At 71.5% G+C, this 57,671-nt stretch carries 37 protein-coding genes (2 of these 37 cut by a window edge); 17 read left to right on the plus strand and 20 right to left on the minus strand.

Features of this window, described 5'->3' with window-relative positions:
* Window positions 1-912, plus strand: the end of a protein-coding gene (locus OHA64_RS43265) for an ABC transporter permease (protein WP_405622676.1). It extends 1,650 nt beyond the left edge of the window; the window shows 912 of its 2,562 coding nt (coding positions 1,651-2,562); its start codon lies beyond the left edge, outside the window; the stop codon is at window positions 910-912.
* 119 nt (window positions 913-1,031) lie between these two features.
* Here OHA64_RS43265 and OHA64_RS43270 read toward each other — a convergent pair whose 3' ends face one another.
* The gene (locus tag OHA64_RS43270) at window positions 1,032-1,580 is read right to left on the minus strand and encodes an ATP-binding protein (RefSeq protein WP_405622677.1); all 549 of its coding nucleotides are present in this window, start codon (window positions 1,578-1,580) and stop codon (window positions 1,032-1,034) included.
* Window positions 1,581-1,765: 185 nt separating this feature from the next.
* Window positions 1,766-2,089, minus strand: coding sequence for a hypothetical protein (locus OHA64_RS43275; RefSeq protein WP_405622678.1), 324 nt, complete (start codon window positions 2,087-2,089; stop codon window positions 1,766-1,768).
* 343 nt (window positions 2,090-2,432) lie between these two features.
* On the opposite strand from OHA64_RS43275, the gene OHA64_RS43280 reads away from it, so the two are divergent.
* Entirely contained in the window at window positions 2,433-3,554 is a 1,122-nt protein-coding gene (locus OHA64_RS43280) for a PLP-dependent cysteine synthase family protein (protein WP_405622679.1), read from the plus strand.
* Between the two features lie 98 nt (window positions 3,555-3,652).
* Here OHA64_RS43280 and OHA64_RS43285 read toward each other — a convergent pair whose 3' ends face one another.
* Window positions 3,653-4,126, minus strand: a complete 474-nt coding sequence (locus OHA64_RS43285; protein WP_405622680.1) for an SRPBCC family protein — start codon at window positions 4,124-4,126, stop codon at window positions 3,653-3,655.
* A gap of 58 nt (window positions 4,127-4,184) precedes the next feature.
* Complete coding sequence (locus OHA64_RS43290) at window positions 4,185-5,018, minus strand: DeoR/GlpR family DNA-binding transcription regulator (protein ID WP_405622681.1); 834 nt, start codon at window positions 5,016-5,018, stop codon at window positions 4,185-4,187.
* Between the two features lie 327 nt (window positions 5,019-5,345).
* Here OHA64_RS43290 and OHA64_RS43295 point away from each other — a divergent pair, with 327 nt between their 5' ends.
* On the plus strand, window positions 5,346-7,706 hold the full coding sequence (locus OHA64_RS43295) for a hypothetical protein (protein ID WP_405622682.1): 2,361 nt from the start codon (window positions 5,346-5,348) through the stop codon (window positions 7,704-7,706).
* Here the strand turns inward: OHA64_RS43295 and OHA64_RS43300 are convergent.
* From OHA64_RS43300 to OHA64_RS43315, 4 genes are all read right to left on the minus strand, one after another.
* Entirely contained in the window at window positions 7,676-10,111 is a 2,436-nt protein-coding gene (locus tag OHA64_RS43300) for a right-handed parallel beta-helix repeat-containing protein (protein WP_405622683.1), read from the minus strand. The genes OHA64_RS43295 and OHA64_RS43300 overlap by 31 nt on opposite strands.
* A gap of 108 nt (window positions 10,112-10,219) precedes the next feature.
* Complete coding sequence (locus tag OHA64_RS43305) at window positions 10,220-10,825, minus strand: hypothetical protein (protein ID WP_405622684.1); 606 nt, start codon at window positions 10,823-10,825, stop codon at window positions 10,220-10,222.
* Window positions 10,826-11,016: 191 nt separating this feature from the next.
* On the minus strand, window positions 11,017-11,844 hold the full coding sequence (locus OHA64_RS43310) for an MOSC domain-containing protein (RefSeq protein WP_405622685.1): 828 nt from the start codon (window positions 11,842-11,844) through the stop codon (window positions 11,017-11,019).
* 42 nt (window positions 11,845-11,886) lie between these two features.
* Window positions 11,887-12,336: a DUF6643 family protein gene (locus tag OHA64_RS43315; RefSeq protein ID WP_405622686.1), complete on the minus strand. Its 450-nt coding sequence runs from the start codon at window positions 12,334-12,336 to the stop codon at window positions 11,887-11,889.
* Between the two features lie 294 nt (window positions 12,337-12,630).
* Here OHA64_RS43315 and OHA64_RS43320 point away from each other — a divergent pair, with 294 nt between their 5' ends.
* On the plus strand, window positions 12,631-13,902 hold the full coding sequence (locus tag OHA64_RS43320) for a TerD family protein (RefSeq protein ID WP_405622687.1): 1,272 nt from the start codon (window positions 12,631-12,633) through the stop codon (window positions 13,900-13,902).
* A 4-nt stretch (window positions 13,903-13,906) separates the two neighbouring features.
* On the opposite strand, the gene OHA64_RS43325 is transcribed toward OHA64_RS43320, so the two are convergent.
* A complete protein-coding gene (locus OHA64_RS43325; protein ID WP_405622688.1) occupies window positions 13,907-15,127 on the minus strand; it encodes a glycosyltransferase in 1,221 nt (406 codons plus the stop codon).
* Between the two features lie 16 nt (window positions 15,128-15,143).
* Between OHA64_RS43325 and OHA64_RS43330 the strand changes: the two genes are divergently transcribed.
* Entirely contained in the window at window positions 15,144-15,929 is a 786-nt protein-coding gene (locus tag OHA64_RS43330; protein WP_405622689.1) for a glutamate racemase, read from the plus strand.
* 69 nt (window positions 15,930-15,998) lie between these two features.
* Complete coding sequence (locus OHA64_RS43335) at window positions 15,999-16,535, plus strand: hypothetical protein (RefSeq protein WP_405622690.1); 537 nt, start codon at window positions 15,999-16,001, stop codon at window positions 16,533-16,535.
* A 119-nt stretch (window positions 16,536-16,654) separates the two neighbouring features.
* Here the strand turns inward: OHA64_RS43335 and OHA64_RS43340 are convergent, their stop codons facing one another.
* Window positions 16,655-17,728: an O-antigen ligase family protein gene (locus tag OHA64_RS43340; RefSeq protein ID WP_405622691.1), complete on the minus strand. Its 1,074-nt coding sequence runs from the start codon at window positions 17,726-17,728 to the stop codon at window positions 16,655-16,657.
* Window positions 17,729-17,971: 243 nt separating this feature from the next.
* Between OHA64_RS43340 and lnt the strand changes: the two genes are divergently transcribed.
* From lnt to OHA64_RS43360, 4 genes are all read left to right on the plus strand, one after another.
* Window positions 17,972-19,582, plus strand: coding sequence for an apolipoprotein N-acyltransferase (lnt, locus tag OHA64_RS43345; protein WP_405622692.1), 1,611 nt, complete (start codon window positions 17,972-17,974; stop codon window positions 19,580-19,582).
* Window positions 19,583-19,650: 68 nt separating this feature from the next.
* Window positions 19,651-20,130, plus strand: a complete 480-nt coding sequence (locus OHA64_RS43350; RefSeq protein WP_405622693.1) for an NUDIX hydrolase — start codon at window positions 19,651-19,653, stop codon at window positions 20,128-20,130.
* A gap of 55 nt (window positions 20,131-20,185) precedes the next feature.
* On the plus strand, window positions 20,186-20,986 hold the full coding sequence (locus tag OHA64_RS43355) for a 3-hydroxybutyrate dehydrogenase (protein WP_405622694.1): 801 nt from the start codon (window positions 20,186-20,188) through the stop codon (window positions 20,984-20,986).
* A 74-nt stretch (window positions 20,987-21,060) separates the two neighbouring features.
* On the plus strand, window positions 21,061-23,211 hold the full coding sequence (locus tag OHA64_RS43360) for a helix-turn-helix domain-containing protein (protein WP_405622695.1): 2,151 nt from the start codon (window positions 21,061-21,063) through the stop codon (window positions 23,209-23,211).
* Window positions 23,212-23,313: 102 nt separating this feature from the next.
* Here OHA64_RS43360 and OHA64_RS43365 read toward each other — a convergent pair whose 3' ends face one another.
* Complete coding sequence (locus tag OHA64_RS43365; protein ID WP_405622696.1) at window positions 23,314-24,696, minus strand: MFS transporter; 1,383 nt, start codon at window positions 24,694-24,696, stop codon at window positions 23,314-23,316.
* A gap of 726 nt (window positions 24,697-25,422) precedes the next feature.
* Here OHA64_RS43365 and OHA64_RS43370 point away from each other — a divergent pair.
* Both OHA64_RS43370 and OHA64_RS43375 read left to right on the plus strand, forming a co-directional pair.
* Window positions 25,423-26,181 carry a thioesterase II family protein gene (locus tag OHA64_RS43370; RefSeq protein ID WP_405622697.1) on the plus strand — a complete coding sequence of 253 codons (759 nt, stop codon included), beginning with the start codon at window positions 25,423-25,425 and terminating at the stop codon, window positions 26,179-26,181.
* A 1,237-nt stretch (window positions 26,182-27,418) separates the two neighbouring features.
* Window positions 27,419-30,208 (plus strand): LuxR C-terminal-related transcriptional regulator, encoded by a 2,790-nt coding sequence (locus tag OHA64_RS43375; RefSeq protein WP_405622698.1) that lies wholly within the window; start codon window positions 27,419-27,421, stop codon window positions 30,206-30,208.
* Between the two features lie 56 nt (window positions 30,209-30,264).
* Here OHA64_RS43375 and OHA64_RS43380 read toward each other — a convergent pair whose 3' ends face one another.
* The 8 genes from OHA64_RS43380 to OHA64_RS43415 all read right to left on the minus strand — a co-directional run bounded on the left by OHA64_RS43380 (window position 30,265) and on the right by OHA64_RS43415 (window position 42,434).
* A complete protein-coding gene (locus OHA64_RS43380) occupies window positions 30,265-32,364 on the minus strand; it encodes an FAD-dependent oxidoreductase (RefSeq protein WP_405622699.1) in 2,100 nt (699 codons plus the stop codon).
* 37 nt (window positions 32,365-32,401) lie between these two features.
* Window positions 32,402-33,244 (minus strand): SDR family oxidoreductase, encoded by an 843-nt coding sequence (locus OHA64_RS43385; protein ID WP_405622700.1) that lies wholly within the window; start codon window positions 33,242-33,244, stop codon window positions 32,402-32,404.
* Window positions 33,241-34,410, minus strand: coding sequence for an acyl-CoA dehydrogenase family protein (locus OHA64_RS43390; protein ID WP_405622701.1), 1,170 nt, complete (start codon window positions 34,408-34,410; stop codon window positions 33,241-33,243). Before OHA64_RS43390 ends, OHA64_RS43385 begins: the two co-directional genes overlap by 4 nt.
* Window positions 34,411-34,458: 48 nt before the next feature.
* Window positions 34,459-37,476, minus strand: a complete 3,018-nt coding sequence (gene aroA / locus OHA64_RS43395; protein ID WP_405622702.1) for a 3-phosphoshikimate 1-carboxyvinyltransferase — start codon at window positions 37,474-37,476, stop codon at window positions 34,459-34,461.
* A 193-nt stretch (window positions 37,477-37,669) separates the two neighbouring features.
* Window positions 37,670-38,992 carry a 3-deoxy-7-phosphoheptulonate synthase gene (locus OHA64_RS43400; RefSeq protein ID WP_405622703.1) on the minus strand — a complete coding sequence of 441 codons (1,323 nt, stop codon included), beginning with the start codon at window positions 38,990-38,992 and terminating at the stop codon, window positions 37,670-37,672.
* Window positions 38,993-39,346: 354 nt separating this feature from the next.
* Entirely contained in the window at window positions 39,347-40,054 is a 708-nt protein-coding gene (locus tag OHA64_RS43405; RefSeq protein ID WP_405622704.1) for an HAD-IA family hydrolase, read from the minus strand.
* Window positions 40,055-40,149: 95 nt separating this feature from the next.
* On the minus strand, window positions 40,150-41,274 hold the full coding sequence (locus OHA64_RS43410) for a Gfo/Idh/MocA family protein (RefSeq protein WP_405622705.1): 1,125 nt from the start codon (window positions 41,272-41,274) through the stop codon (window positions 40,150-40,152).
* Entirely contained in the window at window positions 41,271-42,434 is a 1,164-nt protein-coding gene (locus OHA64_RS43415) for a DegT/DnrJ/EryC1/StrS family aminotransferase (RefSeq protein WP_405622706.1), read from the minus strand. The genes OHA64_RS43410 and OHA64_RS43415 overlap by 4 nt, the downstream gene beginning before the upstream one ends.
* 354 nt (window positions 42,435-42,788) lie before the next feature.
* Between OHA64_RS43415 and OHA64_RS43420 the strand changes: the two genes are divergently transcribed.
* The 4 genes from OHA64_RS43420 to OHA64_RS43435 all read left to right on the plus strand — a co-directional run bounded on the left by OHA64_RS43420 (window position 42,789) and on the right by OHA64_RS43435 (window position 47,760).
* Complete coding sequence (locus OHA64_RS43420; protein WP_405622707.1) at window positions 42,789-43,226, plus strand: type II 3-dehydroquinate dehydratase; 438 nt, start codon at window positions 42,789-42,791, stop codon at window positions 43,224-43,226.
* 98 nt (window positions 43,227-43,324) lie between these two features.
* Window positions 43,325-44,251 (plus strand): GNAT family N-acetyltransferase, encoded by a 927-nt coding sequence (locus OHA64_RS43425; RefSeq protein ID WP_405622708.1) that lies wholly within the window; start codon window positions 43,325-43,327, stop codon window positions 44,249-44,251.
* A gap of 44 nt (window positions 44,252-44,295) precedes the next feature.
* On the plus strand, window positions 44,296-46,830 hold the full coding sequence (locus tag OHA64_RS43430) for an amino acid adenylation domain-containing protein (protein WP_405622709.1): 2,535 nt from the start codon (window positions 44,296-44,298) through the stop codon (window positions 46,828-46,830).
* Between the two features lie 42 nt (window positions 46,831-46,872).
* Window positions 46,873-47,760, plus strand: coding sequence for an ROK family protein (locus tag OHA64_RS43435; RefSeq protein WP_405622710.1), 888 nt, complete (start codon window positions 46,873-46,875; stop codon window positions 47,758-47,760).
* A gap of 138 nt (window positions 47,761-47,898) precedes the next feature.
* On the opposite strand, the gene OHA64_RS43440 is transcribed toward OHA64_RS43435, so the two are convergent.
* Window positions 47,899-48,936, minus strand: a complete 1,038-nt coding sequence (locus tag OHA64_RS43440) for a 3-dehydroquinate synthase family protein (RefSeq protein ID WP_405622711.1) — start codon at window positions 48,934-48,936, stop codon at window positions 47,899-47,901.
* Between the two features lie 344 nt (window positions 48,937-49,280).
* Here OHA64_RS43440 and OHA64_RS43445 point away from each other — a divergent pair, with 344 nt between their 5' ends.
* Window positions 49,281-57,671, plus strand: partial view of an SDR family NAD(P)-dependent oxidoreductase gene (locus OHA64_RS43445; RefSeq protein ID WP_405622712.1) — the 5' portion only. 1,110 nt of this gene lie beyond the right edge of the window; the window shows 8,391 of its 9,501 coding nt (coding positions 1-8,391); its start codon is at window positions 49,281-49,283; its stop codon lies off the right edge, out of view.

Here is a 57,671-nt window from a genome sequence, read left to right on the forward strand (position 1 = left end):
CGGCTCGCCGGGGCGGTCCAGCGGTTGCCCGAGGTGGACACGGCCGTCGGACTCGGCCGCGGGGTCGCCGAAGTCGACGGCAGGGGAAGGGCGTTGACCGTCACCGACCCGGTCGCGCTGGAGCGCACCTTCGACCTCGGCGCGGTCGACGGCTCCCTGCGCGCCCTCGGCACCGACGGTCTCGCCATCACCGAGAGCGAGGCCGACAAGCAGGGCCTGAAGACCGGCGACAAGGCGCACCTCACCTTCACCGACGGCGAGAAGGAGACCTTCACCGTCCGAGCGGTCTACGGCCGGTCCGAACTCGCCGGCGAGTACGTCATCACCCGCGCCGCGTGGGCCCCGCACCGCACCCAGGACGCGGACACCCTCCTCGCCGTAGCCTTCAAGGACGGTGTGAGCGCCGACGCGGGCAAGGCCGCCGTCGAGAAGGTCGCCGACCAGTACGGCAACCCCGACGTGCAGACCCGCGACGAGTACGCGCGGTCCTCGGCCGCGGGCATCGACATGATGCTCACCCTCGTCTACGCGCTGCTCGCCCTCGCGGTGCTCATCGCGCTCCTCGGTATCGCCAACACCCTGACGCTGGCGATCCACGAGCGCACCCGTGAACTGGGACTCCTGCGGGCCGTCGGACAGACCCGGTCCCAGCTGCGGGCCATGGTCCGCTGGGAGTCGGTCCTGGTCGCCGCCTTCGGCACGGTGGGCGGGCTCGGCCTCGGCGCCTTCCTCGGGTGGGTGCTGGTGGAGGCCTCGGACGGCGCGAGCGACAGTACCTTCGCCTTCGCGATGCCACCACTGCAACTCGCGGTGGTGGCGCTGGTGGGCCTCACGGCAGGTGCCCTCGCGGCCCTGCGCCCGGCCAGGCGCGCGGCACGCCTGGACGTGCTGCGAGCCATCGCCACGGAGTGAGGCCGCGGCAGGCGGACAGGCGGTGCGGCCGCGTGGCCTCGAAGCACCTGTCCGGTCCGTCCCTGCAGGCTCAGTGCCACCGAGCGGAGCGCCCCGGTGGCACCGGCGTCACCGCCCGGTCAGCCGGCAACGGCCGACCGGGCGGGAGCGTGTTCCGGCCTGCGCAGGTCGACCGGCTGCTCGACCGTCGTGAAGGAATGCGCGGGCTTCTCGAGGACCTGACGCCGAGGCGGGCGCGCGGAACCCGCCCGCGGGGACGACGGCGTCGTCGTCGGCAGCGTGAACCACACGACCTTGCCGGACTCGCCGTCCGGCCGCACGCCCCAGCTCTCACTGACCGCGGCGACCATCGCGAGTCCACGCCCACAGGTCGCCAGCGCGTCCGCGTCCTCGATGGATCCCACGACCGGCAGACGCGGGTCGTGGTCGCGCACCGAGACCTTGAGCCGGTCGAGCACCAGCTCGATCTCCACGGTGCATGTCTTGTCGGGCCGGGCATGTCGGTGGACGTTCGTCAGCAACTCGGTCACACCGAGTGCCGCCCGGTCGATGAGCGGATCCAGATGCCAGTAGCGCAACTGCGCCGATACGATTCTGCGGACCTGGCCGATCCGCGACGGCAGGGCTTGTAGCTCCACCGTGCAGTGCCTGCTTGGGTGACTGATCACGGCTGCGACTCCCCGACATAGAGGTCCGGAAGAACACGGAGTTCGGATCGATCCAGCAAGTGCCTGAGTGAACAGCCGCCTGCTGACGTGGCCGGCGGGCTGGTTCGCAGCGTTGTCGCCGGTAAACCCAGAGTGATGTGGGACCAGCGTGACGCAGGGGACGTGGTCCCGCAACTCGCGGTGACTCAGTGACTACGCCCCGCAGCCTTCCGTACGGCCTCGATGAACCGGCGTGCCGCAGGCGGCCCCGGCTCCCCGGGGGCGGGATCGTGCTCGCCGAGGGTCAGCACGTAGCGCTTGCCGTTGAGGTCCGCCAGGGCCCGGTCCTCCGAGGCGAACCAGGGCTTGGACGCGCGCACCGCCTGGACGGGCGCGCTGTCGATCTCACTGCCGTAACTGGTGAGCAACTCGAGCCTGCCGTCGCTGATCCGGACCTGCCCGGCCCGGGTGAGCGAGCGCAGCCACTTCCCTATCCGCACGCCCGACGCCGTGAACTCCGGCTCCGCCATCCCGCCCGCCCCCTTGTGCCTCTGGATGCCGACCCCCCGCTCCCGCGTGGGCCGTTGTCCTGTTCGTGTCGTGATCCAGTGCGCGCCCCCGCTCGGGACCTTCGTCCCGTCGGGCAGTCTGCCCGCCCTCGCCGTCGAGCACCAGTGTGCACGGCCCCCTCGCCCAGAGCGCCCGGAGCACTCGCGCGAATGCGCCCCCACGTCGCGGCAGCTCGCTGCCCCAGGGGCGCCTTTGAGGTGCTCAAAGGTGTGTTTATGCAGGTGAGAAGCGTGCGGAAGGTGTCTATGATCGGTGTGTCGGCCGCGCGACGCGCCGTCGGCGCGCAGCTTAAGGAGCCCCGCCGTGAGCACCCCTCAACAGACCCGGACCGGCGAAACCCTCGACGTCGACCACAGCGACGCCACCTACCGAGGCTGGCTGAAAGAAGCCGTCCGCAAGGTCCAGGCCGATGCCAACCGCTCGGCCGACACCCATCTGCTCCGGTTCCCGATTCCGGAGCGGTGGGGCATCGACCTTTACCTGAAAGACGAGTCGACGCATCCGACGGGCAGCCTCAAGCACCGGCTGGCCCGCTCGCTCTTCCTCTACGGTCTGTGCAATGGCTGGATCCGGCGGGGGTGCCCGGTGATCGAGGCGTCCAGCGGTTCGACGGCCGTGTCCGAGGCGTACTTCGCGAAGCTGATCGGTGTGCCGTTCATCGCCGTGATGCCGCGCACGACGAGCGCCGAGAAGATCCGCCTGATCGAGTTCCACGGCGGCCAGTGCCACTTTGTGGACGACCCGCGCAAAATGTACGAGGAGTCCGCCCGCCTCGCGGTGGAGACCGGCGGCCACTACATGGACCAGTTCACCTACGCGGAACGGGCCACGGACTGGCGCGGCAACAACAACATCGCCGAATCCATCTTCCGCCAACTCCGGCTGGAGCGGTTCCCGGAGCCGGCGTGGATCGTCGCCACGGCCGGCACCGGCGGCACCTCGGCGACCCTCGCGCGCTACGTCCACTACATGCAGTACGACACCCGGATCTGTGTCGCCGACCCGGAGAACTCGTGTTTCTTCGAGGGCTGGACCACCGGCGATCCGGACGTCACGTGCGACTGCGGCTCCCGCATCGAGGGCATCGGCCGCCCCCGTATGGAACCGAGCTTCGTGCCCGGCGCGATCGACCGCATGATGAAGGTCCCGGACGCGGCCAGCGTTGCCGCCGTAAGGGCCCTGGGGCAGGCCATCGGCCGCAGGGCGGGCGGCTCGACCGGCACCGGGCTCTGGAGCGCGCTGAAGATCGTCGCGGAGATGGTTGCCGAGGGGCGTCAGGGGAGCGTGGTGACGCTGCTGTGCGATCCGGGCGACCGCTACCTGGACAAGTACTACTCCGACGCATGGCTTGCCGAGCAGGGCCTGGACATCGCGCCGTACACCGCGGCGATCACCTCGCTGCTCGAGACGGGCGTCTGGCGCTAGCGCCACCACCCCGTACGGTCACCGGGTCGCCGGCCGGGTGGTGGCATGACGTACATGGTGCTGATGGGTAAGACCTCCTGAGGCCTGACGCCGTGGCGTCAGCGCGCTGCCAGCCGCCGGTCCAGCGAGGTCACGGCGGCGCGGAAGGCGCGCCCGAGGCCCGGGCCGGCGAACCTCAGGGCGAGCCGGAAAGCCGCCGTCCCGTCGGCGGCGAAGGACCACCGCACCCGGGTACCGGTGCCCGCCGGGACGAGCCGCCACTCCTCAGCCAGCGCGCGGGCTCCCGGCGCGTTGGTCAGGTCGACGCGGTACGCGTACACCTCGGACGGCTTGGCGGCGAGCACCGTCTCCAGGAAGCGGCCCCCGCCCCTGAGCCGGATGTCACGCCGGGCTCCGTCGTCCACGGGCCGGGCGGACGTCACCGCCGCGAACCACTCGGACCAGCCGGGCACATCCTCGGCGAGCGCACCGAAGACCGCATCCGGAGCAGCGGAGATCTCCCGCTCGAAGACAAGCCGTACGGGCGCGGTCTCGACGAACTCGAGCTCCACCGGACGCAGTTGACGAGCCATGGGCGAAACCCCCACGGAAAGACGGCGGTTGACCGGGCCCTGTCACCCTAGCTGACGGTCAGTCACCTGTCTGCGCCTCGTCGGGCTCACCCGCGACCACCAGCCGCCGCAGATGCTCCGACACCTCCGCGCGCGCCCCGGCCGACAGCCCGGAGTCCGTCACCAGCGTGTCCACCTGCTCCAGCGCCGCGAACGAACTCAGGCCCACCGTCCCCCACTTGGTGTGGTCGGCGACCACCACGACCCGCCGCGCGGACTGAACCAGCCGACGGTTGGTCTCCGCCTCCGCGAGGTTCGGCGTGGACAGGCCGGCCTCGACCGATATCCCGTGCACACCGAGGAACAGCACGTCGAAGTGGAGCGCCGCGATCGCCTGGTCGGCCACCGGCCCCACCAGCGAGTCCGATGGAGTGCGCACCCCGCCGGTCAGCACCACCGTGGCCGCGCCCTGCCGGGGGCCCGAGGTGCGCTGCGCCGCGTGGAAGACATCGGCCACCCGCACCGAGTTGGTGACGACGGTCAGATCCGGCACGTCCACCAGCTGGTGCGCGAGCGCGAAGGTCGTCGTACCGCCCGACAGCGCGATCGCGCTGCCCGGAGCGACCAGCTCGGCCGCGGCCCGCGCGATGTCCTCCTTGGCGGACAGCTCCAGACCCGACTTCGCCTCGAACCCCGGCTCGTGCGTGCTCGCCTCGACCACCGGGACGGCACCGCCGTGCACCTTCTCCAGCACGCCCTGCCGGGCCAGCGCGTCCAGATCGCGCCGCACCGTCATGTCCGACACGCCGAGCTTGCGGGTCAGCTCGTTGACGCGGACACCGCCACGACGTCGGACCTCGTCCAGGATCAGGGCGCGCCGCTGCTCCGCGAGGAGGTTCTGATTCTCACTCACGTACGCTCCGGTCCTTTCGCCTCAAGCCGTCCGACACGCTCCGCGCACCCTCCGCCGACTCTCGACGTCGCTCGAGCCGGGGGACCCCACTGACGAGGCCATTTTGCCCGTCCCCGGCGCGCGGACGCCCCATCCTTGCACGCGCCGCGCCGGGCCGCGCCACTGACCGTCCGGACTCCCGTATGTCATCGCGGCGACATCCTGGCCCCGGCTGTCACACGTATCGGGGAGAATCCGTGACGGAGGGTGTGCGTCGCGCTCCTCAGGGGCGATCCTTGTGCTCGCACGGACAGATGCCGACGGCGCGTCACGGGGGAAGTGCGAACAGTGGAACCTGCGCAGGAACATGTCCCGACCCAGAGAGCGGACGGCTGCGTCCCTGGGCCCGAGGAAGCCGGAACCGCCCTGGAACTCCTGGTCCACGGAGTGGGCGGCACCACACCTGGACAGATGCTGGACGATCCGCGCACGGTGCGGATCTCCGGCGACGACATCGCGGCGGTCTTCCGGCGCGCCGAGGACGCCGACGCCGAGTCCCGGCCCGACGACTACCGCGGGCGGCCGGTGCCGGAGGCGTACGTCTGGTGCAACCTCACCTCCGGCAACGGCACCCGCGCCCTGTGGCTGCTGCTGTTGCCGTTCATGGTCGTCAACCTCGCGCACTGGATGCGCCCCACCGCCCGGGGCCGCAGACGGACCGTGCGCCTGTACGGCCTGCTGGTGCGGCTCGCCGGCCTCACCCTGACCGTGCTGCTGGTCGCCGCCGCCTGCGAGGTCGCCCTGGACCTGGTGGCCTGGCAGTGTGCGGGCACGCGCGCGTGCGCCGAGCGGCACTCCTGGCTGGGCTTCCTGTCACCCGTGGTCTCGGACGGCGGCTGGTGGAGCCGGCCCGGCCGTCGTCTCGTGGTCGCCGGTCTGGTCCCGACCGCCCTCACCGCCCTGCTGTGGTACCTGTCCCACCGCACCTGGAGCGCGTACGAGTCCCAGCAGCCGATGTCCCGCACCCCTGAGCCCGAGGAGGAGACCGGCCGCACCGCGCTGAGCCGACCCGGGTTCTGGTACGGACGCCGCCTGGTCGCCCGGTTGCGCGCCGCCCACACCGCCGCGGGCCTGCTGACGGTCGCCGCGGCGGTGGGCACCTCGGCCGCCCGCTTCGACCACCGGCCCGGTGGCTCCGCACTCCTCGACGTTCTGGGCCGGCTCCTGGAGGCGGCGCTGGTCGTGGCCGCCGCGGGCGTGGTGTGGGTGGTCTGCCGACGAGGCCGCAGCGAGCACCGCCTCGACCGGGAGCTCGACGAACACCTCGTACGACGTCTGCCCCTCACCGCCGTCGCCCTGCTGGTCCTCGCCGCCGTGTACGCCGGCTGGGAGCGCCCCGGGTGGGAGTCGGCCGGCCGGCTGCCGGGCGACACGACCTTCGGCGGCATCGCACTGATCCAGGGCCTGCTGGTGATCGCCCTCGGTGTGGTCGCCCACGTACTGCACCGCGCGCACCCCGACTCGCGCGCCGCGATGCGCGGCCTGGGCGGCCCGGCCGTCGCGATGCTGGCCTGTGCGCTGGGCGGGGTCATGTCCGGCGGCGTCTCCCAACGGGTCTCCGACTGGCTGGACGGTACCGGCACCAACATCCCGGGCCCGCCGGTCCTGCTCACGTGGCAGGCGTCGGTGATCCCACCGCTGCTCCTCGTACTACTGGCGCTGTTCGCCTGGCTGGGACGGCGTACCTGGCTGCTGCGCCGTCTCGAGATGGCCGAGGTGGAGCGCGACTACCCCGACGAGCCGCAGGACCTCACCCGCACCCGCCGCATCGCCCGCATCCGCGCGATGGCCGGCCTCACCGACCGCGCACCCCTGCTCGTCGCGGTCACCTCCACCACGACCCTGCTGCTCGGTGCCGCGGCCCTGGTCGGCGCGATGACCACCGACCAGACACCCGGCGAGGCGGCCCAGCACACCTACGCCGTCGTCGAGAGCGCCGCCGAGACCGCTCAGGCACTGGGCTCCTGGCTGATCGGACTCGGTTTCATCCTCTTCGTCACCTGGGGCCGGCGCGCCTACAAGGATCCCTCCGCGCGTCGCACCATCGGCATCCTCTGGGACGTCGGCACCTTCTGGCCGCGTGCCGCCCACCCCTTCGCCCCGCCCTGCTACGCCGAGCGCGCGGTACCCGACCTGACCTGGCGGATGGCGACCTGGACCCGCGCCACCGGCGGCCGACTCGTCATCTCCGGTCACTCACAGGGCAGCGTGCTCGCCGCCGCGGCGGCCTGGCAACTCACCCCGGCAGTCCGCAGACGGGTCGCACTGCTGACCTACGGCTCCCCGCTGGAGCGCCTCTACGGCCGCTGGTTCCCGGCACACTTCGGCCCCGCGGCGCTCAGCGCGCTGCACCACGACGTGGACTGCTGGCGCAACCTGTACCGGCCCACCGACCCCATCGGCGGCCCCGTCCGGCTGACCGGCGACTGCGGCCCCGAGGTGGACCACGAGGCCCTCAAGGACCCGCTCGTATACGGCCGTACGCCGCGACACCCCCTGCCGGCGGCGATCCTCGGCCATTCCGACTACCAGGCCGACCCCGTCTTCGCCGAGGAACGGGAACGGTTGTTGGGGCGACTGCCGCCGGACCTGCCTACGCCGCGACGCGATGGAGAGCCTCAGGGCAAGTCGGGCAGATCCTCGCCGTAGAGCAGTGTCAGGTCGTCCTTGCTCGGGTCGTCGACGTGGGCGACCCGGCTCGCGTGCCGCTCGACCATCGCCTCGAAGGTCTGGCGGGCGGTACGGCCGTTGCCGAAGGCGGGGCCCTTGGGGAGCGTCGTGAAGTACTTCAGCAGTGCGTCCGTGGCACCCGGCGCCAGCCGGTACTCGTGCTCCTCGGCCTGCTGCTCCACGATCCGCAGCAGTTCCTCGGGGTCGTAGTCGCTGAAGGTGATGGTCCGTGAGAAGCGGGAGGCGACACCCGGGTTGACCGACAGGAACCGTTCCATCTCGGCGGTGTAGCCCGCGACGATCACCACGACCGCGTCCCGATGGTCCTCCATCAGCTTCACCAGCGTGTCGATGGCCTCCTTGCCGAAGTCACGGCCCGAGTCCTCCGGTGACAGCGCGTACGCCTCGTCGATGAACAGCACTCCGCCGCGCGCCCGGTCGAACGCCTCCTGCGTACGGATCGCGGTGGAGCCGATGTGCTCGCCGACCAGGTCGACGCGGGACACCTCGACCAGATGGCCCTTCTCCAGCACCCCGAGAGAGGCGAGGATCTCGCCGTAGAGGCGGGCCACCGTCGTCTTTCCGGTGCCCGGTGAACCCGTGAAGACCAGGTGGCGCTTGACCGACGCGGCCTTCAGGCCGGCCTGCTGACGTCGCCGGCCCACCTCGATCATGTCGGTGAGGGCCCGCACCTCGCGCTTGACGCTGTCCAGGCCCACCAGCGCGTCCAGCTCACCCAGCACGGCCTTCGAGGTACGCGCCGGCTGTTCCGGCTCCGCAGCGGTGACCAGCGGCTCCTGCTCGGTGCTTCGCTGCCCGGGGATGGAACCCAGCAGACCGGGAGACCGGGGCGCCGTCTCCACGGCCGTCTCCCGCGCTGCGGGCGTCCTCGGACCGCCGCTCTCGTCGCTGGTGCAGTCCTCCACCACGGGACCCGCGCCGGACGCCGCGTCCGGGGTGTCCGCGAACTCGTAGCCGCCGCGCGCGCACCGCTCCGTGCGGCACTTCCTCAGGGTCGTACGGCAGCCGTCGATCACATGGAAGCCGTAGCCGCCGCTGCCCGTGACCCGGCAGTTCAGGAAGCTGCCCCGGCCGCCGGCCGAGACATAGAAGCCCGCTTCCGTGGGGGAGTCGACCGTGCAGCGCTCGATCGTCGGGTCGGCGCCCTTGGTGACGATCACACCCGTCTGCGTGCCGTCCACGGTGCAGTTGTTGAGAGTGCCGCCGCTGCCGTGGTCACGGAACCAGGCACCCGTCGCCGCGTCCCGGATCCGGCAGTCGTCGAGCTGGGCGGTGGCGCCGTCGCTCACCGACACGGCGGTGTTGCGGACCTGGGAGAGATCGCTGTCCACGACGTCCGCGCGGGAGCCGCGGTCGAGGACGAACAGGGCGTCCGGCACGTCGTGCACCCGGCACGAGTCCAGTACGGCGGTCGCGCCGTCACTGACCCAGACGGCCGGATAGTCCCCCGTGCTGTCGAAGATCTCGCACTGGTTGGCGTCCACGCGCGTGCCCGGGTCCCACACCGACAGGCCGTTGCGGCCGAACTGACGCACCGTCGTCCGGGTCAGCGTCAGAACCGAACGCGAGCGCAGGTCGACCGCGTTCTCAGGGATGTCGTGGATACGGCAGTCGGCCAGGGTCAGCACGGCGTCCGTGTCGAGCGTGACGCCGTCGGCGGTGGTGCGGTGCACATCGCAGTCGGTGAGGTGGGCGGTCGCCCGGCCGGTGACCTGGACACCGCTGCCGCGGACCTCGTAGACCTCGCAGCCCACCGCCTCCAGCGCGGAGTTCTCACCGGTCGCCGACAGGCCCACCCCCGAGGTGTGGTGCACCCGGCAGCGCTCGAGGCGGGGGTGCGCGCCGCCGCGTACGGCGACACCCGCCTGGCCCGCCGCGACGACCTCGCACTCCTCGAACACCCCACCGCCGCCGTCGAGTACGGCGATGCCGATGCCGGCCGGGTTGTCGACGGTGCAGCGCCGCACCGTCGGCCGCGCGCCTCCGCGCACCTCGATGCCGGCCGCGGACCGTGTGACGATGCGTACGTCGGTGAGTTCCGGCGTGCCCTCCTCGACGAGCAGGGCGGGCGCGGCGGCGTCCTGGCCCTCGATGTGCAGGTCCTGGACCACGGCCGAGGCCCGCACGGTCAGCGGCACCCCGTCCACGGGCGCGATCCGCACCGACCCGGGGGAGCCGTCCGGGCCGCGCAGGGTCACCGCACGCTGGACGACGAGGTTCTCCCGGTAGGTGCCGGGGGCGACGGTGAGGACGTCGCCGTCGGCCGCGGCCTCCAGGGCGGCGGCGAGCGACGCGTACTCACCCGTGCGGCGCCGCCACCTCGATGTGCCGGTGTGCGTCACCTGGACCGTGCCCTGTGCCATGGCGTTGCTGTGCCCCCACCTCGTGGTACGCGGGTTGATGCCGAATGCGTTCGGCCGGTCCACCGTAGCGTGCGCGCAGACGGTGGGTTGACCAGAGCCGGAAGGCCGTCAGCTGCCGGTGCCGGTCCTGCCCCAGTCCGGGCCCGCCCGGTCCCAGGCCCGGTCCCAACGGGCGTACCGGCGACGGACCATGCGCCAGAGCGCGAGTCGCCTGCCGGCCTCGACGACGCCCGCGGTCAGCAGGGCCGCACCGACCCCGGCGAGCACGGCGTGGGTCGTGGCGGTGGCGGAGTCCAGCGGGCGGGCCGCCATGCGGCCGTGCCGGTCCGTCCACAGGGTGAAGTGGTCGCCGCGGTGGGGGCTTCGCAGGGCGGCCAGCACGGTGCCGTGCTGGGCCGTCCCGTCCGGTCCGGTCCAGTCGGCGGTCACCCGGCTGCGCAGGTCCCGCCCGGCGCTGGTCTCGGGGTCGGTGTCCAGTGGGGAGCGGTCCAGTTCGCGGACCACGGTCGCGGTCACCTCGTGACGGGACTCGCGCTGCTCGCGGACGGAGCGCTGCAACGCGTCCTGGGCGACGCCGCCGACCAGCCAGCCGAGCACGGGGCCGGCGACCAGGACCAGCAGCAGAGCCGCCAGACACAGCCAGGCCTCGGCCAGATCGGTTCCCCGGCGCAGCGGGTTGTGCCGCCAACGCCAGAGCCCGGTGATTGCTCGCACCGTCCCGCACCCCCTTCCCGCTCCGTGATAACCCCCGACGCAGCTGTTCACGCGCGGACCCGGTCAAAGAGAGAGCGAAATCACCAGCGCCGGGACCTCTCATGAACTTCTCACGGACATCCCAACGCCCGGGCCCCCGGGCCGGGTTCCCGGGACCTTCATCGGAGCGGCTGCCGGGCGGGGTTCCGGGCCTATTCGAGGACGGTGACCGGATCGCCGACCCGGATCGTGCCGCGGGAGCGGGGCACCAGGTTCTGCCCGAAGACGAGCCTGCCGTCGATACGGCGGTGCCGGCCGAGGGTGTGCAGGGGTTCCCGGCCACGGTCGGCGGTGGCCTGGTCGGTCGTGGTCACGACGCACCGGCCGCACGCCTTGGCGACGCGGAAGGTGACCTCGCCGATGGAGACGAGCGACCAGTCGTCCTCGGCCCAGGCGGCGGTGCCCGCCACCACCATGTTCGGCCGGAACCGGTTCATGGGCAGCGGGCCCTCGTGCGCGTGATCACCTTGTGCGATCAGGGAGTTGAGGGCGTCGAGGGAGGCCGCGGAGGTGAGCAGCAGCGGAAAGCCGTCGGCGAAGGACACCGTCTCGCCGGGCAGCGCGTACCGCGGGTCGACCGGCCTTCGCGCGGCCGGGTCGTCCATGTGGACCAGACGCACGTCGATGCCGAGATACGCGCTGCACCAGGCGTGCGCCGCCTTGCCCTCCGCCAGGACCCCCTCGACCTTGTCCCGGAAGATCTCCACGGGCACCGTGCCGCTCGGCCTCGGAACGGGAACCGTCAACGATTCCATGCCGGGCGCGGACAGGCGGACGCCGCCGCCGGGCAGGAGCTCGGCGACGGCGGGCGCGAGGCGTGGTTGCTGGCGTTGTGTGACGACCTTTCCCCCGTCGTCCATCAGCACCCAGCGACGGTCTCCGGCCAGCCCCCAGGGCTCCACCTCGGCCTCCGGGAGCGCCAGGCCCCGGAATGCCTTGACCGGATGAACGTGAATCGACTGCAAGCGCGCGTTCCCCATGAGGCCATCGTGCCAGGAGGCACGGACAACCCCGCGGCCGCGTCAGTAGCCGCCTCGGTACTGCTGCTGCTGGTTGTACGGGTCCTGGTAGTTCGGCTGCGCCGGGCGCGGAGCGGCGGGGCGCATCGCCTCGTAGCCCGTTCCCATGCCCGCACCGGGACCCGCGGGGCGCGGTTGCTGAGGCTGCTGGTTCGGGTAGCCGCGCGGCATGCCGGCCTGCTGCGGGATGTACGCGGCGGGCGCCTGCTGGAGCGGTGCGGGCTGCTGCGCCTGCGGGTAGCCGTAGGAGGGCTGGGAAGGGCCTGCGGGAAGAGCGGGCAGTGCCGACGGCAACGCGGGCAGATGACTGCCCGGCGTGGCGTACTCGGCGGGGACCCGGATCGGGGCGATCTGCGGGGTGCCCCGCTCGGCCACGAGCGAGTCGTAGATCGGAGTGTCCGGGAAGGAGGCGGAGTAGTAGCCGCCGCCATAAGTGGAGCGGGGGGAGGTCATGGCACATAAGTTAAGCCCACGATGTGCTGGTTGGGGAGACCGATAAGAGGGTTGTTTTCCGTGCCGGGGGTGACGTGGGACCCCCAATGCGAGCGAACTTGGCAAAAAGGGGCGGCGCGCACGGCGACTTTTCGGTAAAGGCAGAGTTCCGGGAGGGTTACCGGTGGGTCGGGGCCCCGGCTTCCCGTGCTGCTCATGGGAGTTCGCCGTTCCGGGGAATAGGTTGAACCTGTAGACAACCCGACGGGACTGCCCGGGCACGGCCTGGCGCGCTGACACGTGATGGGGGCAGGCATGTCGATGCCGAAAGGATCCAACGCTCAGGTGCCGACGACGGCGCTGCGCGTCGAACTGGGCTGGCGCTCCGGACCGGGCGTGCCCGACGCCGACGCCTCGGCGCTGCTGCTGGTGGCCGGAAAGGTCCGTTCCGACAGTGACTTCGTCTTCTACAACCAGCCGGTGCACTCCTCCGAGGCGGTCCGGTACGAGGGCAAGCGGGAGGCCGGCGGCAGGGTGACCGACACGCTGCTGGTCGACCTGGCGCGTGTGGAGCCCTCGATCGAGACCGTGGTCCTGGCCGCCTCCGCCGACGGCGGTACGTTCGCTGCCGTCCCCGACCTCTACATCGAGGTCAGGGACGCCGAGCGGGACACGGTGGCCGCCCGATTCGAGAGCGCCGGTGCCACCGTCGAAACCGCTTTCGTGCTCGGTGAGTTCTACCGTCGGCAGGGCGCCTGGAAGTTCCGGGCGGTGGGCCAGGGCTACGGCAGCGGTCTGGCCGGCCTCGCCACGGACTACGGCATCACCGTGGACGAGCCCCAGCACGCCGCCCCGGCTCCCGCGGCACCCGTCGTGCCCCCTGTCACCGCACCTCCAGTGACCTCGGCACCGCCTCCGCCACCCCCCTCGGCACCGCCCGCGGCACCCGTCCGCCTGACGAAGGTGACGCTCACCAAGGCGGCCCCCTCCGTCTCGCTCACCAAACAGGGCGGCACCTCGGGTGCCCTGCGTGTGAACCTCAACTGGGAGGTCCACAAGCAGTTCACCGGCTGGGGCAGCAAGCTAGGCCGTGCGATCGCCACGCACGCGGACCTCGACCTCGACCTGTGCGCCCTGTACGAACTGAGCGATGGCAGCAAGGGAGTGGTCCAGGCTCTCGGCAACGCCTTCGGGGACCTGCACAGGCCGCCGTACATCCACCTCGACGGTGACGACCGCACCGGCGCTGTCACAAGCGGCGAGAACCTCACCGTGAACCTCGACCACACGCAGGCCTTCCGGCGCGTGCTCGTCTTCGTGACCATCTACCAAGGGGCGCGCTCGTTCGCCGACCTGCACGCCACGGTCACGCTCCAGCCGCAGCACGGCGCCCCCGTCGACTTCTCCCTCGACGAGTGCACGGTCCCCTCGACGGTGTGTGCGCTCGCCCTGATCACCAACACCGGCAGCGACCTGGTGGTGCGGCGCGAGGCCCGCTATCTGGTGCCCGAGCGCGGTGTGAGCCCGCAGCGGACCGTCGACCGTGCCTACGGGTGGGGCATGAACTGGACCCCTGGACGCAAGTGAGCGCTCAGCTCTCCTCGCCGACGACGGTGTCGGGACGCGTGTAGGTGCGGCCCTTCCAGGCCGCGCCGCGCCCCCGGTAGTGCTGCACCGCGGAGTCGACCGTCATGAGCAGATAGAGGAACGCGGTGAAGGGCAGCAGGGGAGCGAGCCACAGCGGCTGCCGGTAGTGACGGAGCATCGGGACGTACGTCCCGGTCATCACCGACCAGGCGAGGCCGCCGAGGATCACGGCCGCCGTCCACCCCGTGGCGACGCCCACGACCAGGGCAACGGGCGGCACCAGATACACCAGCGCGAGTCCGGCCACCGTACCGGCGAGCAGCAGCGGGTTGTGCCGCAACTGCGCGTACGCGCTGCGCGACACCATCCGCCACAGGTCGTGCAACCGCGGATACGGGCGGACGCTTTCCACCCGCTCGGCCAGCCCCAGCCAGATGTGCCCGCCGCCGCCCTTGACAGCCCGCGCGAGCGCCACGTCGTCGATGACGGCGTGCCGGATGGCGTCCGGGATCCGCGCCCGCTCGGCGGCGTCGGTGCGCAGCAGCACGCAGCCGCCCGCCGCGGCCGCCGTCCGCCCCCGCTTCCGGCCGATCCGGCGGAAGGGGTAGAGCTGCGCGAAGAAGTAGACGAAGGCCGGTACCACCAGCCGTTCCCACAGGCTCTCGACCCGTAGCCGCGCCATCTGGGAGACGGCGTCGAAGCCGCCCGGGCCGGCCGCCGCGACCAGCTGACGCAGGCTGTCCGGCGCGTGGGCGATGTCGGCGTCCGTCAGGAGGAGGTACTCGGGGTCACGCGCTCGTGCCAGGCCGATACCGTGGCGCACCGCCCACAGCTTGCCGGTCCAGCCCGCCGGCGGGTCGCCCGGGGAGGTCACGGTCAGCCGGAGCCCGCCGTGTCGGCGTGCCAGCTCACGGGCCAGTTCCCCGGTGCCGTCCGTGCTGCCGTCGTCGACGAGGAAGACCTCGGCCGGCCCCGGATAGTCCTGCGCCAGCAGCGACGGCAGGCTCGCCGGCAGCACCGCGGCCTCGTCGCGGGCGGGAACGACGACGCAGACGGCCGGCCAGGCCTCCGGTTCTCGCCCAGGCGGCAGCCTGACGTCCGTACGCCAGAAGAAGCCCTGACCGAGCAACAGCCACAGCCAGGCGGCGAGTGATCCGGCGGCGATCCACACGATGGCGCTCACGCGCGCAGTCTGCCCCACCGGCCCGCCCCGCAAGGGGGCCATCGTCTATCGTGGCGGGGTGAAGATCGCGCTCATGGACTCCGGAATCGGTCTGCTGGCGGCCACTGCCGCCGTACGGCGTCTACGACCCGACGCCGATCTGGTGCTCTCCCTCGATCCCGACGGAATGCCCTGGGGCCCGCGGACCACGGAGGATCTCACCCGGCGCGCCGTGGCCGTCGCCGAGGCCGCCGCCGCGCGGCGTCCCGACGCCCTGATCATCGGCTGCAACACCGCCACCGTCCACGCCCTCCCGACCCTGCGCGCCCGTCTGGAACCCGACATACCGGTCATCGGCACGGTCCCCGCGATCAAGCCGGCCGCGGCCGGCGGCGGCCCTTTCGCGATCTGGGCGACGCCCGCCACCACGGGCAGCCCCTACCAGCGCGGACTCATCGAGGACTTCGCCGACGGCGTGCCGGTCACCGAAGTGCCCTGCTACGGCCTGGCGGAAGCGGTGGAGCACGCGGACGAGGCAGCCGTCGAGGCCGCCGTGGCCGCGGCCGCGGCGCTGACCCCCAACGACGTGACGACGGTCGTCCTCGGTTGCACCCACTACGAGCTGGTGACCGAGCGCATCCGCGCGGCCGTGCAGCGCCCCGGCTTCCCCCCGCTCGTCCTCCACGGCTCGGCCGGGGCGGTCGCCGCCCAGGCCCTGCGCCGGCTGGGTGAGCAGCCGGCCCCGCGGGCTACGGCCGACGGCACGCTGACGGTGCTGCTCAGCGGCCGCGAGGGGGTCCTGCCCGAGTCGGCTCTGGCCTACGCGGAAGGCCGGCTCCTCAAGGCGGTCAGCCCCGCGCAGTGACCCCCGCCCGGGCCAGTGACTCTCCGCGACGAGCTGGCGGCGCAGCGAAACCTGAGTAGTCTCATAGCCATGAGGGACCACCCCCACGGCGAGAACACCCCGCACCCCGACGTCTGGACCGGGCACGCATCCAACCGGATCCAGTGGCTGCTCGCGCTCGGCGGCGCCGCCTGCCTGGCGCTCGGTATCCAACTGGCCGTCGACTCCCAGTGGACGTCCGGCATCGCCCCGCTCGTGATGTCCGTCGTCGGCTGCATCGCGGCCGGACTGCTGGTTCTCTTCGGCACTCTCGCCTTCGTGAACGTCGCCCTGAAGGTCGACAAGGAATCCCTGGAAGTGCGCTGCGGCCACATCGGTGTGCCGCGCCGCCGGATCCCGCTGGCCCATGTCGCCGGCGCCGAGTTCGACCCGCACGTCACCCCTCGCCACTGGGGCGGCTGGGGTTACCGCTGGCGTCCCGAGAAGGGCACCGCGGTCGTCGTACGCCGGGGCGAGGGTGTGGTGCTGCAACTGTGGGACGGCCACACGTTCACCATCACCGTGGACGACGCCGAGTCGGCCGTACGGGTCATCAAGGACCGGCTGCGGTCTGGAGCCGCGCGCTGAGCGCAGGGAGCACCGAAGCGCGTTCCGCGTTGTGTTCCGAGCCGCGTCGGGCCCACTGACTGTCCGGAGTCCGAAGGACCGAGCCGTATGGGTTGCGCGGTCCCGGGCCGCACCCGGGGTCACGGCGCCAGGCGGTCGCCGCGAGGGCTTGCGTCCGTCCGGTGCCGGGCCGGCTCGTCGGCCAGCGGACGGGCCGTGGCCAGTCCCGCCAACAGTCCCGCCGCGACGGTCACCGTGGTGAAGCTCAGCGCGTTGCCCAGGCAGGCGATCGCCGCGACCGCCGTCAGCGCGGCCCCCGCGGTCAGGGCGACCGGTGTGGGACGCCGGGTGCGCCACAGCGCGTAGAGCATCCAGCAGAAGGCCGCGACCAGCAGCATCACGCCCACGACTCCCTGCTCGGCCGCCTGCTGCAACGGCGCCGAGTGCGGCTTGCCGTCGGAGAGCAACGTCCGGGTCGCCGTCCCGCTGAGCTCGCCGAAACGCCCCGGGCCCACGCCGACGGCCACCTCCCCGCGTGCCATCTGCAGGGCGTCGTGCCACAGCCCGACCCGGTGCGGGGTCAGCCGTCCCTCCAGCGGGACGCCGAGCTCGCCCGGCACCGCGTCACCGGCGACCGCCCAGGTCAGGCCCGCCGCCAGGATCGCGGACAGGGCCAAGCCGGCGATAGCGGGACCGCGGTGACGCATCCGGCCCGCGGCGAGCGAGCACAGCAGCACCGCGACGCACGCGGCGAACCCGCCGCCCGAGCCCAGCACCGCCGCGATCACCGCGATCCCGGCCGCCAGCGCCCGCAGGGCCATCCGCAGGACGAGGGCGTCGGTGGCCCAGGCGGCACAGCACGCGGCACCGGTGGACAGGGCCAGCAGCGCGGCGACACCACCGGCGTCCCCGAGCGGTGTGATGATCTCGGGCCCGGGGGAGAGGCGCGGCAGCCCCACCGTCAGGCCGAGACCGGCCAGGGCCCAGGCACCCGGCGCGGCGACCGGCAGCAGAGCCCCGCAGATCCGGCCCGCGGCGTATCCGGCGGCCACCGCCAGGATCGCGAGCAGCACACCCTCCGGTCGACCATCGTGGACGGCAGCCGTGATCAGGGCCCAAGCCGCGCAGGCCCCCAGGATCACGACGCCCGCCGCGTCGGAGCCGTTTCGTCTGTCGTCGTCCGCCGCCGACCCCGCACCGGCCGCAGACGTCATCCCCGTGGAACCCACCCCGCCCCCCGAACCCGGTCGCCCCCGACCTGCGTCGTCCCCGTCTCTGTCGGGCATTACCGGCCCGTACGAACAAGGACTGGGGCACACCGTAACCGCTGATGGGCGGTTTGTGGACAAGTGGGACCGAGTTCCGCAGGAACGATTGGCCGAAGTGCCCGCCGGTGACCCCTGGGACGGGACGGGCCGCGTTGTCGGCGCCGAGGTCGGCCGCCGTACACTCCCACAGTGACCGTCACCGCAACCTCCGTGGACGAGTCGGACCAGGTAAGGCCGCCGACCGCGCCCGCATCGCGCCGGGCGTGGCTCCTGCGACTCGTTCCGGCCGTCGCCGCCGCGCTCTCCGGGGTGCTGCTCTACGTCAGTTTCCCGCCGCGCACTCTGTGGTGGCTGGCCGTGCCGGCCTTCGCCGTCCTCGGGTGGGTGCTGCGCGGGCGCGGCTGGAAGGCGGGCCTCGGTCTCGGCTACCTCTTCGGTCTCGGTTTCCTGCTGCCGCTCCTGGTGTGGACCGGTGTGGAGGTCGGCCCCGGCCCCTGGCTCGCGCTGGTGGTCATCGAGGCGGTCTTCGTGGCGCTGGTCGGCGCGGGCGTCGCCGCGGTGTCGAAGCTGCCCGGCTGGCCCGTCTGGGCGGCAGCGGTATGGATCGCCGGAGAGGCGGCACGCGCGCGTGTGCCCTTCCACGGCTTCCCCTGGGGCAAGATCGCGTTCGGTCAGGCGGACGGCGTGTTCCTGCCGCTCGCCGCGGTGGGCGGCACCCCGGTCCTCGGCTTCGCCGTCGTCCTGTGCGGCTTCGGCCTCTGCGAGATTGTGCGGCTGGCCGTGGCGGCACGGCGTACGCGCGTCGTACGCCGGTCGGCGGCGGCCGTCGCTCTGCTGAGCGTGGCGGTGCCGGTGCTGGGTGCGGTGGCCGCCCGGTCCTTGGTCAGCGACAAGGCCGAGGACGGCAGCGCGACCGTCGCGGTCATCCAGGGCAACGTGCCCCGCGCAGGACTGGAGTTCAACGCCCAGCGGCGGGCCGTGCTCGACCACCATGTGCGCGAGACGGAACGGCTGGCCGCCGACGTCAAGGCCGGCAAGGTGGCCAGGCCCGACTTCGTCCTGTGGCCCGAGAACTCCTCCGACATCGATCCCTTCGCCAATGCCGACGCGGCCGCCGTCATCGAGGAGGCGGCCAGGGCGATCGGCGTGCCGATCTCGGTCGGCGGCGTCGTCGAACGCGACGGCAAGCTCTTCAACGAGCAGATCCTGTGGGACCCGGTGAAGGGGCCCGGCGACACGTACGACAAGCGGCAGATCCAGCCCTTCGGCGAGTACCTGCCGCTGCGCTCGCTCATCGGGGCGATCAACAAGAACTGGACCTCCATGGTCGGCCAGGACTTCAGCCGGGGCACCGAGCCGGGCGTGTTCGACATGGACGGTGCCAAGGTCGGCCTGGTCACCTGCTACGAGGCGGCCTTCGACTGGGCCGTGCGTTCCGAGGTCACCGACGGCGCACAGATGATCTCCGTCCCCAGCAACAACGCCACCTTCGACCGCAGCGAGATGACCTACCAGCAGCTCGCCATGTCGCGGGTGCGCGCCGTCGAGCACAGCCGGACCGTCACCGTCCCGGTGACCAGCGGTGTCAGCGCGATCATCATGCCCGACGGCAGGATCACGCAGAAGACCGGCATGTTCGTGCCCGACTACTTGGTCCAGAAGGTTCCCCTGCGCTCCTCGCAGACGCCCGCCACACAGCTGGGCATCCTGCCGGAGATCGCCCTGGTGCTGGTCGCCGCGGGCGGACTCGGCTGGGCGATCGGGGCCGGTGTGCGCCGTCGACGCGCCGGGGCCGTGTAGCCGTACGCCCGGCGCACGCTCAGCGAAGATCAGCGGAGTCATGTGACCGGCCCGTTAGGGTCGGGGCCATGGCTACTCCTGACTTCATCACTACGCTGCGGACCTCCATCGGCAACGACTTGCTCTGGCTGCCCGGCGTCAGCGCCGTGGTCTTCGACGACTTGGGGCGCGTGCTGCTCAACCGCCGCTCCGACACCGGCACATGGTCGCTGATCGGCGGTATCCCTGAGCCGGGCGAGCAGCCGGCGGCGTGTGCCGTGCGGGAGGTCGAGGAGGAGACGGGCGTTCTCTGTGCGGTGGAGCGGGTGATCGTCGTGCAGGCGCTCAAGCCCGTCACCTACGACAACGGCGATGTGTGCCAGTTCATGGACATCTCCTTCCGCTGCCGTGCCGTCGAGGGGGAGGCTCGGGTCAACGACGACGAATCGCTGGAAGTGGGCTGGTTCGCGGTGGATGCCCTGCCCGAGCTGAGCGAGTTCGCGCTGCAGAGGATCAAGCTGGCCCAGTCGGACACCCCCACATGGTTCGCCCCTACGAGTTCCGACTGAAGTATGGGTGGTGACCATATGGGGCGGGAGACGGGTGCTGCCTAGGGTCGGGGGCATGACCGCTCGTAGTGCCCTTCCGGGACCCCACTCCTCCACGCTCGACCTCGGCGGCCGCACCGCCCTCGTCACCGGTGCGGCCGGCGGCATCGGCCGCGCCTGCGCGTTGCGGCTTGCCGCCGCCGGGGCCAAGGTGAGAGCGGTCGACCGGGACGGCGCCGGTTTGGAGACGCTCGCCGACCAGGGCCGGGACCTCGCCGGCACCGTCGAGCCGCATGTGCTCGACCTCACCGACCTGGACGCCGCCGAGCTCGTCGCTGCGGGCACCGACGTCCTCGTCAACAACGCCGGGCTGCAACTGGTGCGCCCCATCGAGGAGTTCCCGCCCGACGTCTTCCACACCATGCTCACCGTGATGCTGGAGGCGCCCTTCCGGCTCATCCGCGGCGCCCTGCCCCACATGTACGGGCAGGGCTGGGGCCGCATCGTGAACGTGTCCTCCGTGCACGGTCTGCGTGCCTCGGCCTACAAGTCGGCCTATGTGATCGCCAAGCACGGTCTGGAGGGGCTGTCCAAGACGACCGCCCTGGAAGGCGCACCCCATGGGGTCACCTCCAACTGTGTGAACCCGGCCTATGTGCGCACCCCACTGGTCGAGACCCAGCTCGCCGACCAGGCCCGGGCCCACGGCATCCCCGAGGAACGCGTGCTGTCCGAGGTGTTGCTGCAGGACAGCGCCGTCAAACGGCTGATCGAGCCGGAGGAGGTCGCGGAGGCCGTGGCGTACCTGTGCGGCCCGCACGCCTCTTTCGTGACCGGCACCTCGCTCGTTCTCGACGGCGGCTGGACCGCCCACTGAGCGGTCGCCCCACTCGCCCGCGGAGTTTTCCACAGGGCGGAACGGACGGCCGAGCGATGGGGAATCCTGTGAGCATGTCCCGCGATCACCTGCACTCAGTCGAACGAGCCGGTACCGGCGGTGCCACCGGTGCGCCGGGCTCCGGCGCGTCCGCCGCCGATGGGCCGACCGACGGCGGGCCCGGCGCCGGCAGGCCGGGCCCGAGCGCGCCGGGCGACGGCCCCGGGGCGCCGGGCCTCGACGGTGCGGGCGCCGCGCCAGGGTCCGGCAGCGGTGAGTCGCCCGTGTCCGGTGGCGTCGAGTCATCAGTGTCCGGCAGCGGTGAGGCGTACGCGCCCGGCAGCGCCGAGGCGCCGTTCCTGGAGCTCCTCGCCCGGGGTGCGTCCGCCGACGCCTACGAGCAGCCGGTTCTGATCGCCCGTGCCGAGGGGCGGTCGGCCGAGGAGGTCGCCGCGCTGGAGGCGGTCAAGCCGCTCGCGCTGCGCGTCCGCTCGGAGCTGGAGGGCCGGCGCCGACGGGAGGCCGAGCTGTCCGCGCTCTTCGAGACCGCCCACGACCTGGCCGGGCTGCGCGACCTGGACGCGGTCCTGCCGGCGATCGTGCAGCGCGCCCGCTCGCTGCTCGGCACGGACGTGGCGTACCTCAGTCTCAACGACCCGGCGCGTGGCGACACCTACATGCGGGTCACCGAGGGCTCGGTCGCGGCCCGTTTCCAGCAGCTGCGCCTGGGGATGGGGGAGGGACTCGGCGGCCTCGTCGCCCAGACGGCCCGGCCGTACGTCACCGACGACTACTTCAAGGACGACCGCTTCCAGCACACCCTCGTCATCGACGCGGGCGTGCGCGACGAGGGCCTGGTCGCCATCCTCGGGGTCCCGCTGACGCTCGGGTCCCATGTGATCGGGGTTCTGTTCGCGGCGGACCGGCGGGCCCGGGTCTTCGAGCGGGAGCAGATCGCGCTGCTCGGATCCTTCGCGGCGCTGGCCGCCGCCGCCATCGACACCGCGAACCTCCTCACCGAGACCCGCTCCGCACTCGGCGACCTGGAGCGCGCCAACGAGATCATCCGGGACCGCAGCGGGGTCATCGAGCGCGCCTCGGAGGTCCACGACCGGCTCGCCGAACTCGTCCTGCGCGGCGGCGGAGTCCACGACGTGGCCGCTGCCGTCTCCGAAGTCCTGGACGGCACGGTCGAGTTCACCGAGCCCGCCGCGGCACCCGCCCGGGCTGTGGAGGTGTCCCGCGCCGAGGGCCACGCGGTACGGCACGCGGACGACTGGATCGCCGCGGTGGCCGCCGGCGGAGAACTGCTCGGAGCGCTGGTGCTGCGCGGCCACCCCGGACTGGACCCCGTGGACCAGCGCACCCTGGAGCGCGCGGCCATGGTCACGTCACTGCTGCTGCTCGCCCGACGCTCCGCCGCCGAGGCAGAACAGCGGGTGCGCGGCGAACTGTTGGACGACCTGCTGGACGCGCGGGACCGTGACCCGCGGCTGCTGCGCGAGCGGGCTTCCCGGTTGTCCGCCGATCTCGACGCCGCCCATGTGGTGCTCGCCGCGCGCCTGGACGATACGGCGGCCGACGCCGACCAGGAGGCTGCGGCCCGCCGGCGTCTGTGGTCCGCCGCGTCCCACCTGGCCGCGACCCGGCAGGGTCTGGCCGCCGCCCGCGACGGCGGCACCGTCCTGCTGCTGCCGCTGGAGCCTGGCGACACCGCGACGGAGGTGGCCCGCCGCACGGCCCGTCACCTAGGCACCGCCGTGCACGAGTCGGTCACCGTCGGAGCCTCCGCCCCCGTCGAGGACCTCGCCACCCACCTGGACGCCGTGGCCGCCGCCTACCAGGAAGGCCGACGCTGCCTCGACGCCCTACGACTGCTGGGCCGCTCCGGTGACGGGGCCGCCGCCGAGGACTTCGGCTTCCTTGGTCTCCTGCTGGCCGGGGACCGGGACATCGAGGGCTTCGTCGACCGTACGATCGGCCGGGTCGTCGCATACGACGAACGGCGCGGCACCGACCTGTCGCGCACCCTCGACGCCTACTTCGCGTGCGGAATGAGCCCGGCCCGCACCAAGGACGAACTGCACGTCCATGTGAACACGGTCGCTCAGCGGTTGGAGCGGGTAGCCCGACTCCTCGGCGACGACTGGCAGAGCCCCGCCCGGGCTCTGGAGATCCAACTCGCCCTGAGACTCCACCGGTTGTCGGGCGCGGGACGGCGCTGACCCCCGTACACACGACCGTACGGGGGCCGGATCGGATCTGTCGCTCGCATCCGCCCCGCGGGCTCGGACTCGCCGGCCGGACCTGGTGGGGGTGGGGGGAGCTCAGACGGCGCGTGCGTCCGCCGTCTTGGTGGTGGCGGGCTCCGCGTCCGCGGAGGGCTCCACATCGGTCAGGTCCCGGTGTCGGGTCTCCTTGGCCGCGCCCACGGCGACGACCGTGAGGACGGCGGCGGCGATGACGTACAGCGCGATGGGGGTGGAGCTGTCGTAGTCGGCCAGCAGCGCGGTGGCGATCAGGGGCGCGGGCGCGCCTGCCGCGACCGAGGCGAACTGGGCGCCGATGGAAGCCCCGGAGTAGCGCATCCGGGTCGCGAACATCTCGGAGAAGAAGGCGGCCTGGGGCGCGTACATCGCCCCGTGCATCACCAGGCCGACGGTCACCGCGAGGATCAGGTTGCCGAAGCCGCCGGTGTCGACGAGCGAGAAGAACGGGAACATCCACAGGCCGACGCCGACCGCGCCCAGCAGGTAGACAGGACGGCGGCCCACACGGTCCGACAGGGCGCCCCAGGCCGGGATCACCGCGAAGTGCACGGCCGAGGCGATCAACACGGCGTTGAGCGCGGTCTGCTTGGAGACGCCGGCCGAGGTGGTGGCGTAGACGAGGATGAACGCGGTGATGACGTAGTAGCTGATGTTCTCCGCCATGCGGGCGCCCATCGCCACCAGCACATCCCGCCAGTGATGCTTCATCACGGAGACGAGCGGCAGCTTCTCGGCCTCCGCGTGCGCCGCCTTGCGTGCCTCGGCCTGTGCCAACGCCTGCTTGAAGACCGGTGATTCATCGACAGACAGACGAATCCACAAACCGACGATCACCAGTACACCGGAGAGCAGGAACGGGATCCGCCAGCCCCAGCTGCCGAACGCGCTGTCCGACAGAACGGCGGTCAGCAGGGACAGCACGCCGGTGGCAAGGAGTTGCCCCGCGGGCGCGCCGGTCTGCGGCCACGAGGCCCAGAAGCCGCGCCGCCGCGCGTCCCCGTGCTCGGAGACCAACAGCACGGCTCCGCCCCACTCGCCGCCCAGCGCGAAACCCTGCACCAGCCGCAGCACGGTCAGCAGCACGGGAGCGGCGGTGCCGACCGTGGCGTGCGTCGGCAGCAGCCCGATGGCGAAGGTCGCCCCGCCCATCAACAGCAGGCTCAGCACCAGCAGTTTCTTCCGGCCCAGCCGGTCGCCGTAGTGCCCGAAGACCAGCGCACCCAGTGGACGGGCGGCGAACCCGACGGCATACGTCAGAAACGACAGAAGCGTGCCGACCAGCGGGTCCGAGTCCGGGAAGAACAGCTTGTTGAAGACGAGGGCGGCCGCGGAACCGTAGAGGAAGAAGTCGTACCACTCGATGGTGGTGCCGATGAGGCTGGCGGCGACGATGCGCTTGAGGCTGGCGGGGGGTGGGGGAGCGGTCGCGGGGGAGGTCATCGGCACCACTTCCAAGCGGTTGGCGGGGACGTGTTCGTGTCGCCATACCGTAGGAATCCGCAGGTCAGCGGCACATGTGGTGGGGCAACATAGTTCGGGAGTTGGTTATGCGCGTGGCCACCATGCCGACGCATGGAGAGGCGGCTCAGGGACTCGAAGGTGGTCGAAACGAGTGCCGTCCGGGACGCGTAGTTCGGCCTGATTTGAGGGAGCGGTGCTGTCTCCCGTGCTGGTTCGGTGCTGACTGAAATACCACGTCATCACCCCTCTTCACCTGTCCCAACCTGTGCGTGGCGGCTACGGACACCTCATTCGAGCCCTTTGCCCGGAATGCGACCAGGTCTCGACACCGCGGTCTCCTTCGGCAGCGTGGGCATTGCGCCTGCCCAGGGACGCACCGAGCGTCGCGGACTCGAAGTTTAAGGGGGGGCGTGACGCAAAGTAGGGGGCGTATGGGCTGGCAGGACAGGGGTGTTGCGCCGTCCAATAGGTAGGTACGGCCGACCTTCTCCTGAATCTTCTGTGGGGGCAGGGCAGGTGAGGGCCGCAGGGCTCGCGGTACCTGCGGCCTCGTGGGCAGGTACCGCCGCGTCCGGCGTGGGCATACGGGGATCCGGTGGGAGTCGGGGCCGCGCGGGGCGCGGAGTTCGGCCGTACGGATTGCCTGGTCGGCGGAAGAGCCTCCGCAACCAACACGTGAACCAAAACCGAAGGGACACCCCGAGTATGGCGACGAACTCCGATAAGTGGATCAGGCGTTACCACCCCGCCCCGGACGCCCCGACGCGCCTGGTCTGCTTTCCGCACGCCGGTGGCTCAGCGTCGTTCTACCACCCCGTCTCACGTGCGCTGTCGCCCGAGATCGACGTGGTGGCGGTGCAGTATCCGGGACGCCAGGATCGCCGTACGGAACCCCTCGTGAGCAGCATCGAGGAACTGGCGAACCTCATCGTGGTGGAGCTGGAGCCCTGGGCCGACCGACCGTTGACGTTCTTCGGGCACAGCATGGGCGCGTCGTTGGCCTATGAGGTGGCGCTGCGACTGGAAGCCAGGGGAACGACGTTGCTCGGTCTCTTCGCTTCCGGACGCCGCGCACCCTCGCGGTGGCGGGATGAGCGTGTGCACCTGGCCGACGAGGAAGAGTTCCTCGCGGAACTGCGCAACCTCAGCGGCACGGGTCCGGCCGTCCTGGAGGACGAAGAGATCCTGCGGATGATTCTCCCCGCGGTGCGCAACGACTACCGCGCCGCGGAGACCTACCGCCCGGAGCCGGGACGGGTGGGCTGCCCCGTGGTGGTCATGTTCGGGAACGAAGACCCGAAGGTGACTGAGGAGGAGGCCCGCTCTTGGGCCGAGCACACGACGAAGGAAGCCACTTTTCGCCTTTTCGACGGCGGGCACTTCTACCTCAATTCCCACGCACAGCAGGTTATTCAGGAGATCCGGCAGTTCGTCGCGGAATGCGGAGCGGTGGCAGCGAAGTGAAGCGCGCCAACTCGTCGGCCATGTTGGTGACTTGACTGTTGAACATCACGACTATGGGAGGGCGGCTATGGCCTGCGTTCGCGTTTTGGCGAGGGCTTACGGCTTGTAAGTCCAGGAGCGGTACTTCACCGCGAGTCCGACCGGCGGGGCGCAAACGGAACTGCCACGGGGGAAACGGTCCCGATTTATTCGAGGTTCTCCGCGGTGGTGTGCTCACCGCTGGTGATCCGCGACGTACACACGCCGCCCGTGCGCCGGTCGCGGCGCGCTTCACTCGGCCGCCCGCAGCGAGAGTTCGCAAAGCTGAGAGTCAGACGGCGGTCGCCCGTCCCAGTGCTGCGAGCGGTGGCCTGTCACACCAAGGCCTTCGGCGGGCCGGACCTGTAGGAGGCCGTCCGCCACAGCAAGCCTGCCCCGGTGGCGATACTTACCCGTCAGGGTGGGGCACTGAGGGATCGGCTTCGGGCTGAAGCCAGTTGACCTGGCCTAGCACGGCCGAGGGCGGATGGTGGTCATCAGTCGCACTCCTCCCGCCTCGGCAGCCGGCAGACTCCGCATGCCTCCAGCGCCGAACGGCTCCCCACTCCGGCCATGGCAGCTCCCCGCACCTCAACCAGCCACCGTCCTGCTGCCGAGCCCGCGGCGCCGTGGCGCGACATCCCGGACAGTCGGTGCCCTGGTCGGCCTCACTGTCGACGCCGCCTGAGCGGGCCCCGTCCGATGCGAACGGTCGCAAGCCGTGCCTTCTTCTGCTCCGAATGTCCGGATAGCGCGATCTGGGTCCTCGGTTTTGCAGAGTGGCCGTCGAAAGTGAACTCGGGCGACTTCAAACCTTATTCGTTGCTTATCCCGGTCGCGAGTCGGCGAGGTTGTGCCCCGGGGGTAGGTGATGGAGGTCATCGGTGCCATCGACTATGGCGGTGGGGGCATGTTCTCTGCCCTAAAGTTTTACCCAACGGTCCCCTTCGGAGTGGGTGCCGCCCGTGTGCCGCTGTCCGAAAGACTCCTGTCTGAAATGCGACACCATGGAAATGGTTGTTGCTCGGGTTAGCGTGGCACCTGGAACAGTGTGAACGGCTTTCAGGGAAGTTGCATGAGCTCCTTATGTGATGTTCGCTCCTGCGGGGCGGAATGGCGGCAGTCCAAATGTGACGCAGGGGGAGGCATGACTCGGGAGCTGCCGCCGGATTGCTCTTCGGTTGGTTCCGGTCCGCACGCGGCATCGGGAACCGCGCTGATGGAACGCGAGGAGCAGCTCGCGCGCGTCCGAGCCTGGTTGGCCTTCCCACAGTCGGCGGCGGGGCAGGTGATCCTGCTGGAGGGGACCGTGGGAGCGGGCAAGACGGAGTTCCTGCGTGAGGTGGCGCAGTGCGCCCAGGGCGCCGAGGCCATCCTCCTGAATGCCGTCTGCTCCTCCGAGGAGCGGGATCTGCCCTTCGGGGCACTCAGTCAGCTGTTCGACAGCCCGGCGCTTCCCGTGGAACTGCGCAGACGCATCTCCCCGGTACTGCGCGGGCTCATGGGGTCGACCCGGGTTGAGAGCATGCACAAGGCCGTGGAGCGCAACAGGGCCGAGATCCTGTACGACCTCTTCCTGCCCGTCACGGAACTGGCTGCCACGACACCGGTCGTGGTGTGCGTGGATGACATCGACCACATGGACGTGGCGTCACAGCAGTCCCTGCTGTATCTGGTCCGGCGGCTGAGCTCGGCACCGCTTCTGATGGTGCTCACCGAACTGGCCGAGTCGAGCGGGACCCACTCCCCGTTCCATGCCGAACTTCTGCGCCATGCCTCCGTCGTGTCCGTCCGGCTCGCACCGCTCTCTCCACAGGCCGTGCGCACCTTGATGGGTCGGCGCCTCGGAGCGGGAGCGGCCCGGGAGCTGAGTGACGACTTCCTCGCCTACAGCGGTGGCAACCCGCGGCTGCTCGGCGCCCTGATCCACGACGAGCGGCTCGGCGGAGAGGCCCGGCAACAGGGCTACGGCCGCGCGCTGTTGAACTGCCTGCACCGCAGTCAGCCCGACACACTGCGGGTGGCTCGCGCCATGGCGGTCTACGGCGACGAGGCCTCGTCGGAGGAACTCGGAGTACTGGTCGACGCGGACACGGGCACCGTCGAGCGGGCGCTGCGCACCATGACCGAGGCCGGGCTGCTGAGAGACGGCCGGTTCCGGCACGTGCTGGCCGCGCGCACCGTGCTGGACGACCTGCCCGCCGCGGACCGCGTGCAACTGCATCACCGGGCCGCGCGACTGCTCTACAACCGGGGTGCCGCGGTGGCCGACGCCGCCCATCACCTGGCCGAGGCCGGTCAGGTGCCGGAGCCCTGGGCGCTGCGCGTGCTGCTGGAGGCGTCTTCGGAGGCGCTGCTGCAGGGTGCGGTGCAACGTGCTCTGCGGTACCTGAACTCGGCCCAGGGGGCATGTACGAACGAGAGAGACCGGTGGGCGATCCGGGCCAGGCTCGCTCAGGCCGAATGGCAGCTCAACCCTTCGGCATCGCTGCGGCACCTGATAGCGCTCACCGAGGCGGTCCGCAGCGACCAGCTGGATCCCCACGAGACGATGCTGCTCGTGCGACAACTGCTGTGGCTGCACCGTACCCAGGAGGCCGCCGACATCCTTTCGCTGCTCCGAAAGCGGGCGGCGCGTCTGCCGTCCGCGGGAATCGCGCCCCCGCCCGGCACGCCGAAGCATCCGGCTGAGCTGCACGACATGGAGGTGTGGCTGGCCTGTACGTATCCGCCGCTCGCGGGACGGGTGCAGAGCGGCCCCGTGACCACCGGCCCCGAGGGCGCGCCCGCCACCCGGGGCCGGGCCTTCTGGCTGCAGTCGATCGGCGCGCTCTCCGGCGGCCTCGTCCGCAGGCGCAGTGGAGAGATGCAGGAGTGGGCCTCGCACGTCCTCGGTCAGCTCGACCTCAACCACAACGCCCCCTGGGCCGAGGAAGCGACCCTCCTCGCGTTGATGTCGCTGGTCTACAGCGGCCGGCTGAGCGATGCGGCCAATCGGTGCCGGAGCCTGGACGAGCGCCGGAACGGGCGTCCCTCCCCGATGTGGCAGGGCATCCTGGACGCCGCCGAGGCGGAGATCCGGCTGCGACAGGGCGATCTCAGGGAGGCGGTGAAGCGCGGCGTGTCGGCCCTGGAGCATGTGTCCGTCCAGGGCTGGGGCACCGCGGCCGGCCTGCCGCTGGGCACCCTGATCCTGGCCCACACCCGCATGGGGGAGTTGGACGAGGCCACGGCGCTCGTGACCCGCGGCATCCCCGATGAGATGTTCCAGAGCCGGTACGGACTGCACTACCTGTATGCACGGGGGCACTACTACCTGGCCATGAACCGGACGCGCGCGGCGCTCGGAGACTTCCTCTCCTGCGGGGAACTCATGGGGAAGTGGGGCATGGACCTGCCCGGCATCGTGCCTTGGCGGACCAGCGCGGCCGAGGCGTGGTTGCTGCAGGGCAACCGCGACCAGGCCAAGCGCCTGGTGAAGGACCAGCTGGCCCTTCCCGGTCCGGAGGACACCGTGAGCCGGGCGCTCGCCCTGCGCCTGATGGCCGTGTTCAGTTCGCCGGGTCAGCGCCCGCGCCTGCTGAGCGAGGCCGCCGACACCCTGGAGGCGGACGGCTGCGCCTACGAACTGGCCAGGACGCTGTCCGACCTGGGCCGGGCCTACCACGCGCTGGGCAAGCACCGCCGGGCGCGGGTGATCATCCGCCGTGCCTGGAGAGTGGCGCACCTGTGTCAGGCGGAACCCCTGTGCAGGGAACTGCTGCCGGACACCAGCGGTGAGGCGGGCCCTCCTCAGGACGAGGAGAGAGCGACGGCCGTCGCCTCGCTGACCAACTCCGAGCGCAGGATCGCCTCCATGGCGGTCATGGGGTACACCAACCGGGAGATCGCGGAGAAGCTGTTCATCACTCCCAGTACGGTCGAGCAGCATCTGACCCGGGTCTACCGCAAGCTGGCCGTCAAGAACCGCCAGAGTCTGCCGGGCTGTCTGCGCGGTGAATCCGGCTGACCCGCCCGGCCCGACGGTGCCGCGCCCCGCATCGGCCGAGGATTCCGGGTCCCGCACTACCCGCTCCGTCCCGACCTCCTCGGCTCGGCCCGTTCCACGATGCGGTGGGCGGCGCGCAGTCCTTGCGCGGTGGCCCGGACAGCGTTGAGCGACCGGGCGTCGGCGGCGCCACCGGCGGTCTCGAAGGGGACCCCGGCCCGGTCGAGCACGGCGGCCACCTCCCGTCGGCTTTCCTGGCCGGTGGCGAGGACGACATGGTCGGCGGCGACCAACCGCCGTTCTCCTCCTGTCTCGACGACGACCACACCGTCCCGGGTGATCTCCTCGTACGTGACGTCGGTGAGCAGGCGTACTCCGCGAGCGCGCAGTTCTTCCATGACCACCCACCGGGTGGACGGGCCGATTCCGGCACCGATCCTGCCGCTGCGCCGCATCACGGTGAGCTGACGGGAACCACCGGCCGGGGCAGCGGTGGTCCGTGACATGGGGACGGCTTCCGGCGGTGCGGTCATGGCGCGGGAGGCGAGGAACTCCTCCGGGGTCAGGGCGGGGGAGGAGCCACTGGTGAGGAGGTGCGCCAGGTCGATCGCGATTCCGCCGCCGCCGATGATGGCGACGCGCGGACCGAGGGCGCCGGGGTCGGCGAACGCCCGGGCGTAGTCGAGGACATGCGGCAGGTCGACGCCGGGAAGGTCCGGCCGGCGCGGGCGGACCCCGGTGGCGAGGACCACTCCGTCCATGGTGCGCAGGACGGGCACGTCCCGCGCACCGATACGGTGCCCCAGGTACACGGGCACGTTCAGATGGTCGAGTTCCTGCTCGCGCTGTCGTACGGTCGCGGCGAAGTCCGCCTTGCCCGGCACCCGGGCGGCCAGCCGGAACTGGCCGCCGGGCTCGTCGGCCGCCTCGTAGACCTCGACCTTGTGCCCGAGTCTCGCCAGGGTGCGGGCCGCCTCCAGTCCCGCGAGCCCCGCGCCGATCACGGCGTACCTGCCCCGGGGCGCGGGAGACTGCCGGGCCGGGAACTCACGCTCGTGGCCCGCCCGCGGATTGACCAGGCAGGACACCCGCTCGGTGCCGAAGGACCGGTCGATGCATGCCTCGTTGCAGGCGATGCAGAGGTCCACCGATGTGCTCGACCCGGTACGGGACTTGTCGACGATGGCCGGGTCCGCGAGGAACGGGCGGGCCATGGCCACCAGATCGACGTCGCCCTGGGCCAGCACCTCCTCGGCCTGCGCGAGCCGGTTGAAGCGGTTGGAGGCGATGACGGGCACCGTGCCGTGACCCGCCGCCCGCAGTGCCCGCTTGACCCGCTGGGCGTACACGGCCCAGGTGCCCGCCGGTACCTGTGCCTGCACGGTCGGTACCGGGGACTCGTGCCAGCCGACGCCCACCGCGAGCGCGTCGGCGCCGGCTCCGGCGAGCTCCACGGCGAGCGCGGCCGTGTCCTCCCACGACGTGCCGTCGTCCACGAGGTCGGCACCCGACATCCGGAAGAGCACCGGGAAGCGAGGTCCCACCGCGGCCCGTACGGCCCGCAGCACCTCGACGGGGAAGCGCCGGCGCCGCCCGGCGTCACCGCCCCAGGCGTCGTCGCGCCGGTTGGTGAGGGGCGCGGTGAACTGATTGATCAGATAGCCCTCGGAACCCATCACCTCGACGGCGTCAAAGCCCAGCTCGTACGCCGCTTCCGCCCCCCGGGCGAACGCGGCGACCGTCCCGGTGATCTGTTCCTCCGTCATCGCCCGTGGAACGGTGCGGGAGAACCGGCTGTACACGGCGGACGGCGCGAGGGGCCCGGAGCCGTCCGCCCCGGAGGTTCCGGGCAGCGCGTACCGCCCGGCGTGGAAGAGCTGGAGGGCGATGAGGCCCCCCGCGTCGTGCACCGCGCGGGCGGCCAGGCGCAGCGCCGACCGGTGCTTCTCGTCGGCGAGCACCCCGTATCCGGGGCCGCCGGAACCCGCCGGGTCCACCGCGGAGCCGCCCGTGACGATCAGGCCGGCGCCGCCCCGCACCCGTTCCGTGTAGAACGCGGCCAGGGCCGCGCCACCGTCGTCCAGGGTCTCCAGGTTCAGGTGCATGGCACCCATGACGATGCGGTGCGGCACTGTCAGGCCACCGATCACGCAGGGCCTGAAGACCTGGTCCAACACCTGCCATCCCTCTTCTCGGTCGTTCGGGTCGTTCCGTTCAGGCGTCGCGCGTCGGCCGGGGCGGCAGCGCCAGCGCCTCACCCGCGTCCGCGAAGAACGGGGGCGCGACGACGCTGAGCCCGCCGTCGACCACGAGGGTCTGCCCGGTGATGTAGCCCGCCCCCTCGCCGAGGAGGAAGGCGATGGTGTCGGCCATCTCCCGTACGGTGCCGGGACGGCGCGCGGGGATGCGGTCGAGGACGCCCTGCATGGGCGGCATGCCCTCCACGTTGTAGAAGAACTCCAGCGAATCGGAGTCGATCAGGCCGCCGTTGACCCCGTTGACGTTGATGCCGTAGGGCGCGAACTCCACCGCCATGTACCGCACCCACGACTCTATGGCGGCCTTCATGCCGCCCAGCATCGCGTAGGTGGGGTAGGCGCGGATGGAACCGTAGGAGGACAGGGCGACGATCCGGCCGCCGTTGTCCATCAGCTTCACGGCCTGTTGCGCCCCCAGCACGAACGGCCGCAGGTTCATCGCGTACGAGCGGTCCAGGTGGTGCGGGCCGACATCGACGATGCTCTTGAACGCGCTCGCCGCGGCGTTGGAGACGAAGTGGTCGAGCCGCCCGCAGCGCTGCGCCACCTCGTCGAACAGCGTGGTGACGCCCTCGGTGGTCTCTATGTCCGCCTGGACCGCGAAGCCCTGACCACCGGCCTCCTCGACCTCGGCGACGGTCTTGTGAGCCAGGTCCGCGTTCTTCTTGTAGTTGACGACCACGGTGCCACCGCGTTCGGCGAGGGTGAGGGCCAGAGCGCGGCCGATGCCGCGTGAGGCCCCGGTGATCAGCGAGACCTGCTCGCGGTCGGGCGTCTGCTGGTGGTGCGGGCTGTTCATCGGATCGTTCCCTCTCCGTCCCAAGACGTTGTGCGCTGGAGCAACTCGCGGAAGACGACGGCCTTCTGCACCTCGTTGGTGCCTTCCTCGAAGCGCTGGGCACGCGCGTCGCGGTACACCCGCTCGATTTTCTGCGACTTCCAGTAACCGAGCCCGCCGTGCACCTGGAGCGCCTTGTCGGTGACGTTCGTCAGCATCGTCACCGCGTGCATCTTCGCCATCGACGACTGCATCGACGCGTCGTCCGCCCCCTCCTCGAAGCGGCGCGCCGCGTGCAGGACCAGCTGCCGTGCGGCCTCGATGTCCGCCGCGTTCTCGGCGAGCATGAACTGGATGGCCTGGCGCTGGGTCAGCGTCTTGCCGAAGGTCACACGGTTGCGGGCGTACTCGACGGCCAGCTGCTGGGCGCGTTGTGCGAGCCCTACGCAGCTCATCGCCACGGAGATCCGGGACGGGGTGAGGAAGCCGCCGAGGAACACCTCCAGGCCCTGGCCCTCCGCACCGAGCCGGTGGTCGACCGGCACCGGGGCGCGGTCGAAGGCCAAAGACGCATGGTCGGTACCCGTGACGCCCATGGTGTTGGAGGTGTCCTCGACCGTGACGCCCGGGGCGTCACGAGGTACCAGCAGGGCCACCGTGCCCTCGTGCCCGGTGCTGCCCTCGACCCGGGCGGCCAGCAGGTAGTAGTCGCAGCGCACCCCGAAGGTGATCAGGTGCTTGCGTCCTGAGAGGTAGTACGTGTCGCCCTCGCGCACCACCGAGGTGGTGATGTCCGCGCCGGTGCCGTTGCCCGGTTCGGTGAGGGTGAAGGCGATCTTGATCTCACCGGTGACGGAGGGAACGACGAAGCGCTTGCGCTGCTCGTCGTCGGCGTGGCCGTCCATCGATCGCCAGATGCCGTTCACCACGTGCACGATCATGCGTACGGATCCGTGCGAGCGGGAGAAGACCTCCATCAGCTCCATCCAGCGCGCGAAGCCCAGACCTTGGCCGCCGTACTCCTCGGGAGCGGCTATCCGCAGAAACCCCAGGCCGTTCAGCTCGGCCCACAGCTCCTCGGGCACCTGCCCGGTCTCCTCGATGCGTTCGGCCCAGCGCTCGCCGGGCCCCTCCACCCACTGTTCGACCCGGGTACGCAGTTCGTGGAACTGCTGCTCGTCCGTCATGTGCCACCTGTCCTTGTTCCGTCGTTCCGGTCCGCTGCCCGTCGCGGGTCAGCCGGCGTCCTCGTCGTGGGGCCGCAAACCACGGGCCAGCGCCCGCAGTTCGAACTTCTTCACCTTGCCGATGGGGTTGCGAGGCAGGGCGTCGATCCGCTCCAGACGCTCCGGCCAGTACTGTTTGGCCACCTCATGTCCGTCGAGGTGACCCCGCATGTCCTCGAAGGTCAGCTCCGTACCGCCAGCCGGGACCACGAAGGCGCAGGCGCGCTCGCCGAGGCGCTCGTCCGGCATGGCCACCACCGCGACGTCGTCCACCGCGGGGTGTCCGAACAGCAGTTGCTCGATCTCCGCGACGGGTATCTTCTCGCCGCCGCGGTTGATCACGTCCTTGACCCGCCCGGTGATCCGCAGGAAGCCATCGGTGTCGATCGTCGCCAGATCGCCCGTGCGGTACCAGCCGTCCTCCGTGAACGCCTGGGACGTCAGGTCGGGACGCTCGAGGTAACCCTCGAAGACCGTGGGGGAACGCAGCTCGAAGTTGCCCTCCTTGCCCGCCGGCAGCACCACCCCTTCGTCGTCGGTGATCCGCAGCTCGATGCCGTCCAGCGCGCGACCGTCGGAACCCCAGCGCTGCCGGGGCTCGTCGCCGGGTGACGACAACGCGCCCAGGCAGGTCTCCGTGGTGCCGAAGGCCCCGCACACGTCGGTGCCCAGCACCCGCCCGGCCCGCTCCGCCAGACCCCGCGGCACCATGGCTCCCGTCGCCACGAAGATCCGCAGGTGCTGCGGAGTTTCGCCGCTCTCCTCCACGGCGTTCACCAGGTCGGACAGGAACGGCGTCGCCGCCTGCACGAACGTCGCCCGGTGGTCGTTGAGTGACTGCAGTGCTCGCTTGGCGTCCCACTCGGGCTGCAGGATCTGCGGCACGCCCAATACCAGGGCGAGCACCATGCCGTACAGGAAGCCCGTCTGGTGCGCGAGCGGCGACGGCACCCAGATCGCGTCCTGCTTGCCGAGCCCGAGGTGCCCGATCTCCATCGCGGCGGCCCTGACCAGGTTGCGCGTGGGCTGGGTGACCCCCTTCGGTTCGCTGGTGGTGCCCGAGGTGAAGAGCAGCTGCGCCGTCATCTCCGGTGTCGGTGCGAGGGCGTCGAGCACCACGCGGTCGACCGCCGTCGCCGACAGCGCCTGCTCCCAGTCGTGCACGGTCGTCCCGCCCGTGGGGGACTCGGGCAGCTGAGCCGAGCCGCCTGCGGTGGCCAGGACCACCACGTGATCCAGGTCCAGGTCCGAGCCGTCCTCGGCGACCAGGTCCAGCACCTCCTCGGCGGGCTGGCGCGAGCGGTGCCGGTCCGCCACGACCAGCACCCGTGCCTTGGAGCGCCGCAGGACGAAACCGAGCTCGCGCTTGCGGAAGAACGGGATGACCGGGCAGCACACGGCCCCGATGCGCAGGGCCGCCAGCGACAGCACCACGAACTCGATACGGTTCGGCAGCTGGTACGCCACGTTCTCGCCCGGCCGTACCCCGAGCCGCAGTAGCAGGGCCGCCGCACGGTCCACCTGCTCGGCCAGCTCGCTCCAGGTGATCATCTCGTCGCGGTCGGAGCGCACGTCCACGACGGCTGTGTCCTGTGGCCGGGCCTCGGCCCTTCGGCGCAGCCACTGCGGCAGCGTGACCCGCGAGGCGGCCTCGGGGCCGAAGGTCTCCGGCGTCGTCACAGGGACACCGGCGCCCGGACCGTCACTGGCGGGGCCCGCCGGGCCGTCCTCCACCGACATGGGCACAGTGAGCGTGTTCATCGCGTCGAGGAACGTCGGGTACGAGATGCGGTACGCGTTCGGATAGGTCAGCGTCGAATGCCCCCGTGCCCGCGACGACGCCACCGCGAGCGACATCAGGATGCGGTGGTCGTTGAACGAGGACAGCTTGGCCCCCGTCAGGCCGTCCACGCCCCGTACCCGCAGCACCTCGTCCGACAGTGCCAGACCGCCGCCCATGGAATTGAGCTGGAGCATGGCGGCGGCGCGGTCGGACTCCTTGAGCCGGGTGTGCGCGATGTTGCGGAACACCGACTCGCCGTGCGCGAACGTCGCGAGGGTCGACAGGATCGGCAGCATGTCGGGGATGTCGCGGCAGTCGACGTCGACCGCGGTGAGCCGCGGCGTGTCCTGCCGGATGCGGAGACCGCCGGCCGCCTCGTCGATCTCCATCGGTACGCCCATGGAGCGTGCGACGTCGAGGAAGTGGAACTCGGGGTGATCGGCCGGTCCACCCTCCAGCGTGGTGATCCCGCGCAGCAGCACATCACTGGGGTGCAGTGCTGCGGTCGCGATGCCGAACGCGGCCGAGCCGATGTCCGGCGGCAGCGTCAGCTCGACGCTGCGCGCCTGCTGGCCGGGCTCGATGTCGAAGCGCCGCCAGTCCTCGGAGACGGTCACCTCGAGGCCGAACTGCCGCATCATCGCCACGGTCAGTTCCAGGTAGGGGCGTTCGTTGAGTTCGCCCTCCACCTCGATGGTGGTGTGCCGCGTCGCGAACGGGGCCAACAGGATCAGGCCCGAGACCCACTGGGACAGGGTTCCCGCGATAGTGACGTGGCCGCCCGTGGGTCTGCGGCCCTGTACATGGATGGGCGGGCAGTCGTCGGCCGACTCCAGCTGGACACCCATCTGTTCGAGGGCGCGCAGCAGGGGGCCGACCGGGCGTCGCCTGAAGTACTTCTGCCCGGTCACCGACACGGCGCGGTCCGACAGTGAGGCCAGACCGATCATGAAGTACAGCGTCGTGCCGGAGCTGCCGGCGGAGATTGCCTCCCGGCGGGGCCTGTACTGCCCGCCGAGTCCATGCACCACGAAGGTGTCACCGTCCCTGGCGATCTGCACACCGAGGTCGCGCAGCAGTCGCACGGTGTACTCGACGTGACGGGCGTCGGACAGCCCGTGGACGAGGCTGACGCCGTCGGCGAGCGAGGCGAGGATCAGCGCACGGTGCGCGTGGTATTTCGAGTTGGGGACAAGAATTTCACCGGTGACCCGGTGCTGAATTCCGTTGACCAGAAGGTGCATGAGTCCTACTACTCCCTGACTGTGGGGTGGTGGCCGAGACAGGACAAGAAAACGGTCCGAATCCTCACGGCACACCGACGCCGAAGCATCACGCGCACGCACACAGAAAAATCGGACGCCGACCGCGTAGGGTCAGAAGTTCGAAAGGGGGAATATGTTCAGCCCACTTGGCGGCACATTCCGGGAACCCGCCCTACGTCTGGTTGATCCGCAATGCGGAGTGGTCCCGGTTCTCGAACTCCTGATAATCCGGAGCGGAAGGCAGTGACCGGCTGCCCGGGACTGCCTGCGCTTCCTGGACCACCCGTGACCCGTCTTCGGGCGCGGCGGTCCGGACGTCCACGTCGGACCAGGCGGAGACCAGCGAAACAGCCTGTTCCGGATTGAGCCGGGGGTCGCACAGGCTGGTACGCCGGACGGCCTTCCCCTCGTACACGGAGAGGTCCGCGGCACATTCGAGGACGTCGTCGGGGGTGGTCTCCAGGTGCAGTCCGCCCGCCGTGCCCCCGACGTCGGTCACGGCCCGGAGAAATCCCCGGACCTCCCGGGCCATGGTCTCCAGCAGGCGGGTCTTGTGCCCGTCCGGGCCGACGACGGTGTTCCCGTGCATGGGGTCGCTGAGCCAGATCACCGGATGGCCCGCCACCCGGACCGCCTCCACGAGCGCGGGCAGTCGGTCGGTGACTCTCTCGGCGCCCATGCGTGCGATGAGGGTGAGCCGGCCCGGTTCCCGCAGCGGATCGAGCCGTTCGCACAGGACGGTGATCTCCTCCACGGTGGTGGTCGGACCGACCTTCACGGCGACCGGGTTGACGATGCCGGCGACGAGGTCCAGGTGAGCGCCGTCCAGCTGCCGGGTCCGCTCACCGATCCACGGCCAGTGGGTGGAGCCGAGCCAGCGGCGCCCGTCACCCAACTCACGGATCAGGGGCACTTCGTAGTCGAGGACGAGCGCCTCGTGGCTCGTCCACATCCGGGTTTCGATCAGAGGCTGGTGACCCACCGCGCGGCCGCGCCAGCCCAGGTGCTCCATGACATCGCTGGCCGTCATGTACGAGGTCAGCAGGCGCAGCGGATCGTGCCGCCGGCTTTCCGGGTCGCGCTCCGGGCCGTTGACCATGTGGCCCCGGTACACCGGCAGTTCCAGGTCCCCGATCCGCTCGAGCGGCCTGGACCGCGGCTTGGCGAACTGGCCCGCGATGCGTCCGACCCGCACGACCGGCTTGTGGGTGGTCATCTTCAGCGTCGCGGCGAGCAGGTCGAGCACCGCGGATTTGCGCGACACGTACTCGGCGTCGCACTCACCCGGGTTCTCGGCGCAGTCCCCGGCCTGCACCACCAGGGCCTCACCCCGGGCCACCTGGGCCAGCAGCGTCCGCAGCACGCGCACGTCCTCCGCCCTGACCAACGGCGGACGTGCGGCCAGTACCTCCCGGATGCGCCGGACCTGTGACGGGTCGTCCCACTCGGGTTGTTGAAGGGCCGGCTTACGCATGTCGGTCACGGCTTTTCCCACGTCGGGTCTCCGGTGAAATATCGGTCGAGAAATGACTGCGATCATTGGAGGATGCTTCTCGAAGACCCTTCGACAGCCTCCGGTGGACGCCGTAGAAGGTCGGGAACGGGCCGCGGATCCCACAGCCCGGTGAATGCCACCGGTTTTCCTCCATCGGATTCTCCAAACGGTGATCCTCGGGGTCTGGAACCACCGCGTCAGGACAGTCCGATCGGGATGTCGGCCCCGTGAATGTTCCTGTCCGAGCTTTCCATCCGGCGGCCCCCGTCCCAATCCCCTGGGGATCCCCTACTCCCCCTAATCGACGCCTCTGAGCGGGGCGGCCCCCGATGACGCGGAGCATGTCGCCCGGGATCAGGGCGTGCGGGATCTGCCGACGCACACCTCGAGCAGTTCCGAGGGGGAGCGCAGTACGGCATCGGGGTTTTCCGCGAGGAGGGTCTCCTCGTCGGTCTCGCCCCACAGAGCGGCTATGGCTGCGACGCCGGCGCCCCGCGCGCTGGCGAGGTCGGTGACCGCGTCGCCGACCATGACCGTTCGCGAGGGGTCGCAGCCGAGCACGCCCAGTGCCTTGAGCACGATGTCGGGGGCAGGCTTGGGGCGTTCCACCTCGTCGGAGCCGATCACGACAGTGAACAGCTTCAGCAGCCCGAGTTGTTCGAGGAGCGAACGGGCCCGTGGTCCGCTCTTGCCGGTGGCGACGGCGAGCCCGATGTCGCGGGCCCGCAGTTCCCTGAGCATCTCCGGTACGCCGTCGAAGACCGGGACGAGGTGAGCGAGCCGGTAGCTCTCACGGACGAACGGGGCCTCCATCTCCAGCGGCAGCCCCATGATCCGCATGATGTCGGGGAAGTAGCGGCCCAGATGACGCTCGTACTCCTCGAACGGGGGCTCGCCGTCCCCGACCACCTCGGCGTAGGCGGTGGTGAACGCCTGGCGCATCACGGCGAAGCTGTTGACGAGCACCCCGTCGAGATCGAAGACGACCGCGGCTATCGGCCGCGCCCCGTTGTCACACGTGTCGGGGGTCGCGGGACCTTGGCTGGTTCCAAGACTGGTCATGGTGCTGTTGTGCTCTCCTTCGTGGGGCGGCGGCTTCGGGTGTCTGACCGCTGCCGCCGCAGTGCGGGCCCCGGCCGAACCGGTGGTCGTGCCGGTCACGCCCGGTGCGACCGGGGGCTCTCCTGCGCGGCGCGGGCCGAGGAGTAGATCCGGTCGATGGCGCCGATGGTGCGGCGCGCCTCCTCGATGGCCCGGCGTGCACCGGCTGGGTCCCGCAGCTGGGCGAGCAGCTCGTCGAGCTGCCGGTCGTACTCCGTGCCGACGGGCTCTTGGGGCACGGGGATGTCGCGGGTCCGGCCGTCGTCGATGCGGGTCAGTTCCGGGTGCGCCAGGCGGTTGGGGCTGAAGCCGAACGTGCACCGCAGGGTCGCACTGCCCGCGCTGCCGTCGATCCGGACGCGGGTGATGTCGCGCTCCTCGTGCGAGGCCCAACTCGCGTGCAGCGACACTGAGACACCGTCGTCGGTGACGAGGAACGCGCGGGCGGTGTCCTCGACGTCTATGACGCCGACGTCGGCCCGCTCGCTCTCCTGGCCGTCCTTCCCGGCGCGCCAGGAGACTCGTGCGGTCTCCCGCGCGATGAAGTCGCCCGAGACCGCGCCGGTGACCTGCGCGAAGTCGGCGGAGCCCAGCAGGGGCGCGGCGATGTCGAACAGATGCCAGCCGAGGTCCACCAGCGCCCCGCCGCCCGACAGTCGACGCCGGGTGAACCAGCCGCCCGCGTCCGGCACACCCCGGGCACGCACCCAGGACAGCTCGATGTGACGGATCGTGCCCAGGTCGCCGGCGCTCGCGAGCAGGGCCCGGACGTCGGCACGGTGGCGGGCGGCGCTGCCTGCCAGGAGCCGTGCACCGCCGACGCGTTCGGCTTCGGCCAGCTGCTCCGCCTCCGCCGACGTCAGGCACACCGGCTTCTCGAGGAAGACCGGGATGCCCTTGAGGAGCAGGCCGCCGGCGATCTCGCAGTGCAGGTGGTTGGGGACGGCCACGATGGCCAGGTCCACCTGTGCGGGGTCCGTGTCGTGCACGGCCGCCAGGACCGGGGTGTCCGGGAACTCCGCGGTGACGGCCCCGCGCGAGGCCGGGTCGGGGTCGACCGCCGCGCTCACGGCGAAGTCGGGATGGCGACGCAGCCGCGGCAGCCAGATGGAGCGAGCCGCCCAGCCGAGCCCCACCACCGCGGTGCGGATCGGCCGGCCGTCGTGGTTCGCCGCGGTCATGAGCCGAGGACGTCGGCTATGACGGCGGCGACCTCGTGCATCTGCTTCTCGGTGCCGAGCAGTGTGCGGTGGTGCAGCCACAGGCAGTCGGACGTCAGTGCCTCGGAGTTGGGGCAGCGGCGGGCCAGTTCGTCAACCGACAGGTCCGGCGCGCCCATCTCCCAGAAGGCGTCCGTGCGATAGACCGAGCGGAACGCCACGAACGCGGGGACACCTCGCTCGATGAGCGTGTCGACCACCTGTGCGCGCCGCTCCTCGGTGATGCCGGGAACCCGGAACATGGCCATGTAGTGCGGGTTGCGGTCGGCCCGGGGGTCCAGCCGCTGCGGCAGCACGCCAGGGATCTCGGCGAGCAGCGAGGACAGCAGCGGCCATCGTTCCTCACGCGTCCGGATCTGCCCGTCCAGGCGCGCCAGCTGGGCGCGCAGCACCGAGGCGGAGAACTCGTTGAGCCGGAAGTTGGAGCCCGAGGTGCGGTGGAAGTAGCCGCGGTCGTCGCGGGGGCGTCCGCAGCTGTGCCGGACGAAGGCGCGTTCCGCCATCTCGGCGGTCGGGAACAGCACCGCACCGCCCTCGCCCGCCGTCATCAACTTGCCGTTCTGGAAGGAGAACGCAGCGACTGAGCCCAGCTCACCGACCCTCCGGCCGCTCCAGGTGGCGCCCTGGGCGTGTGCCGCGTCCTGGATCAGCGGCACACCGGATTCGGCGGCGACCTTGTCGAGGGAGTCCATGTCGGCGAACTGGCCGGCCATGTGCACGGGCATGATGGCACGGGTCTTCGCGGTGACGGCTTTGGCGGCCTCGGCCGGATCGATGCAGTACGTCTCCGGGTCCACGTCCACCGGCACCACGACCGCGCCGAGGCGCTGAGCGGCCTGGGACGAGGAGATGAAGGTGAAGGCCGGCACGATCACCTCGGTGCCGGGGCCGACACCCATGACCTCCAGAGCCAGTTCGAGGGCGTGCGTGCCGTTCGTGACGGCCAGTGCGTGCTCGCTCCCGTGGTACTCGGCGAACTCCCGCTCGAAGGCGTCGACCTCGCCGCCGCCCATGCGCCACCACTGGCCCTGCTCCAGCGCACGTATGAGGCCGGTCCGCTCCGCGTCGTCGTACTGCGGCCACGCCGGAAGGTCTGAACCCAGTCGCACACCACTGCTCATGCTGTTCCTTGCTCCTTCGGTATACGCGCATGCGAATACTGCCGCGGCGAATGCCACGGAGGTCACGACACGGAACCACCCCTCACGAGCCGGGTGTTCACACGGACGCCGGCGCCGGAACAGGACCTCGGCGCGGTCCGCGCGCCCGGCCGGGCAGATCGGCAGTAGCCCCCCGGCGGGGTCGGTCATCGCAATTAGCACGCTAACCCAGGGGTTGGCGAGGCGTCATTCCCCTGCTGACCCCCCTATGTTCCCCCTTGTGATTGCGGGCATACCGAGGAGCGGTGCTTACCTGTCAACGGCCGTGCTACAAAAAGCACTTCCCGGTGGTTCCGTACAGACAAAGGGTGCGCATTGAGCAGGCTTCTGTTGGTGAACGGGCCGAATCTCGGCATACTCGGGAGCCGTCAGCCCGAGATCTACGGAACGGACACGCTCGCCGATATCGAAGGATGGGTCGCCGAAGAAGTGGCGGACCGCGGCTGGAAAGTGGAAGCGTTCCAGCACGACGGTGAGGCGGAGATGATCCGCACCATCCAGGGCAACTACGACTCCGTCGGCGCGATCGTCAATCCCGCCGCCCTGATGATGGCCGGCTGGGGACTGAGGGACGCGCTGGCCAACTATCCGCGCCCGTGGATCGAGGTCCACCTCTCCAATGTCTGGGCCCGCGAGCAGTTCCGGCACGAGTCGGTGACCGGACCGCTCGCCGCCGGAGTGATCTTCGGACTGGGTGCCACGGGCTATCGGCTCGCCGCCCGCGCGTTGCTGGAGAAGGTCACCGACCGCTGACGCGGTGCCACTGGCCGTGAGAGACCCCCTGTTTCCCGTGCGGCCGCGCCCCGCGCGACTTCGCCACGGACACGACTGAAAGCCGAGGACACCACACCATGCCCCAAGTACAGACGGCGGAATCAGTGCTGGCCGCCCACCGCGACCGGCTGCGCCCCGTCGACCGGATGATTCCGGAGGCCGATGCGCTGCCGGAGCCCGGCGAAGGCGACGAGCTGCTGGAGGTCGACGGGGCACAGGGCCTGCTGACGCACACCCGTGTCGACGCCGACGCGCTGGAGGCGGTGCTCGGCCCGCTGGACCGCTGGGAGCTGACCCCCCGGGTCTCCGGGCCCGACGAGATGGCCGCTCTGCTCACGCGCTGGCAGCAGTACATGCGGAGCCACCCGGAACGCCCCGGTGCGGACTCCATGGCCGCCGTCGAGTGGCCCAGCCGCGACGTGGCCATGACCCGGGTCCTGCGTGCCTTCGGATTCGTTCCCGAGTTCGTGATGATCGGCCGGGTCAAGGGCACCGACCTGGTGCCCGAGTCGGGCCGGGTGCACGTCCGGCGGGCCACGCCGGAGGACAGCGAGGCGGTGTTCGAACTACAGATGGTGGAGACCCGGTTCGACGCCGCCGTCAGCGGCGCCGTCGAGCGCGCCACCACCGAGGCGCTGCTGCGCGAGGAGATCACCGCGTCGTTCAAGCGCGACGAACCGCTGATCTGGGTCGCCGAGTACGAGGGCGGGATCGTGGGCATGCACCGGGGCGAGGATCCCTCCGAGCCCCAGCAGGCGTGGCTCGCGACGAAGATCGCCGCCACCCCCGTCGCGCATCTGGTCTGCCAGGCCGTCAAGGAGGGCTACCGCGGCCTGGGTATCGGCACCTCCCTCGCCAACCACGTCCACGCCGAGCTGGATGCCATGGGCATCGGCGCGTCGGTCGGTTACCACGCGATGTTCAACCCGATCTCCACGCCGTTCTGGCACCGCCACGGCTGGCGGCCGTACTGGAACCGCTGGATGCGCACCCCGGCCGTCTGAGCGGCACCGCGGCGAGAATCCGTACGAGCCCTGTGGAGGGGAACATGCTGGTGAACGCGCTGGAGGAGCGGGCAGACTCCGTTCCGGACCTCACGGCCCTCGAATGCGAGGGCGTGGAGCTCACATACCGGGAGGCGCATGAGCAGGCCAACCGGCTCGCCCGCCACCTGGTCGCCCGGGGTGTGGGGCCCGACCGCGTCGTCGCGGTGATGCTGCCACGTTCAACGGACTTGCTGGTGGCACTGCTGGCGGTGCTGAAGGCGGGCGGGGCCTACCTGGCGTTGGACCCGGAACACCCCGCCGAGCGCGTGGCATTCCAGGTCCGCGACGCCGCTCCGGTCGCCCTGCTGACGTCGACCCGCATCGACGCCGACCGCACCGACGTGGGTGCTCCCCGCGTCGTGCTGGACGATCCCGCGACGGCCGCGACGCTCGCCGAACTGCCCGCCGGACATCTGACGGACGCCGAGCGGGCCGCCGCGCCGCGGCCCGAGGACCTCGCGTACGTCATCTACACCTCGGGCTCCACCGGCACCCCCAAGGGCGTCGAAATCCCCGTGCGCGCTCTGCACAACCTGCTGGAGGCGATGCGGGAGCGGCTGGCCATGGGACCGGGTGACCGCATGCTGTCGGTCACCACCGCAACCTTCGACATGTCGGTGCCCGAGCTGTTCCTGCCGTACTACACCGGTGCCCGCGCGGTCATCGCGCCACGGGCCACAGGGCAGGACCCACAGGCCCTTGGTGACCTGATCGTCCGCGGGGAGATCGGCACCGCCCAGGCCACCCCCACTCACTGGCACATGCTGGCCACCGTCAGCCCCGAGGCGCTGCGCGGTCTGCGCATCCTCATCGGCGGCGAGGCGCTGTCGGAGAAGCTGGCGGCGGCGCTGCTCGACCTCGGTGCCGAGGTCGTCCAGTGGTACGGGCCCACGGAGACCACCGTGTGGTCCACGGTTCACCCGGTCACCGGGCCCGAGGACGCCGCCGTCATCGGCAAGCCCCTGCGCAACACCCGGCTGTACGTCCTCGACGAGGAACTGTTGCCCGTCGAAGCCGGTACCGAGGGTGAGCTGTTCATCGCCGGCGCGGGAGTGGCCCGCGGCTACCTCAACCGGCCGGAACTGACCGCCGAGCGTTTCCTGCCCGACCGTTTCGGTGACGGCAGCGCCCTGATGTACCGCACTGGCGATGTGGTGCGGCTGCGCGCGGACGGCGACCTGGAGTACGTCGGCCGTGCCGACCACCAGGTCAAACTGCACGGCTTCCGGATGGAACTCGGCGAGATCGAGGCCGCCCTGGAGCGGTCCGAGGACATCGACCAGGCGGCCGCGACGGTCCGCGAGGACCGGCCCGGCGACCGGCGCCTCGTGGCCTACGTGACAGCCGCCCCCGGTCGTGTGCCCGACGTCAAGGAGCTGCGGAACTTCGTGGCGGACACACTGCCCCTGTACATGGTGCCGTCCGCCGTGGTGGCCCTGGAGGAGTTCCCGCTCACCCCCAACGGCAAGCTCGACCGCAAGGCGCTGCCGGCCCCGGCCGTCGCGCAGACGGCGATGGTGGAGACGCACCTCACCCAGTCGGAACTGCTCCTCAGCCGGCTCTTCGCCGAGGTCCTCGGTGTGGAGCAGGTCGGACCACGCGACAGCTTCTTCGACCTCGGCGGTTCCTCGGTGCTCGCGGCACGGCTGCTGGCCCGGGTGCGCTCCGAGATGCAATTGGAGCTGTCGATCCGCATGCTGGTGGAGGCCCCGACGCCGGCCGAGCTGTCCCGGCGGCTGACGGGTGAGGAGCCGCAGGACTCCTTCGACGTACTGCTGCCGCTGATGACCAAGGGCTCGGCACGTCCGCTGTTCTGCATGCGCCACCTCGGCGGCACCGCCTGGTGCTACGGAGTGCTCGCCCAGCATTTCAGCCTGGAGTACCCCCTCTACGGCCTCCAGTCGCACACCTTCCAGGAGTTGGACACCCCCGTCGACAGCATCGCGGCCATGGCGGCGGACTACGCGGACCGCATCAGCGGCGTCCAGCCCGAGGGCCCGTACCGCATTCTCGGCTGGTCCTTCGGCGGCATCCTCGCCCACGCCGTCGCCGCAGAGTTCCAAAAGCGCGGTGAGGAGATCGAGTTCCTCGGCGTGTTCAACACCAACCCGCACATCACGGACAAGGAAGACCGTGACGAGCAGGGCCTGATCGAACTGATCCTGCTGATCAACGGCAAGGACCTCGCCGCATACGAGCGCCCGCTCACGTACGAGGACATCGCCGAGTTCGCCGACATGGCGACGAACTACGCCTGGCGCGGCAGGAAGAGCGCGGCCGAGACCTTCGTCGAGACCATGCTGACGGACCTCGGCGCCTGGAAGGCCCACACGCCCGAGAAGTACAGCGGCGCCATGCACCTGTTCGCGGCCGATCCCAGCCCGGTGGCCGAAGCGGCGTCCAGCGAGGCCTGGGCGCCGTACGTCGCGGGCGAGATCGTGCGCCACGAACTGGGCTGCGGCCACGAGGAGATGCTCAGCAGCCCCCGCGTGCTCCGCCAGGTCGCGGAGATCGTCACCGACCACCTCAGGGACTGACCCGGCCGGGAGGCAGCCATCCCCTACCACCTGGGCATCGACGTGGGCGGCACGAAGGTCGCCCTGCGTGCGGAGCACACGGACGGCGCCGTGCGCGAGGCCGGCTTCCGGTGGCCGCGGGTCCCCGACGGGCCTGTGCACGCGGCGGCGGACCTGGACCTGCTCGCCCGGCAGATCCGGGAGCTGTGCGCCGTCGCCCCGGACGAGTTGGCGGGCGTCGGCGTGGCGATGCCCGCCACCCTGGACGCGGCGGGCGTCGTCACCGCCTGGCCCAACCGCCCGGGCTGGACCGGGCTCGACCTCGGCGGCGCGCTGCGCGAGGTCTTCGGCACCGCCGAGGTGGTCTGCGCCGACGACGGCGACCTCGCCGCGCTCGCCGAGGCACATGCGGCGGGCCGTGCCGACCTGCTGTATCTCGGAGTCGGCACCGGCGTAGGGGGCGGGATCGTCCTTGGCGGCAGACTGCTGCCCGGCCCCTCGAAGGGCTCCTGCGAGATCGGCCACCTGATCGTGGACCGGTCCGGGGAACTGTGTGACTGCGGGCGCCGCGGCTGTGTGCAGTCCGTGGCCTCGGGCCCCGCCGTACTGCGCCGGGCGGCCCGCGCCCGCGGCACCGACGTGACCTTCCCCGAGCTGGTGAAGGCGCTCGCCGACGGTACGTCCTGGGCGGCCGACGCCGTACGCGAGGCCTGTGCGGCGCTGGCCGCGGCCGCTGTCGGGGTGGGCGAACTGCTTCGCCCCGCAGCCGTCGTGGTCGGTGGCGGATTCGCCGACGCCCTGCCCGGCTTCACCGAAACGGTCGGGGCGGAGACGGCGCGACTGGCCCGCCCCGGTTTCCCACCGCCGCCCGTGGAGCCCGCCCGCCTCGGGGGACTCTCCTCACTGCACGGGGCGGTCCTGCTGGCCAAGGGCCGTCCACCGGAGAACTGAGACCGGGCGGATCGCGGGGCCCACGGCCCTCATGACCGGCGGCGGTCCGCCCGCCACCGGGAACGACGTGGTCCGCGCCGGTCCGGACGAAGTCCTCGTCCGGACCGGCGTGAACCGTCCGTCGCACACAAACCTTTCTCAGGCCGCCGCGCGCGGCATCTTGGCCAGCACCCGCGCGACGACGTCCTCCGGCAGATCAGGCACCAGCTCGGCGCCGTCCTTGCCGTCCAGCACGAAGGTCAGCCCCGACATCGCCTTCTTGTCCAGCCGTACGAGCTCGATCAGCCGGGCCGGAGCGACGTCCGCGGGCAGCTCGTAGGGCAGTCCGTAGTGACGCACCACTTCCAGGTGCTCCGCCGTCCGCTGCTCGTCGATCCGGTCCAAGGCCCGGGCGAGCCGCCCCGCGAACACGGTGCCGATCGCCACCGCCTCGCCGTGCCGCAGCCGGAAGTCCGTGGCCAGCTCCAACGCGTGGCCCAGGGTGTGGCCGTAGTTGAGCAGGTGGCGCAGGCCGGTGTCGCGCTCGTCGGCGGACACGATCTGTGCCTTGCGCGCCACACTCGCCGCGATCTGCTCCGGCAGCGGCAGCTCCCGCAGGTCGCCGGCGCCGATGAAGTGGCAGCGGGCGATCTCCCCGTAGCCGTTGAGCATCTCCCGCTCGGGCAGGGTCTCCAGGTAGTCGGTGTCGCACAGCACCGCACTGGGCTGCCAGTAGGCGCCGATGAGGTTCTTGCCCTCGGGTGTGTTCACCGCGGTCTTGCCGCCGACGCTGGCGTCCACCTGCGCGAGCAGCGTGGTCGGCAGATGTACCACGGGCACCCCGCGGTGGAAGAGGGCGGCGGCGAGACCCACGACGTCCGTCGTGGTGCCGCCGCCGACCGAGACGACGACATCGTCACGGGTCAGGCCGAAACGCACGAACTCCCGGCACAGCGATTCGACCGTGCCGAGCGTCTTGTCCCTCTCGCCGTCACGGGCTCGCAGGACCAGCGAAGGCACGCCGGGGTCGGGAATCCAGGCGTCCGGCCGGGCCGAGACCACCGCCGCGCGCCGCGCTCCCAGCCGCTCGACGATCCCGGACAGCGAGTGCCGCACCCCGGGTCCGATGTCGACGGGATAGGCGCGGTCGCCGAGTTCCACCCGGATACGGGTGTGATGGGGTGCCGAATTCGTCATGTCCGTGTGTGTCCCTTTCCCTGCCGTCCCGCCGTCGCAGGAAGGCTTCCGGGGAAAAGAAATCCCGCTCCCGGGGAACTGTCGGAAATGCGATGGCCGCTTATCGCGGTGTATTTCGGGCTGACAGTCAATAACGCCGTGACTGTCAGTACGGCGATGGAGCCTAATGCCGTCGGTCCGCCGCTCCAACCCCTGCTGATTAATTCTGGTCACTCTTCAAGTTAGGGATGTGTAGGGGGGTGATGAGGGGGTGTGGGGGAGCGTCGGATGACAAGACTGGGCCGGGTAGGGCGTCTGCCCTTGCGGACTGCCCGTCTGCTCTCGCCCCGGAGGGATGACGACACATGTTGCGCACGGAGCTGATCCGGCCGCTTCCCGAGCTGCTGGTCCACCAGGCCCGGCAATTCGGTGCCAAGATCGCCTACCGGGACGCCCGACGGAGCGTCAGCTACACCGACCTGGAGTCGCGGACCCGACGACTGGCCGGACACCTGGCGGAGTTGCGGCTGCAACCGGGCGACCGTGCGGCCATCTGCCTGGGCAACCGCGTCGAGGTCGTCGAGAGTTACTACGCGATCACCCGGGCCAGTGCCATCGGAGTCCCCGTCAACCCGCAGAGCAGTGACGCGGAACTCGCGCACGTCCTCGACGACAGCGGCGCCCGGATCGTCATCACCGACCACCCGCATGTGGAACAGCTGCGGCGCCTGCTTCCGGACCGTCCGCACCTCACGGTCGTCCTGGTCGGCGACGGGCCGGTGCCGTCGGGTTTCCTGCCCTACGAATCGTTCGTGACCCGGGAACCCGCCACGCCGGCCCGTGACGACCTCGGTCTCGACGATCTGGCGTGGATGCTCTACACCTCGGGCACCACTGGCAGGCCCAAGGGCGTGCTCTCCACCCAGCGAAACTGCCTGTGGTCGGTGGCCGCCTGCTATGTGCCGGTGCCCGGGCTCGGCCCCGAGGACCGCGTCGTGTGGCCTCTGCCTCTCTTCCACAGCCTCTCGCACATCGCCTGTGTGCTCTCCGTGGTGGCCGTGGGCGCCAGCGCCCGCATCGTCGACGGTCTGTCGGCCGAGGACGTGCTGACCGCACTGGACGAGGAGCGCGCCACCTTCCTGGCCGGCGTGCCCACCCTGCTGCACTACCTGCTCGACGCGGCCCGCGACCGCGGCTTCACCGCTCCACAGTTGCGTGTGGCCCTGGTGGGTGGCGCGGTCACCACGGCATCGTTGCGCCGGTCGTTCGAGCGTGTCTTCGGCGTTCCCCTCATCGACGCCTACGGCTCCACCGAGACCTGCGGCTCCATCACCGTCAACTGGCCCTCGGGTGCCCGCGCCGAGGGCTCCTGCGGCCTGCCGGTGGTGGGTCTGGGAGTACGCCTGGTGGACACGCGGACCGGCGAGGACGTCGCCGACGGCCAGGAGGGCGAGGTGTGGGTGCGCGGGCCGAGTGTCATGGCCGGCTACCACAACCAGCCCGAAGCCACCGCGGCCGCCTTCCACGACGGCTGGTACCGCACCGGAGACCTGGCCCGCCGTGACGAGGCCGGCTACTTCACGATCACCGGCCGCCGGAAGGAACTGATCATCCGCGCCGGGGAGAACATCCACCCGGGAGAGGTGGAGGAGGTCTTGCGCACCGTCCCCGGCGTCGCCGACGTCGCGGTGGTCGGCAAGCCGCACGACGTGCTGGGCGAGGTACCGGTCGCGTTCATCGTCCCCGGCCCTCAGGGACCGGACACGGAACGGCTGTTCGCCGAGTGCCGCGACCGCCTCTCCTACTTCAAGGTGCCCGAAGAGCTGTACGAGATCGAGGCGATCCCGCGCACCGCCTCGGGCAAGATCGTGCGGCATCGGCTGCTGGAGACGCCCGCCCGACTGCGTGCCACCAGCAGCGGCCTGTACGACTCGCTGTTCCGCGTCGACTGGATACCCAGCTCCCCGCTCTCCCTGGGCGCAGCCCCGGGCGAGCCGGGCGACTGGGCGCTGGCGGGCTCCGACTCGCTCGGCCTGGCCGCCGCCCTTCAGGACGCCGGCGTACCGTGCGAGGTCCACACCGACCCGGCCGCCGCCCGCACGGCCGCCCGGGGCGGCACCGGCGTCCTCCTCGCGGACCGGACCGCCTACGACGCCGGGGCGGGCATCGAGGAGTTCGTCGCGTCCCTGCAGGACTGGCTGGCCGACGACCGCAACGAGAACGTCACGCTCGTGATCCTCACCCGGCGCGCCGTGGCCGCCGGCGACGGCGAGGACGTACAGGACCCCGCGCACACCCCGCTGTGGGGCCTGGTCCGCGCGCTGCAGACCGAGCACCCGGGCAGGCTCGTGCTCGCCGACCTGGACAGCGACGGTCTCGGCAAGGACGGCGCGCGCCTCCTGGCCGCCGCCGTGAACGCCGGTGAACCGCAGTTCGCCATCCGCTCCGGTGTCGCCCTGCTGCCGCGCTTCGCCCGCGTCTCCATGGACCGCGAGGAGCAGCCGCTTCCGTTGCTCGACCCCGACGGGACGGTCCTGGTCACCGGCGCCGCCACCGCCCAGGGAGCCGCGCTCGCCCGCCACCTCGTGACCGCGCACGACGCCCACCACCTGCTGCTGGGCTTCACCCCCGGACACGGCGACGAGAGCGTACAGACGCTGTGCGCCGAACTCGCCGGGGCCGGCGCCCGCGCCACCGCGGTCGCGTGCGACCCGGGCGACCGCGCCGCGCTCGCCGAGCTGCTCGCGGACGGTGGCCGACCGCCGCTGACGGCCGTGGTGCACGCGGAGGAGATCACCGGAACCGGCACCGTGTCCGCCGCGGCGCACGCCCTGCACGACCTGACCGCCGACCGCGACCTGGCCGCCTTCGTCCTGTGCTCCTCTCCCCTGGGAGTCCTGGGCGCCCCCGGCGCCGGCGACATCGCAGCCGAGAGCGCCGCGCTGGAGGCGCTGGCCCAGCACCGGCGCGCCCATGGCCTGCCCGCGTTGTCCCTGGCCTGGGGGCCCTGGAAGGACGGCGCGGCCGAGAGCGCCGTACCCTTCGCTGCGGGCGAACTCACCGAACAGCAGGCCCTGGTGATGTTCGACGCCGCGCACGCCGCCGGCGAGGCCGCGTTCATCGCGATGCGCCTCGACAACGCCGCCCTGCTCACCGGCCCGGTCCCCGCACCGTTGCGCGGACTGATCGACACCACGGCTCAGGAGGCGCGCGCCGAGACCTCGGAGCTGCGCGGCCGACTGGAGAGCCTGCCCGCCGAGGAGCAGGAGGAATTCCTGCTGCGGCTGGTGCGCACCGAGGCCGCCGCGGTCCTCGGAAGCACCGGCACCGAGGACGTCCCGGCCGACCGGGCCTTCAAGGAGCTGGGGTTCACCTCCGTGATGGTCGTGGCCCTGCGCGACCGGCTCAGCACCGCCACCGGACTGCGGCTCCCCGCCACCAGTGCCTTCGACCACCCCACCCCCGAAGCCCTGGCGCACCGTCTGCTGGAGGAGGTCTACGGCGAGACCGCCGACGTCCCGGCCCGGCCCGCCCCCGCCGCGGTCTCCGACGAGCCGATCGCCATCGTCTCGATGGGCTGCCGGCTGCCGGGCGGCGTCACGTCACCCGAAGACCTGTGGCGGCTGGTCGCCGACGGCGCCGACGGCCGCTCCCCTTTCCCGTCCGACCGGGGCTGGAACCTGGAGGAGCTGTACGACCCCGACCCCGACGCCACCGGAAAGTCGTACGTCACGCAAGGCGGCTTCCTCGACGACGTGGCCGGCTTCGACGCCGAGTTCTTCGGGATCTCCCCGCGCGAGGCGGTGGCGATGGACCCCCAGCAGCGGCTGCTGCTGGAGACCTCCTGGGAGGTCCTCGAACGCGCGGACCTGGACGTGCCGGCCCTGCGCGGCGCGGACGTCGGCGTCTTCGCAGGGGTCATGTACCACGACTACACCTCTCGGGCGGTGCGGCCCGCGAGGGAGATCGAGGGCTACCTCGGCGTCGGCGGCGCAGGCAGCGTCGTCTCGGGCCGGGTGTCGTACACCTTCGGCTTCGAAGGCCCCGCCGTGACGGTGGACACGGCGTGCTCGTCCTCGCTGGTCGCCCTGCACCTAGCCGCCCAGGCGCTGCGCGCGGGGGAGTGCTCCCTGGCGCTGGCGGGCGGTGTCGCGGTGATGGCGACCCCGGGCAGCTTCGTCGAGTTCTCGCGGCAGCGCGGACTCGCTCCCGACGGACGCTGCAAGGCCTTCGCCGCCGCGGCGGACGGCACCGGCTGGTCCGAGGGCGTGGCGCTGCTGCTGCTGGAGCGGCTGTCGGACGCCCGCCGCAACGGCCACGAGGTCCTCGCCGTCGTCCGCGGCTCCGCCATCAACCAGGACGGCGCCTCCAACGGCCTCACCGCGCCCAACGGCCCCTCCCAGCAGCGCGTCATCCGCCAGGCCCTCGCCAACGCGGACCTCACCCCCGCCGACGTCGACGCCGTCGAGGCGCACGGCACCGGCACCTCCCTCGGCGACCCGATCGAGGCGCAGGCCCTTCTCGCCACCTACGGTCAGGAACGGCCCGGCGACGGCCACCCGCTGTGGCTCGGCTCCCTCAAGTCCAACATCGGCCACGCGCAGGCCGCCGCCGGTGCGGCAGGCGTGATCAAGATGGTGCAGGCGATGCGGCACGGCGTGCTGCCCCGGACGCTCCACATCGACGCCCCGACGCCCGAAGTGGACTGGACCCGCGGCGCGGTCGAACTGCTCACCGAGCCCAGGCCCTGGCCCGAGACCGGACGCCCGCGCCGCGCCGGTGTGTCCTCCTTCGGTATCAGCGGCACCAACGCCCACGTCGTCCTCGAACAGCCCACCGAGGACCCCGCCACGACTCCCGCCGACGCACCGGACCCGGCGGACACGACGGAGCGCGCGCTGCCCGACGGACTCGTCCCGCTCGTCCTCTCCGCCAAGTCTCCACAGGCCCTGCGCGCGCAGGCCGGACGTGTCGCCGCCCTTCTCGACGCGGAGCAGGCGCCCGCCCTCGCCGATGTCGCCCGCACACTCAGCGGCCGCTCCGCCTTCGAGCACCGCGCGGTCGTGGTCGCCCGCTCCGCGGACGAGGCCCGCGACGCCCTGGCCGCCCTCGCCGCAGGCGACGGCACGACCGGCACCGCCACCGACGGCAAACTCGCCGTGGTCTTCTCCGGCCAGGGCGCGCAACGCCCCGGGACGGGCCGCGACCTGTACGCGTCGTTCCCGGTGTACGCCCGCGCCTTCGACGAGGTCTGCCACACCCTGGACCGCTGGCTCGACCGCCCGCTGCGGGACGTCGTCCTCGCCGAACCCGGCACTCCCGACGCCGATCTGCTCGACCAAACCGCCTACACCCAGGCGGCCCTGTTCGCCGTGGGAGTGGCCCTCTACCGGCTGGTCGAGTCCTGGGGCGTGCGCCCCGATCTGGTCGCCGGGCACTCCATCGGTGAGCTCGCCGCCGCCCATGTGGCCGGTGTGTGGTCCCTGGAGGACGCCGCGGCCCTGGTCGCCGCCCGCGGCGCGATGATGCAGCGGCTGCCTGAGGGCGGTGCCATGATCGCCGTACAGGCCACCGAGGACGAGGTCGTCGCCGAGCTCACCGAGGGAGTCGCCGTCGCGGCGCTCAACGGCCCCGAAGCCGTCGTCCTCTCGGGTGACGCGCCCGCCGTCGAAGCCGTGGCCGCCGTGCTCGCGGCCCGCGGCCGCAAGACGAAACGGCTGCGCGTCTCGCACGCCTTCCACTCGCCGCGCATGGAGCCGATGCTCGACGCCTTCCACGAGGTCGCCGCCGGGCTGAGCTTCCACACCCCCGCGCTGCCCGTCGTCTCCAACCTGACCGGCTCCCTCGCCGACCCCGCACAGCTGTGCTCCGCGGAGTACTGGGTACGCCACGTCCGCGGCACGGTCCGCTTCGCCGACGGCCTGCGCACCCTGCGCGAACAGGGCGTCACCACCGTGCTCGAACTCGGGCCCGGCGGAGTGCTGACCGCCATGGCGCAGGACTGCCTTCCCGAGGCTGTCGACTGCGTGGCCGCACTGCGCGACGGACGGCCGGAACCCGCGACGCTGCTCGCCGCCGTCGCCCGGGCCCACACCAGGGGCGCCCGCGTCGACTGGCCCACGCTGTTCGCCGGCAGCGGCGCCCGCGGCACCGTCGTACCGACGTACGCCTTCCAGCACCGGCGCTACTGGCTCGACGCCGCCCCCGGCGCCGGTGACCTCGGAGCCGCGGGCCTCACCGCGACCGGCCACCCGCTGCTGACCGCTGCGGTGGAACTGCCCGAGGCCGATGCCGTCACCTTCACCGGGCGCCTGTCCCGGGCCGACCGGCCCTGGCTCGCCGACCACGCGGTCGACGGCACGGTCCTGCTGGCCGGAACGGCGCTGGTCGAGATGGCCGTCCGGGCCGGCGACGAGGTCGGGCACGGCGCCCTCCGCGAACTCGTCCTGGCCGCGCCCCTGGTGCTGCCCGCAGACGGTGCCGCACGCATCCGCGTGCACGTCGGCGCCCCGGACGAGACCGGCGACCGCCCCGTCTCCGTCCACTCCCGCCCCGACGGCGACGACGGGGCGTGGACCCGTCACGCGAACGGTGCCCTGACACGGACGAACCCCGGTGACGCTCCGGGCATCGACACCACCCCGTGGCCCCCGCCGAACGCCGTGGCCGTGCCCGTCACGGACTTCTACCGGCAACGCGCCGAGGCCGGCTACGAGTACGGCCCCGCCTTCCAGGGACTGCGCGCGGTGTGGACCAACGGAGAGGAGGTTTTCGCCGAGATCGCCCTCGACGACGAACACCACGACGACGCCGACCTGTTCGGCCTGCACCCGGCCCTCTTCGACGCGGCCCTGCACCCCAGCGCCTTCGGCGGCGTCGCCGAACCCGGCGACGGAAGGCGTCTGCTGCCCTTCGCGTGGAACGGCGTACGACTGCACGCCTCGGGTGCCAAGGCCCTGCGGGTCCGGCTGACCCCCGCCGGAGAGAGCGGGGTGTCCCTGCGCATCACCGACGCCAACGGAGCCCCGATCGTCGACGTCGACTCCCTCGTCCTGCGCCCCGTGGCGGCCGAACACCTGCGCCCGGCCACCGAAGCCGGACACGAATCCCTGTTCCGTACGACGTGGACGCCGCTGCCGGCCACGGCGCGCGCGGACGTTCCCCACGGCATCCGCGCCCTCGACGCCACCGGAGACGGCACCTCGGCCGAGGACGTACACGCGCTCGCCGACCGTGTGCTGGGAGACCTCCAGGCATTTCTGGCCGAGCCCGGCGACGACACATCGCGGCTGCTGGTGGTCACCAGGGGCGCCGTCGCCGTTCTCGACGGCGAGAGCGTCACCGACCCGGCGGCAGCCGCGGTCTGGGGCCTGGTGCGCTCCGCCCAGGCCGAGCACCCCGACCGCTTCCTCCTGGCCGACATCGACGGACACGACGCCTCCCGTGACGCGCTCACCGGGCTCCCGGCGGTGGCCGCGGCCATGGAGGAGTCGCAGTTCGCGGTACGTGACGGCGAGGTGTCCGTGCCCCGCCTCGTCCGCGCCGCCGCGGTCGGCCTGACGGTTCCCGACGGCGCCGGCACCTGGCATCTGGACACCACCGGGCCCGGCACCCTGGAGAACCTGGCCCTCGTGCCGAATGCCGCATCCGGCCCACTGGCCCCCGGCCAGGTCCGTGTGGCCGTCCGCGCCGCAGGCATGAACTTCCGGGACGTCATGATCGCCCTGGACATGTACCCCGGGAGGGCCGCGATCGGCGGCGAGGGCGCGGGCATCGTCATGGAGACCGGCCCCGGCGTGACCGGCCTGGCGCCCGGTGACCGGGTCATGGGCCTGTTCCCCGGCGGGGCGTTCGGCCCGGAGGCCATGACCGACCACCGCAGGCTCGTTCGCGTCCCCGAGGGATGGACGTTCGCACAGGCCGCCGCCGCGCCCATCGCGTTCCTCACCGCCCTCTACGGCCTGCGCGACCTGGCCGGCGTCCGGCCCGGTGAGACCGTCCTGGTCCACGCCGCGGCCGGCGGCGTCGGCATGGCCGCCGTCCAGGTCGCCCGACACCTGGGCGCCGAGGTCTACGGCACCGCCAGCCCCGGCAAGTGGGACACCCTCCGTGCCCGCGGACTCGACGACGCGCACCTGGCCAACTCCCGCACCACCGACTTCGAGCAGCACTTCCTCGACGCCACCGACGGCCGCGGCGTCGACGTCGTCCTCGACGCACTGGCCGGCGAGTTCGTCGACGCGTCCCTGCGCCTGCTGCCGCGGGGCGGGCGCTTCCTGGAGATGGGCAAGACCGACATCCGTGACGCCACCGAGGTCGCCGAACGCCACCCCGGGGTCGAGTACCGCGCCTACGATCTCGCGGAGGCGGACGACGACCGCATCCGCGAGCTGCTGGACGAACTCGTCGGCCTCTTCGACCGCGGAACCCTCACCCCGCTGCCGGTGACGGCATGGGACGTACGGCACGCCCCGGACGCCTTCCGGCACCTCAGCCGGGCCCGCCACACCGGCAAGGCCGTCCTGACCCTGCCACACCGGCCCGACCCCGACGGCACCGTCCTGGTCACCGGCGGCACCGGCTCCCTCGGCGCACTCGTCGCCCGCCACCTCGTCACCGAACACGGCGCCCGCAACCTGCTGCTCACCAGCAGGCGCGGCCCCGACGCGCCCGGCGCGCGGGAACTCACCGCCGAACTCACCGCCCTGGGGGCGACCGTACGTGTCGAGGCCTGCGACGCCGCCGACCGCGACGCC

Source organism: Streptomyces sp. NBC_00076, assembly GCF_045041235.1.
GTDB lineage: Bacteria > Actinomycetota > Actinomycetes > Streptomycetales > Streptomycetaceae > Streptomyces.

Coding starts and splice junctions, on each gene's coding strand:
- OHA64_RS43430 (WP_405622709.1), top strand. CDS start 44,296: ATGCTGGTGAACGCGCTGGAGGAGCGGGCAGACTCCGTTCCGGACCTC.
- OHA64_RS43335 (WP_405622690.1), top strand. CDS start 15,999: ATGAGGGACCACCCCCACGGCGAGAACACCCCGCACCCCGACGTCTGG.
- OHA64_RS43355 (WP_405622694.1), top strand. CDS start 20,186: ATGACCGCTCGTAGTGCCCTTCCGGGACCCCACTCCTCCACGCTCGAC.
- OHA64_RS43365 (WP_405622696.1), bottom strand. CDS start 24,696: ATGACCTCCCCCGCGACCGCTCCCCCACCCCCCGCCAGCCTCAAGCGC.
- OHA64_RS43375 (WP_405622698.1), top strand. CDS start 27,419: ATGGAACGCGAGGAGCAGCTCGCGCGCGTCCGAGCCTGGTTGGCCTTC.
- OHA64_RS43275 (WP_405622678.1), bottom strand. CDS start 2,089: ATGGCGGAGCCGGAGTTCACGGCGTCGGGCGTGCGGATAGGGAAGTGG.
- OHA64_RS43390 (WP_405622701.1), bottom strand. CDS start 34,410: ATGACGGACGAGCAGCAGTTCCACGAACTGCGTACCCGGGTCGAACAG.
- OHA64_RS43425 (WP_405622708.1), top strand. CDS start 43,325: ATGCCCCAAGTACAGACGGCGGAATCAGTGCTGGCCGCCCACCGCGAC.
- OHA64_RS43385 (WP_405622700.1), bottom strand. CDS start 33,244: ATGAACAGCCCGCACCACCAGCAGACGCCCGACCGCGAGCAGGTCTCG.
- aroA (WP_405622702.1), bottom strand. CDS start 37,476: ATGCACCTTCTGGTCAACGGAATTCAGCACCGGGTCACCGGTGAAATT.
- OHA64_RS43285 (WP_405622680.1), bottom strand. CDS start 4,126: ATGGCTCGTCAACTGCGTCCGGTGGAGCTCGAGTTCGTCGAGACCGCG.
- OHA64_RS43300 (WP_405622683.1), bottom strand. CDS start 10,111: ATGGCACAGGGCACGGTCCAGGTGACGCACACCGGCACATCGAGGTGG.
- OHA64_RS43315 (WP_405622686.1), bottom strand. CDS start 12,336: ATGACCTCCCCCCGCTCCACTTATGGCGGCGGCTACTACTCCGCCTCC.
- OHA64_RS43325 (WP_405622688.1), bottom strand. CDS start 15,127: ATGGCCCCCTTGCGGGGCGGGCCGGTGGGGCAGACTGCGCGCGTGAGC.
- OHA64_RS43310 (WP_405622685.1), bottom strand. CDS start 11,844: ATGGGGAACGCGCGCTTGCAGTCGATTCACGTTCATCCGGTCAAGGCA.
- OHA64_RS43360 (WP_405622695.1), top strand. CDS start 21,061: ATGTCCCGCGATCACCTGCACTCAGTCGAACGAGCCGGTACCGGCGGT.
- OHA64_RS43340 (WP_405622691.1), bottom strand. CDS start 17,728: ATGACGTCTGCGGCCGGTGCGGGGTCGGCGGCGGACGACGACAGACGA.
- OHA64_RS43405 (WP_405622704.1), bottom strand. CDS start 40,054: ATGACCAGTCTTGGAACCAGCCAAGGTCCCGCGACCCCCGACACGTGT.
- OHA64_RS43440 (WP_405622711.1), bottom strand. CDS start 48,936: ATGACGAATTCGGCACCCCATCACACCCGTATCCGGGTGGAACTCGGC.
- OHA64_RS43350 (WP_405622693.1), top strand. CDS start 19,651: ATGGCTACTCCTGACTTCATCACTACGCTGCGGACCTCCATCGGCAAC.
- OHA64_RS43320 (WP_405622687.1), top strand. CDS start 12,631: ATGTCGATGCCGAAAGGATCCAACGCTCAGGTGCCGACGACGGCGCTG.
- OHA64_RS43370 (WP_405622697.1), top strand. CDS start 25,423: ATGGCGACGAACTCCGATAAGTGGATCAGGCGTTACCACCCCGCCCCG.
- OHA64_RS43415 (WP_405622706.1), bottom strand. CDS start 42,434: ATGAGCAGTGGTGTGCGACTGGGTTCAGACCTTCCGGCGTGGCCGCAG.
- OHA64_RS43410 (WP_405622705.1), bottom strand. CDS start 41,274: ATGACCGCGGCGAACCACGACGGCCGGCCGATCCGCACCGCGGTGGTG.